The following is a 57,671-nucleotide window of genomic DNA, read 5'->3' as shown; positions in this document are numbered from 1 at the left end:
CTGCTGGAGCCGATTTCACCGGCTTATTGATTGGTGAACTCATAACTGATCCTTAGCATCATTTTGTGCATCATCCGTTGAGCTTTCAGAACTGCCTTCTTGCTTCGCCTTATAAGCGTTGATATCTGAGGCCTGAACAATATCGCCGGTATCATTACCCCAAGCGTTTCGTTGATAAGTTACTACCGCTGCGATCTCTTTCTCGGTTAACTGATTATCGAATGCTTGCATCGCCGTACCGCCACGACCATAAACAATTGTGTCGATATGAACATCCACATCACCAAGGGCAATAGGACTTCCTTTGATGGCAGGGAATGCTCCAGGAATGCCCTCACCGTTTGCTTGGTGACAAACCGCACATCGAGTTTTGTAAACCTCTTCACCGATGGTATTCAACTCCGCCAAGGAAAGTGACGCACCTAATGCATCTTTTGCGGCTTGTTGTTCGGCTATCGCTAACTCTTTCTGCTCCGCTAGCCATGCGTCAAACTCATCTTCTTCCATGGCATGCACCACGATCGGCATGAAACCATGGGCACGACCACACAACTCTGCACACTGCCCTCGGTAAACACCAGGCTCATCTATCTTAGTCCAAGCCTCATTAATAAAGCCCGGAATGGTATCTTTCTTAACGGCGAATGCTGGCACCCACCATGAGTGAATCACATCATCGGAAGTCATCAAGAAACGGACTTTACGGTCAACAGGCAGTACCAGCGGCTTATCAACTTCTAGCAGGTAATGCGCGCCTTTCACTTCGAGGCCTTCAATCTCTTTGTCACTGGTCGCTAGAAGGCTGAAAAATTCGACGTCTTCACCAAAATAGCTGTAATGCCATTTCCATTGTGACCCGGTGATTTTAACGGTCAGATCTGATTGGGAGGTATCTTCCATCGCTATTAAGGTTTTGGTGGCGGGTATCGCCATAGCGATGAGAATGATGATAGGGATGATGGTCCAAAGAATTTCGACTTTCGTGCTTTCGTGAAAATGGGCAGCAACTGCGCCCTTCGATTTCCTGTGCCTCAAAATCGAATAAAACATCACACCAAAAACAACAAAGGCAATCGCACAACAGATGTAGAAGATCAGCATATGAAGTTCATACACCTTACCACTGATCTCAGTGACGCCTTGAGTCATGTTGTAATCACTGCTAGCGTGCACTAAAGGCGATACTAAAAGCACAACAAAACTCTTCAAAAGCCACGCTAGCCTAACCAGTAATCTTTTCAAAAGATCTCTCCTTGTCCTTCCTAATTGGATACTTGCGACCTAAATATCGTTGCGAACTGGACAACATTCATTGTTATTCCAGCTACACATGAAAAGGCTGAATCTCAATCTACAACTCACATGGAACTAGCCTGTGAGCAGGCTACTGACCTCATATAAACCCAAGAACTAATACGGTTCAAAAGCGTTGGAGGTTTCCATGAAAGATTCAAAAACGGCGAATTTGTTAAATTTTGTTATATTTATGTAAAAGGCTAGTTAGTGATATCCAATTATTCAAGGTAAGTTTACTTACTAAACAGTCAATTATTTGAAGTGGCTTAATCTACGTGCCCTCTTGCCGTTGGAATTTATTTTATATCGAGTTTTACGATTGCCCCCATGGAAATGAGAATCAATATCACTTAAATTAAATCAACGGTAAGTCATACAGACATTAATAGGTTTAGTGATTATGCAAGATGCAATGAATTGGTTAGCGAGAGACCCAGATCCAAGAACTCGTGAAGAACTTCAACACCTCATCGATGAGGGAATGCACGACGAACTTGAAGACCGCTTTACTCAACGATTAGAGTTCGGAACGGCAGGACTTAGAGGCAAAGTTGGATGCGGCCCAAATCGAATGAACCGTTTAGTCATACAGGAAACAGCAACCGGGCTCGGCCACTACTTAATCGAACATGTCGCTAATGCGACCATTCGCGGTGTGGTCGTCGGTTATGACGGCCGTTTAGATTCAAAGCAGTTCGCGATTGATACCGCTTCCGTACTCACGGCTTTAGGCATTAAGGTTTATCTAACCTCGAACGTCGCGGCGACCCCTATCGTTGCCTTTGGTATTGAGCACTTCAACGCCGCAGCTGCCGTTGTGGTGACGGCCAGCCACAACCCACCGGAATACAATGGTTTCAAAGTGTACTGGGAGAATGGCGCTCAAATCATTCCTCCTCACGATGCGGGTATTGCCGCTGAAATCGATATCGCATCGACCAAGCCGCTCCCTTTAATGAGCCTAAGTGACGCTGAATCGCAAGGAAAGTTGGTGTGGTTAACTGAAGGCTATTATCAAACCTACCGCGCTGCGATAAATCAGAGCCCATACGTGAGTGACGAGATCGAATCGGCGAACACCACTATCACCTATACCGCAATGCATGGTGTCGGCGCACAAATGGCCGAGGATCTACTTCACGATTCTGGTTTCCATAAGGTATTCAGCGTCGCAGAACAAAGAGAGCCCGATGGTAACTTCCCGACCGTCAACTTCCCGAATCCGGAAGAAAAAGGCGCGATGGATCTGGTGGTTAACCTAGCCAAAAGTGTAGATGCCGACATTGCTTGTGCCAACGATCCAGATGCAGACCGATTTGCGGTTGCAGTGAGAACATATGATGGCTCTTACAAAATGCTAACAGGTGACCAAGTTGGTGTGCTATTCGCGCATTACTTGTTATCCAAACCTCATACCAAAAACCAGTTAGTTGGTAACAGTATCGTATCTTCAACATTGCTTGAAAAAGTAGCTCAATCCCACGGGGCGACTTATTTCCAAACACTGACAGGCTTTAAATGGTTAGCGAATATTGGCATGCAATTGGAAAATGATCAGAACGACTTCTTGTTCGCCTATGAAGAAGCATTAGGCTACACAATTGGTACTCAAGTACGAGACAAAGATGGGCTGTCTGCTATTGTCGTGTTTGCTCAATTGGTTGAGGAGTTAAAATCTCAAGGTCGAACTGTCTGGGATCTTCTTGCTCAAATTTCATTTGAACATGGGGTTCACACCAACGCGCAGCGAAGCATTGCTCTTGACCCAGATTCGCCATCGATTGGTTCTAAACTCAGAGCGGCACAACCTAAAGCAATAAACGGTGTTGCTATCTCTGTGATTGAAGATCTGCAGTCTTCTTTGCGCTTCGTCATTGGTGGCAATACTGAAGCCATTAACCTGCCTGCAAGTGACGTACTCATCTATCATCTCGAAGATGGTTCACGCATTATCGTAAGACCTTCCGGTACTGAGCCAAAAGTTAAGGTCTACTATGAGACGGTGACAAAATTTGAAGGGACAGAAACCTACGAAGACACTCGCCTGCGCGGTGAGAAGTACATGGAGAAACTGATTGAACAACACCAACAAGAGTTGAATTCATAGCGATTTAGCGCGTTCAACATGTAACGGTTAAATATAAAAAATGGACGCTCGTAGCGTCCATTTTTGTCTCAGCGGCTAACCACGAGAAGATGTCTGATTTGATTCGTCTACGAAGTAAAGAAAGAAGACAACATCCAGATAGCTAACACGATGAAAACTCCGCCCATGACTTTCTGTTGATAGGTACGAAACTTCGCGTTTTCTACGAGAGATTTACCAATCGTACCCACTAACGCCACCAGCAAAAAGTTAAACGTTAAGCCGAGAACATTCAGTAATAAACCCAGAACAAGCATCTGCTGACCGGAAGTCGCTTCAATATTCGTCGACACAAACTGAGGCAGAAACATCACAAAGAAAACCAACGCTTTAGGATTAAGCAGGTTACTGATTAGCGCTCTTTGATAGTACGCTTTTGCTGCAAAGTTATCGCTTAACTCAGGCGCGTTACCCTGCTCTGTTCGCAGGCAATCCCAACCCATCTTCAACAAGTACGCGCCGCCTAACAAATGGAGAGCTTTAAGCGCTATTGGGCTCATTGCGATCAACGCTGATACACCCATGGCCGCTAATACTGTCAGAATGATTCCAGAAGTCGCATTACCTAGGCTTGCAAACACGCCGACCTTACGGCCATAGCTCATGCTTGAACTCGCAATCAGTAACATATCAGGGCCAGGTAAAAGAAGAAGTGCAACAACGGCAGTCAGGTAGACAGGTAAAATGGTTAAGTCGATCATGAGGGTCAGCATTGATAAAAACGGAGGCGGATTTTATATCAATTACTAACACCCTTCCAGATGCAATCAGTTGTTCGACGTTTATTTAATCGAATTAAAAACCAACATTAAGCGACAAAGCCAATTTATTAACTAAATAGAAAAGACTAATTAACTTGCTACCCATTCGATCTCAATCAATGTCGTATCGCCACACTTTAGGCGACCAAGGAAGATATCGCCTCGATGTACGGCCCCAACACCTTTTGGCGTACCTGTCATCACAACATCGCCGTCTAGTAAGGTGGTATAAGAAGACAGCTCTTCTAGGATAGTTTTTGGAGAGTAAAGCATCTGCTCAACATGTCCTTTCTGAACACGAACACAGTTAATAAACAACTCTAGGTTTAAGTCTGCAAGGTCTAAGTTATCAATTGGAACAAAGCGACTAAATACGGCTGAGCCATCAAAAGCTTTGGCGCGTTCCCAAGGTAAGCCTTTCGCTTTTAAGCTACTTTGCAACTCACGCTTGGTGAGGTCTAACCCTAAGCCCACGGCTGAGTATTGGCCATTTTCAACGATAAAGCAGATTTCAGCTTCATAGTGCAGTGCTTCTTGATGAAACGAAGAAAGAGAGGAAGTCACGCTGGTGCTTGGTTTATTAAACACCACCATAGAGTCAGGGATCGCGTTGTTAAGTTCTTCAATGTGATCGACATAGTTACGCCCAACACACAGCACCTTGGTCGGTGTTGCGGTTCGTTTCGAATTCATCAATTGTTCCTGATCTACAACGCTGCTCATAGTTTGTCCCTGAACTATTCTTGGAACGCAGAGTTTAGCGCATCATAAAATGAGAGTCTTCGACAAGATGGTTACCAATATCTAAATTCTGATCTTTAGCTCAATTCGATGATTTGAAAGCGTTTATACGAAGGTCGCAATAGTGCGAAATCACCATTCAAGACAAAAGCCCAAAACGAAAAAAGCCCTCTCTAACCAAAAGGTTTGAGAGGGCTTAGCATGGTGTCTAGGACAGTATCCTAAAAGGTAAACCTAAGGAGTAAACACTATGCTAAATCAGTCTGCGACTTATAGGTAGTAACGAGCACCAAGTAGCCACTGGTCGTCAGCTTTTTCTTTGTACACGCCAGAACCTTGTAGGTCGAACTGGTAACCAGCAAAGCCTACGAACTGAGATGTGAAGTTGTACTCAGCTTGTAGAGCAGTTGTAGCAAATACTGTTTCACTCATCTTGTCGTCTTCTACCGCTTCGTAGTTAACGCTTAAGTTCAGGCTGTTAGAAAGTGCGTAAGAAGCAAGTAATTCAACTGCAACTGTCTCTTCTAAAGCAACACCAGCGCTTGAGTTCATGTAGTTATTCATAGCATAAACACCAGCTAAGAATAGACCTTCAGAACCGTAAGAACCGTAAGTAGCACTCACTACGTTAGAATCAGCGGTTTTAGAACCACCGCCAATGTTACCAAATGTAACATCACCAGTGTTGTATGCGTAGTTTGCTGTGAAATCAGCAATTGCGTAGTTCAATGCAATTTGAGCACGGTTACCGTATTTGTTTGTGTTTGTATCTGAAACTTTATCAGTCTTGCGGCCTTGCCATGCAACAGCTGCGTTTAGAGAACCAGCGTTACCGAAGTCGATAGCGTTGCCGTAGCTAACCATCTCTTCGCCACGACCAGTACCTAGATTACCGTGATCTTCATAGATGAAGTCATTCGCAAATGCGATTGGCATATCTGCTACACCAGCAACGTTGTAGTAAGGTGCCCATTGAGTACCTACTGCTGCACGACCGTAATCATCGTGAGAAAGGCCAACGTAACCAAGACGAGTTGTGAATGACTGATCACCACCGTCAAGCATGTTTAGCGCCCATTCACCTTTAGCATCAGCAGTAAAGCCGTTACCAAGTTCGTGAGTTGCACCGAAGTTGATACGTGGAGAAACAGTTTCAACACCGATGTCATCGCTGTTTTGACGATCGTCGCTGTTTACATCACCAACTGCAACTGAAACGTGACCGCCAACTGAGAATGTTGTGCCGTCTTCGTTGTAAAGTTCTACTGCAACTGCCTGTGTACCAAATACTGCACCAGAAATTGCTAGCGCTAAAAGTTTCTTATTCATTTGTCATGTCCATTATGTAACTGGGTGAGTTATTCACTAACAACCTCGTGCTTACGGAGAAGTTGTTACCTGCATTTAACAAGTAGGCAAACCCTAATATACGAATGACAAGAAAGTTGCATTAAAATATATAAAATAAAAAAAATCGCACTATAAAAAACAAAAATACCTTTTAAAACAGTTAATTAACACGACAATTGCTGGGATCTCCTTTCATTCTTTGAGATAAATACTTTGATTATTTTTGATTTTATAGTCACTAAAAAAGCATTAAAAATCTAAACCCAAGGTAACTCATCAGACCATCGAGAGGCTCGCCTTTGCCTTTGAAACATTTTGTAACACGTAGAGCTCAGCTGAAATATTTAGCTTTGTGAAACAAATCCCAATATGAGCTAGGAAAAATCGTTCAATAGAAAGTTCATTAGAGAAAAACAAAAAAAGGGCAACCAATCAGCGACTGGTTGCCCTTCATAACTCATCATTGAACTCTTATTTGAAGCAAACCTCAGCCCAACGAGCTAAACCTGCAGTTACTGAACCGAAGTAATTACCACTCACAATCGGTACATTCGGCACAGCTTGTTGTACGGCTTCACGAAGTATCGGTGAACGAGCGGAACCACCCGTCATGTAGATTACGTCTGGCTTTTTCTGGCCTTGTTGAATCGCTTCTTTAACCAACTCAATCATCTTAGACTTTGGTGTTTCAATCGCTTCAACCATCTGTTCGACTGAGATATCTACCTCGACCAGTTCAGAGGCAACATTAATCGCAGCACGATATTGAGGGGATTCTGCCAGCGCAATCTTGGCCTCTTCCGCTCTACGCACAATACCGTAACCCAAAGTGTCGTGATAAACCTTCATCAAACGTTCTAGCTTTTGAGGCTCTGACGCTTCTTTACGAAGTAATTTTAATGCCGCTAGGTTTTCTCTTGAATAGAAGTTCTTTTGAGCTTCAACATTATTAATCGCAATTGGGTTCCAGAATTGAGTCAGTGGCATATCAATACCCGAAATGCCTTTGCTGCCCATACCAAAAGGTGACATCAGTTGTTTGAATGCAAGATAGATATCGAGGTCATTCCCCCCTACCCTTTGCCCACTGTGTGCCAACAAGCTCTGGGTACGATCCGCTTTACCAGACCACGTTGGTCCCATTTCTAATAATGAGCAATCGGTGGTACCACCGCCAATATCAACAACCAATACTGTTTGGTTTTCAGTTAATGTGCTTTCGTAATCAAGGCCTGCGGCTACGGGCTCAAATTGAAAAGCGATATCAAGGAAACCGGCACGCTTAGCTGCGCGAGACAGTATGTCTTCAGCTTGTCTGTTCGCCTCTTCACCACCTCGACCGTGGAAGTTAATTGGTCGGCCGATAACAGCTTGCTTGATCTGCTCTTGAGTCGTGAGTTCGGCTTGATTCTTGATATTTGCCATCATGGCGCACACTAAATCTTCGAAAAAGCTCACCTGCACATCATGCAGTCCACTCGCGCCAAGGAAAGATTTAGGGGACTTAACATAATAAACATCGCGAGGGTCTTCTAAATATAAGTCCAACGCAGCCTGACCAAATGCCATGTCTTCTGGCACTAAGTCGATACTCTCTTCTCTGTTCAGCGCAATCGCACGTCGTAGTACTTGCTCACCGATCGCATCACTCGGCTTGATATTCAAGTGGCGGAATAGATGTTCAGAAACACTCTCACGAGTAGGCGCAAACACGGTTGAGGGAATATAGTGGTTGTTACCTTCTAGCGGTAACAGGCTTGGCTCTCCATTAACCATCGCCGCGACAGAACAGTTCGCTGTTCCATAATCAAATCCAATAAACATAATATCCCCCCACTCAACAAAAGGGGCGAGATGCTACATGAAAAGCCTAAAAATTACGAGGTCATTTCTAAATTTAACTGAGTAATTTCTTAGCTTAACGGCTCTTCAAGAAGAAACAAATATGCTACATTTCAGCCCAAATGAATCACAGGTTAGAGAAATGAAAACACCTTGCCGAGCGGCTTGTAAAAATAATGGCGGAATGTGTAGTGGCTGCTTTCGAACAATGGATGAAATTATAGGTTGGAAAGGCTTATCTGAAGAAGAGCAAACGTCGGTTATGGATAATCTTAGTGGCGCGAGTTCGACTCACCAATGTCCACAGTGTAATGAGCCAGCTCAATGCGATATCAGTGCGGGCAAAGAGACGTGTTGGTGTTTTGAGTTAGAAAAACGAGATACTAGCGATATTCCAAAGGCTGGAGTTTGTATGTGTCGTAAGTGCTTGTCTGCCCTGCCCGTTCAGTAGTTTAGAGCCCATTTAGTAAGTTACTGGATAGCAAGTTACTAGCCAGTTCAACATAGACAAAAAAAGCGAGAGGTTGTTTTCTCGCTTCAAAATACTGAGATTAAATCTCGACCTAATCGTTACCTGGTTAGTGTCTACTTCACTTTTGCAACCAGCGCAGGCTGAGAAAACTGGATACCATTCCAGCCATGAACCATAAAGTTACGAATATTTTGATGGTCGCTGTTCTCAGGAAAACCTAGCACGTCGTTACGATAAAATTGACCAAAACAAGCAAGTGTTTGCTCTGCTGATAGGCCTTGCTCTAAACCAAAAGCAAAAATCTTACACGAACCATTATTCTGCCCTGCAGCGTTCACTACCTCACCATTGCGAAATTCGCGCTCAGAAAAATCATAGTGAGCTTCGATAACTTGCATTGTATCTTCAAATTGCACGGCCTCTGGGGTTTCAGCCAGAGTATTCAATAAGGTTTCCAGTTCCATTTACTATTTCTCCATCAAGTATATATCTGTCAGCAGTGTATCTTGTTTTACGACAAGAGTAAGCCGTTGTTTACTTGAGATAGCGATTCACTTTTTTGTTGTACGCTGCTAATTACTTCAATGAAACTAATGACATAGTTTTATCAGGGCGTTATATTATTTTATCAAACGATTAACATTGTTCAGTAACGAATATGCATAAAGATAAAAACTTAGAACTGTTCAGATACCTAAAGCCAGGTACAAAAACAGCAGGTGTATTGGAATTTGGCCCAGACGACTCAATCCAGATCAGTACACTTTATATCGGACACAAAGAAGATCAGTACCTCATCCTAGAGCTTACGCAAAAAGCGACAGAAGCACTGACGCTGAGAAAGCTCACAAACGTTGATATTATTGTTCGTGCGATTACCGACACCGAACTTGGGCACATTGTCGCGTTCAAAACCAATGTACTGGCTCATATCACCTCTCCAGCACATCTAATCTTCCTTCGCCCACCCTCAAACTTTGCAAGCAAGCCTATTCGTGAACACGAAAGGTATAAAGTACGTCTCAGCTGTGAAGTCACTTTTGATACCTTGTCGCTGGATGCCACACTAGTCGACTTTTCAGCGTCAGGGTGCGGTATCTATCTTACCCAGCAATCAGATATTGATGTCGGCTGGAAGATAAAAGTCAATTCTGACTTAAATGAGTACTTAGATGACGATCTTGTCTACAAGGTGGTAAGTAAGAAAAGGCAAAGACAAGGCTGGCTGCTAGGTATCCAATTCCCTGAACACCTAGATATGAGTGATGAGTTGAAAACGCTGCTATTGGAACAAGCCTTTGTCGCTGGCTCGATATAAAGGCAGAAAATTAGTTACTTCTCTTCAACAGACTCCATTAAAGAGCACTAAGTTAAAGCCTAGTGCTCTGTGTCATTCCAGTATGAGTTTTTGAAATGAACAAACGCTTGGTGGAGCGACTCTTCTTTAATCGGCTTTACAATCACGTAATTCGCCCCTGCGGCCATAAAGCTGTCTCTAGTTGACTCTTGAGCATCAGCGGTACACGCATAAATAGGGGCTGACACACCAATCTCACCTCTTAGCTGCTGAGTGGTTTCAACACCACCGAGATTAGGGAGTTGGTTATCCATCAAGATCAAGTCATAGGTAATCGTCTTAGCCATCTCAATCGCTTCTAAGCCATCTTTTACCCAGGTGACGACCATGCCATATTTCTTACAGAAAGCCTGAGCAATAAAGGCGTTGGTGTGATTGTCTTCCACCAGCAACACATTCAAAGGTCGACTAAACAACGCCTCTGGCTCAACCTCAGCTTGTTGCTTAGCATCGACTAATAGCGGCTTGGCGTGTACGACTACAGGAATTTCTATCGTGAACTCTGAGCCTTGACCTATCACGCTGCGGACTTGAATGTCCCCTTCCAGCATATCGACCAGATTTTTTACAATTGTAAGTCCTAAACCAGTGCCACCATATTCACGAGTGGTGGTCTCTTCGGCTTGAACAAAGGGTTCAAAAACAGCATCAATTTTGCTTTCATCAATACCAATGCCAGAATCTTTCACTCGAACGATCAAGCTGGCGTGATCGGAGTTAAAGATACTCTCGAGCTCAAAGCTGACGGAGATACCGCCTTGATGAGTGAATTTAAAAGCATTACTCAACAGATTAAACATGATCTGATTGAGGCGTACTTGGTCGGTATTGATTTCAATGTCATCAACCAAGTGATTCACAATGGTAAATTCGACGGATTTATCTTCACACAGCGGTCGATAGATGCTGTCTAAGGTATTAACTAACTCCCCTAAACGGAAGTCTTTCTTTTGAATATTAAACTGCCCTTGCTCAATCTTTGAGAAGTCCAAGATATCGTTAAGTACCGCCAGTAAATGTTCCGCACTATTACACAGTACATCCACCTGCTCGCGATTATCTTCATTGTGCATAGAGCGCTTGAGCAGCTGAGACACACCGAGAATACCGTTGAGCGGCGTGCGAATCTCATGACTCATCTTAGCTAAGAAGTCTGCTCGCACATTCGCAAGATGCTCAGCTTCTTCTCTTGCTCGATCAGCCTGTCTTTCCGCCTCGATTAGCTTAGTAATATCTTGCCCTTGTACCACCACTCCTGTGATGCCGTGTTCCACGCGAATAGCAGACATGTTCCAACGAAACACCTTTTCACCAATGGGTACGTTAATACCCGTCAGTTTAGAACCCTGAACCACCATTTGAATATTAGGCAGCATTCGCTGCTCAAACTCTTGGGCAATTGGACCATAATTGTCATCAGCATCGAACAACGCCATGCGAGCGGCGGGGTTCATCTGAATCAAATCGCCTTTTTCAGACCAAACTAAGATAGGCGAATGAGCAAAGTTAAAGAGATCTTGGAATTTTTGATTCTGTTCAGATAAGCGCTCAAAGGTGTCTTCAAGAGTACAACCAATATGATGAAATTCGAAAATGTTAGAGCCATCGAACTTGTTGTACTCTTCGCTAGCACTTGCCGAACGAGTAAAGTCCATTAGCTTATCAAGCTCGGCTGAGACTCTCTTTTGAATCCAAGTTCGAGCAAAAAAAGACATCAATATGATCACCACAATCACCACGATGATCGCACGCTGATAATTCTCTTCTAACGCAATGAAATTATTATTTTTTTGAACAGCTCGAATGATTAAAGGAGTTTCAACAGCATTAATCTTAATGGTTGCGATGGTAACGAAATGACGCGGCAACTGTTCGTACATTTGGTAATTGAGGATGTCAGTAATGGTGTAGCTTTCATCACCACTGAATGTCGATGTCACCGGTGTACCTTGCGCTTCAATCACGATATTTTCGCTATTACTGCCCTGTTGGATTGACTCAGCCAAAGAGAAGTTATTGTCAAGCACAATGGCGATATAGAGTTGACCAAGGACTTCCCCAGTAGCGTTATCAACAATAGGGGTACGGCGAGCCAACAAGTGACGCTTACCTATATCTGTCCTCAGTTTAATAAAATGCCAATTACTGCTGAACGAAACCTCATCAGAAATATGCTTTAAGTTGGACTCATCCAAACCATAAAATTGACTGTTGCCGTCTTCCCAAGCCAAACCATCGTGGGTTGAGACAAAGCGTAAATCTGGTGCATGATCCGGTTCACGTTGGTCAACACCAAAGAAAAAGTAGCTCAGAGTCTCGTCATTACCCGTATCAAAGTGCTCTCTGAGAGTTTCACTGTGTGAGCTACTGTCTTGATGGATTTGCAGCACCGACAAACGATAATCAAACATGTTTTGGATCAGGCTTGAGGTTTGCTGTACCGTTCGATTCGTCTCTTGCTGTACGATATTACTGCTGGTTTCATAATTATGAATAAGCACGCCAAGTGCCATCACGCCTATCACCAAAATAACGATACGCGTAATGAGTCTAGCTAAAGTGTTTCTAGGTGTACTGGCGTAACTTTTCTTCATTAGTGACCTGAGTACCTAAATGCTCGCTGTTTAAGTTCTGAAATACGTTCTGGGGAATCTTCCTTGGTGACAATTTCAAATTCACCAGAGTAAACGGTAGGCACTTCCAAACCGGCTAGATCCCACTTGATCGCCTCTGCCATTGCAATGCCTGTATCGTCGTTCATACGCATGACAGTAACATCTAGGTCGCCCCTTGCAATGGCTTCAAGTTCAGCAGAGCCGCCTCCCCAACCATTCACTAAGATGTCTTGGCCCGATTCACGAATCGCTTCCATTGCACCGAGAGCGACATCCGTTGAACATGCATAGATAAAGTCTAGATCCTTATCGTTCTCTATGCTGATTTTAGCCGCTTGGTAGCCACTGTCTTTGTTTGATTTTGTGTAAAACGAAGACTTAAGGGTAAAGTTGGTATCCGTATTCACTTCATGGATAAAAGTATCTCCACGCGCATCACTGATATAGCCTTGTGAGTAATACAAAACAGAATACTTACTGTCTGGCGGACTTACTTGTTTAAAATAGTCCGCCAGTTTTAAACTGCCTGTCGCATGGTCAAAACCCACATACATAAATGGCTGTCTATCTGCCCAAGCTCGCACTGGCGTCGTGATATTTTGAAGAATCAGTTTGGTGTCTGTAGAGGTCAACACGTGCTCGATAAACTTGCGGTGGCGCGTGGTATCTAGCGTGAAAATCAAATAATCCGTCTTGTTTTCAATCGCTTCTTGCAACGAAATACTCTGCTGCGCGAGATCGGCATTAATACGGGTAAACACTTGATTTATTTGATAGCGGATCTTCAGCCTATCGAGACGCTTCTCAAAAGCTTGAATATTGCGAACCCAGTAATCCGAGATCTGTTGGCCCGGATACACCACGGAAATCGTAATTGGTTTGTCTTGGATTCTTCTCAGTGGCACAGGGTGATTTTGTACAGCCTCGACCATTTTATCGGTCAATGCTCTTTGTTCTGGAAAAGTGGAAAGATAATCTTGGTATTCCCAGTACCCATTGAGGACATGAGTACCATGGGAGAGAGCGGACGCAGAAAATACGGCAAGTCCAAACAACATCAGTAAACGTTTCATATTTTTCTCGTTTTATATGAGCTACTTTGGCTCATTTTTTAACCTAGCATGACACCATCTCTTTGTATGGCTAATGGATATTATGTAGGACAACGATGATAAATGATAGCGTCTAACACTAATTAGAACGACATTCTAAATGAGCAATATGTTAATTTGGAATGGAGATTAAGAACAACGAGTTAAATTATGATTTCAGCCCATTCACGGTAAGAGTAATTACCATTTAAATTCATAAGCTTAGCTAGAGCCGATATAGCTCCTTACACTATTAAGATTTAATCAATAACAAACATTTTAGCTATGAATTATGAGACTTCGATATATTGAATTTTGTCTTTTTGCCACTCAATAATCAGTTTGAGTGATACCAGTTTTTCTTTGCGGGATTTGGGCAACTGCTTGATCGCGTATTCGGTTTTCAACGCCTCACTTTTTGAGCCAACACCAAAGCTCCAAACCAGCTTAAGTGGGCCTTTACCTTTTAAAGCTTTGGCGCCTTTACCGGTTTGATGTTGTTCAAATCGACGTTCTAGATTGTTCGTCACGCCACAATAAAGGGCATTGTGACGATTGCGGATCAAGTACACGACCCAATCCGCATTTTTATCAGCATCTGACATTTAAAGCAGTGATTCAACCAGAGCCTTAAGCTCTGCCACTTCTGCTCGTAGGCTTGCAACTTCAGACTCAAGCTCTTCAAACTTTTCACTCGTTGCAGAGGGGGCAGCCGCGCTTACTGATGCCATCGCAAACGCTTCAACGTCCACTTCACCGCTCAACAAATGCTGGTACCGTGATTCACGTTTACCCGCTTCGCGTGGCAGCTTCACAACCAAGGCACCTGCTTCTCTTGCAGCGAGTTTGTCTAATGTTGCTTCTACTTCTTTCACATCACTAAAGTTTGCAAGGCGACCCGTTCGAGTACGAAGTTCACCGGGTGTTTGCGCACCGCGCAGTAACATACAGCAGATGATTGCACGCTCTTGCTCTGTAAATTGCAGATCGCCGAACTCAGTGTTGCAGAAACGATGCTGATACTTATTAACACGGCTATTGAAGCTGCTCTCATCACTCACCATGCGACGTCCGATTAAACCATCAACTGCATCTAAAACATCTGACTCAGAAAGAGAGAGAACAGGTTCACGGTTACTCTTTTGATTGCATGCCGTGGTTAAACTGTTCAGTGTCAGTGGGTAATGATCGGGAGTAGTGACTTCTTTCTCGATCAAACAACCGATAATTCTCGCTTCAATTGGGGAAAGTACTGTGTTCATCGTTTTTCCTTTTTATTATTTTGATAATTCCATCTCAACACCTAACAATGCAGTAACTAGTGTTCAGACAAAATTGGTACTCGTTTCTTTCTGCCCTGTTCATCAATCATTATGATCTTAGAACGGTTTAGCTCTATTTCCACGACTTCCAAATAAGTACGCTCTTGTACATACGCATCACGAAGCTTGTTTTGTTCTGCTGAAGATTCAGTGACATTCTCGTCCAATTCTTCGTTTTCCAATTGTTGTTGATTCATTTCACATTTCGTATCAATGCAGTATCTACATGGGATACTAACTTGAACGGTAAGATAAAAACAATCACACATCAGCGAGAGTGACGAATAATTAAACAACCTTACTTTTGCTTTGATCTAAAGACTGTTACATCATCAATTGATGTGCTTTAATCAGAAGCAGACAACGTATTTGACGAATAGGAAAAGGAATCTATGAGCAGCGTATTTGAAATTGTTAACCAAGCACGACGTAAGAACAAACTTAAGCGTGAACTTTTAGACAACGAAAAGAAAGTTCGTGACAACCGTAAGCGTGTCGACCTTCTTGATAACCTACTTGATTACATCAAGCCAGAGATGACCCACGACGAGATCCTAGGCATTATCAAAAATATGAAAGCTGACTACGAAGACCGTGTTGATGACCACATCATCAAGAGCGCTGAGATTTCTAAAGCTCGCCGTGACATCAGCCGTCGCATTCGTGAACTGACAGAAGAAGACAAGCAAATCCAAGGTAAGAAGTAATCTAACCTCGCTAATTTACTTGTAACAATGTTAGTAACCCACTCTTAGTAGTGGGTTTTTTTTACCTAAACTCCAGCGTCTATACTTAAGCATCTAAACCTAACCGTCTAGGCTTAAGCGTACCTAAGCAAAATGAATGAAACTCAACAGCAGTATCAAACTAAATAACGAGTGTACACTAGCGATGGAGAGACTTTATGTACGGAAGTATTCTGATAACCTTGGCGTTATCAACGACACAACCTTACCCTGAAAAATTTGAGAAACTTTATACCGAAGAAACCGAAATCACTTATGACGATCTCGTGGTCGATGTTCATGGCTACAAGGTTCCGACCCGATCAGCATTTCGAGGTTGGATGCTCCTCAATCACGCTCAAGACCAAGTGAGAGCAATCGGACAACAACTCAAGGACAATGGCGTTACTCAGAGCATGCCTCTGCATCTCGTTCTATTGCAAGGGACGGATTGGGCAATGAGTAATACAACCTTGTTTACCCTCCCAAATAAGAAACATGTGCCAAACATGATCAATACCCTGAAGTACATACAACAATATATTGAGCCTGAAATCGGTGTTGTTATACCAGTATCTGGAGAGCGATCCGATATCTACAATCAACAAGCTGGTGGTGCACTGCGAAGTAAGCACTTAGAGTTTTGTGCCTTAGACCTAGTGCCTGCAAATGACATTACTCGCGAAGATCTACACGTGAAACTTAAAAATATTCATTCGGAATTCGGGCAAAAAAATAATGTTGGGCTTGGTTTATATTCAGGTGTTCGATTCCACATCGATACTTGTGGGTTTAGACAATGGTAAAGAAACACGATCAAGTCATAAAGACCTGCAATTCGCACGTGTCACTTAGACTCTAAAAACAAGCGAAATTACATAAGATTATGATTTTAAATGTAAATTAAAACTGGAACGCTAATTGATATTAATAACAAGTATCATAATTATTAATAGCAATTAGGAATTCAATATGAAGACGATGACTCAACGCTTTCAAACTCTGCTTTCTGTTTCAAACTTCAGTCTAGCTATCACAACCTTGCTTATGCTTCTCAGTATTATTGTTGCTTATCCAATGGCCGATCACTTCTCACTGCCAATTCAAATCGTCGCCCACATCAGCACCATCTTAGTCGCAGCCTTGCTGAACATCAGCTATGTCGGTCGTTGCCTTGCACAATACAACCTTGGATTGGAAGTTCGTTAAGTAGCGCCGCGCTAGCCTTGATACGGGAGCCCTAGACAATATCAAGGCTACTGAAAAGATCGTACAGCTGGTGAGATTTATAGGGTTTAGGTAAGTAGGCGTTCATACCGGCTTCAAAACAATCTTTGATGTCTTCTTCTAGAACACTGGCGGTTAAAGCTATGATGGGTAATGGTGTCACTTGTTGATCGGCTTCCCACTGACGTATCGCACGAGTCGCCGTTATGCCATCCATAACAGGCATCATGCAGTCCATTAAGACTGCATCAAACTGAGCACCCTGGGTGATGACATCCACCGCTTCTTGGCCATTACTGGCAATCAAATATTCATAACCCGCTTGCTCAAGGAAGAAGCTCGCTATTTTTTGATTCATCAGATTGTCTTCAACGATCAAAATGCGTCGATTCAGAGAGCGAACTTCTTCATCTTTTGCTTCCACTTGAGGCGTTTGCTCTTCGCCCACATCGAGAGATTGTAAGCTGGTTAAGAAACGTCGGCCCAAGAATGGCAAGGTATGAGTCGAGTGGACCGTTTCTCTGATTAGGTTGGTTTTAAATAGGTGATGCTGACAAACGATGACGCGAGCAAGAGGATATATCACCTTCAACGTCGCAAGATCTTTTTCCATAGAGTGGTGCAAGGTATGACAATAAAGTATGAAGTCACTTTCTTTTACACTTTCACTAAGGGCAGCAATGGATGACACCACATTGGCTCGAACATTCAAACGCTCACACTCTTTAACGAGCTGATCGAGGTAATTGAAAGAGTTCGAGATGATGGTCGCTCGGCTCAGGTTATCGAAAGTTTGAACAGGCGCTTCTACAACATCGACATACAAACAAAAAGTGAATGTAGAGCCCTCTCCTTTCACTGAACGCGCGGTAATGTAACCACCCATCAAATCAACAAGCTGTCGACAAATCGCAAGCCCTAACCCCGTACCGCCAAATTGACGGGTAATGCTGCCATCTTCTTGAGTGAAAGGTTCAAATATGGACTCTAACTTCTCGGGCTCAATCCCAATCCCGGTATCAGACACGCTGCATTCAAGCTTGCCCCTGCCCATAGACATAGGTGTATAAGCAATGTCAGTTGTAATTGTGCCCTTAGAGGTAAATTTGATGGCATTAGAAAGCAGATTGGTCAGCACCTGTCTCACGCGGTACTCATCGAAAAACAGTTGTGACGGCGTTTGATAATCGATATTGATGTCGAGCTCAATATCCTTACTTATCGCTTTCGACTGAATCACACTCACAGAGTCATAAACCGCTTCTCGCAAATCAGCATTGTGTGGTGACAACATCAAGTTACCCGACTCGATTTTAGACAGGTCGAGTATGTCATTCAGCAGCACCAGTAAAGAGTGAGAGGACGATTCGATATCCCCCAGTACTTCTTGTTGATTTGGGCTCAGTTGGCTTTGAGATAAGATCTCAGCCATGCCAATGATCCCGTTAAGTGGCGTGCGTATTTCATGTGACATATTTGCTAAGAATGCGCTTTTGGCTTTGTTAGCCGAAATCGCGTCTTCTTTTGCTGTTATCAACTCTTTGTTGTGCAGATAGTTGCGTTCCATCACTCGATTTAGGGTTTCAGTGAACTCGGCAAGCTCATCGTTCCCTTGGATACGAATCACCTTTGGCTGGCCGTAGCTATCAGCGCATTCCGACACACCTTTCAAAATAATCGACAGGTTTTTGTTTAAGCGCAGAGATGTCGCAACCCCAAGCCACATCAAAACACCAGAAGCGATGAGTATAAGCAACGTCATGACCAAGGTTTGCCTTTTCTGCAACGCGATATTCTTGGTCAGTTCAAACTGTATTTGATTGGTGTAAGCGCCAATCGCGTTTGAAATAGCCCGTTTTTTAACCTCTAAGCTTTTCAAGTGTTGATATATTTCGGGTGATGAAAAGTCCCCTTTGAGGATTCGAGATGTAAATTTGTCTTGGAATTCATCTTTGGCGACCGCGTTTAGCAACTGTCTAATGTTTGGAGAACGCGTATCCGAACGGAAAAATGTATCTAATAGCTGTTGCTGCCTCTCTAGAGCAGCGACATAGCTAAGCAAGTATTGGTTTTTAAACTCTGGGGAGCGATTCAAACTGAAGCTTAACCACGCTTCTCTCTGAGTCCAAAACACATAATGCGTAAGATTGATAAACATCGCTTCAGCTTGACCGATATTTTCATCGACTAAGGCCATACGATATTCAGACAGCTCCATCAGCACGTCTTTTAACAAGTCGAAAGCGCGCTCTGTCAATTTTCTGCTGTCTGTCGTTTCAGGTGTACTAGCTAGGATCATCAACAACTTTTTCAATTCAGCTAACTGAGGGTCAATACTCCAATTGCTGTCGAACCGTTGAAGTCGCATTCCATACTGAGTCAGTCTATCCAGTTCTGATTGCAGTGTTAAAAGCAACTGACCTTTCTCAGGGGAATCATTAGACAGCACCAACCATCGATAAGCATCACTTGAAACCGTATTAAAAAATTGAAGCGCTTCGACCTTAATACGCGTTGTTTCAAGGTGATTCATCTTCTCATCGTTCTTAAGCACTTCATTCACTGTAAACCCGAACATAATGAGTACAGAAACCGTGGAAAGAAAAATAAGACGCCATCTAATTGACATGTTTATCATTTTTATAACTACTCCCTTCCCGCAAGTAATTTACCTAACCCAAATTAAGAATAGGACATTAACAGGGGGTTATTGATCAAATTGGATATGAACAAATGATACTCTGAGCCCAGAACGAAAAATTAGAATCAACAGGCATCCAAAACAGGGCTTTAAAGCGGAGGAGTCTGCTTTACTAAGTGAGATTGAGACAAGCCGATTTTAGACAAGTGAACGTTACGTGAGAGAGGTCTACTCGAGGAGGTTTCTACAAATGAGATGTAAGCAAGCGAGGTTTCAGTGAGCAAAAGGTAAACAAAAGACGTTTTCTCCAGTTATTATCACCGGCATAACAAGTACACATCCACATTCTGCGGCTCAACTAGACTGTGAATAATGACTCTGCGTGCTAACAAAGTGGATAGTTAGGTTAAAATTGTGACATCCAATCGTTTGCGTGATGCACTTTTCACACTCAAGCTAGGCTTATTCAAAGGTCGAACATCAATACTCGTTAATTCCCTTATTTATCGTTTACTGTTTACGTGTAACTTGAGTTAACGATCACACCTTTAATGTTCAATATAACCTGTATTACATATTATCCTTTGAATTGAGTATTTTTTGACGAAAAATAAGTGCTACAGATTGTTAAAGTCAATAGTCTTTATCTACGTTCAAATCTTGATTTATGGCTAATATAAGGCCAATTTACAGATATTTTGTCTGCATTTATTTTTCCTAGCAGAATAACCCGTCGCACCTTACAATCCTGCCACATAAAAATTACAAGTTACACACAAGGTATATCAGCACATTTAAGTGGCAATAGAGACCACAGACTGATGCCTCAAATCCCCTATGCTGATTGGCTTCCCTACAACCGCCATGAATGCAGAAACTTAACGTGAAAGGTCCCGAGTAAAGATGAGTCCCGAAAAGCACCTCCTAGATTGGCAAACTAGTCAAACCATTGCTGAATCCATCGCTCCAACTTTAGGTCAGTTATACCGTCAAAAAGGCGTAGAAGTTATCCTCTTTGGTAAGACCTTAGTTAACGCGACAACTATCGACATCATCAAAGCTCACCGCATCGCAAAACGTTACACTGGTTCTCCTCTTACAGCAGAACAGACTCAACCTATCATTCAACACCTTCTCTCTATGGACTTATCTCCATGTCGTATTGATGTTGGTCGCCTTGCGCATTCATTCTGGCAAGATCGCGAAGACACACATGGGTTGGATGATTTCCTACAAACTGCACTTATCGAATCGCTTGAAGGCGATGCAATGACAGAACCTCGTGACGTTGTATTGTACGGTTTTGGTCGTATTGGCCGACTGCTCACTCGTCTGTTGATCGAGAAAAGTGGCCCGGGTTACCCACTGCGTTTACGTGCAATCGTTGTACGCGGCGGCAAAGATGGCGACCTAGAAAAACGTGCAAGCCTGCTTCGTCGTGACTCTGTACACGGCCAATTCAACGGCAGCATTGTTGTAGACCAAGAACGCAAAGCGATCATCGTTAACGGTAACTTCATCCAAGTTATCTACGCAAACAAACCAGAAGAAGTGGATTACACGGCTTACGGTGTTGAAAATGCACTTGTGGTTGATAACACAGGCGTATGGCGTGACGCGGAAGGCCTGAGCCAACACGTTGCGTGTAACGGTGCGAAGAAAGTGCTACTGACTGCACCTGGTAAAGGCGACATCAAGAACGTGGTATTTGGTGTGAATGAAAATGTTATTCAGCCAGAAGACACCATCATCTCTGCAGCAAGCTGTACTACTAACGCAATCACGCCAGTATTGAAAGCGGTTCACGACAAGTTTGGCGTGCTGTCTGGTCACATCGAAACGGTGCACTCATTTACCAATGATCAAAACCTAATCGATAACTTCCACTCGGGTGATCGTCGTGGTCGTGCTGCATCATTGAACATGGTACTGACATCGACTGGCGCTGCTAAAGCAGTATCAAAAGCGATGCCGGAAATGGAAGGTAAGCTAACAGGTAATGCGATTCGCGTACCTACGCCAAACGTTTCAATGGCAGTTGCGAACCTAAACCTTGAGAAAGGCACAAACAAAGAAGAGTTGAACGAGTACCTGCGTGAAATGGCGCTGTCTTCTGCTTTGTCTGCACAAATTGATTACACAGACTCGACTGAGATTGTATCTACCGACTTGGTTGGCTCTCGTCACCCAGGTGTGGTTGACGGTGTGGCGACTATCGCACAAGACAACCGTGCCGTGCTGTACATTTGGTACGATAACGAGTTTGGCTACAGCTGCCAAGTTGTTCACTGTATGGAACAGATGATGGGTGTTCGCTACAAGACATACCCAGAAGTTTAATTAACTTCGCTCTTGTAGATACGTCCATCGCAACAAGCTCCACAACATAATAACTATATCTGCGAAGTCTGTATGGGCTTCGCAACCCCTTTTGTTTTACTCCCCCGTATAAACAAAAGGGTTGCCACTTAGATCTGCTCTCTCTAACTGATCTAGGTGGCCTTTTTACATCTAGCACTCTAACTTTTATCTCGATGACAAGACCTTGTTTTCATCACTCTTGCACAGCTTCACGCCTGTTATAACTCAACCTCAACATCTGACTGAATCGAACTTGAACATGCGAGCACGTAGCCCTGTTCAATCTGTTCTGGCGTCAATGTCTCTTGGCTGCTTGATTCCACAGACCCTTTGGTCACTTTGCATTTACACGAGCCACAAATCCCGCTGCGACAAGCGATAATAATTGGAACGCCTGCTTTTTCTAATGAATCCGCCAATGGTGTGCCAGTTTCCGCTTCAACTTCAGCGCCGAACGCAGGCACAAATACCTTAACTGCACTATTCGTATCGTCAGCAACTTCGGCGTTTGACGCTTCTGATTGAGCATTCTGAGTAGCAGGAGTAAAGCTTTCTTGATAGAAGTTATCCATGTTGAACTCAAGCTCTTTCAGATAGCTCTCAATATCTTGCATGAAGCCGACAGGCCCACACAGGTAAACAGTCCTGTCTAAGATATCTGGGCTCAGTTTCACCAACCAGTTTTTATCTAAACGACCTTGAGGGGCAGTTGTTCCTTCGTTGTCTTTTAACAGAAGTTTTAAGTTGAAATTGGCATGTGATTCATCGAGCTGATGAAGTTCTTGAAAGTAGATAGTCTCAAGCTTGTTGCGAGCCATGTGGACGAAATCAATCTCAATGTCACTGTCTCGAGACAGCCAATACTTTACCATCGCCATTACTGGTGTAATGCCACAGCCTGCACTCACTAGCGTTACTTTCTTTGTTGCCGTTGGCATGCAATCAATACAATTAAACGAGCCTGCCGGCTTCAACACAGAAACCTCGTCGCCTTCATCAAGCTCATCAACAATAAAGTTCGAAACCAAGCCACCTTCCACACGCTTGACCGTCAACTTCAGGCGTTTATCTTCTGGGCAAGAAGCCACTGAATAAGCACGGTAATCGGTTTTCGTCGGCATATCTAAACCCAAGGTGATGAACTGACCGGGCTTAAAATTGAAATGTAAGTCTTGTGGAATACTGCCAAGCTCAAAGCTGACCGTATCTGGCGCCTCGTGCCATTTCTTTAAACACACTAAATTGATTGAATCGCTATCCGACCATGCATACATAGTTCACACACCTTACTGATACTAAAGAATTAAATCTAGAAAGCCCCGCCGCTGCACGTTCCTAAAGAACAGCAACAACGGGGCTTGGGAGTGGGCTTATATTAAGCCGCTAAGATTGTTTTAAGATCTTGCTCTGGCGTTGAGATAGAACGCATGTCGAACTCGTCTTGAATAATCTTTAGTAGGTTCTCTGTTAGGAAAGCTGGCGCTGTTGGCCCTGTGTAAATGCCTTTCACACCAAGAGCAAACAGAGTAAGCAGGATAACGATCGCTTTTTGCTCGAACCAAGAAAGAACCAGTGTTAGCGGTAGTTCGTTGATGCCACAATCAAACTCTTGCGACAGCGCAAGAGCAAGCTGAATCGCTGAGTAAGCATCGTTACATTGACCAACATCGAGCAGACGTGGAATACCGTTAATGTCACCGAATTGGTTTTTGTTGAAACGGAATTTACCACACGCCAATGTCAGGATTACTGAATCTTCTGGTGCTTGAGCTGTGAAATCTGTGTAGTAGCTACGTTCAGATTTGTCGCCATCACAACCACCCACAAGGAAGAAGTGCTTGATGTTGCCTTCTTTCACTTGTTCAACAACCGCAGGCGCAGCTTCCATCAAAGCATTACGACCAAAGCCGACAGTGATCATTTGCTCGATCTCGTCATGCTTGAAGCCTTCTTGCGCAAGAGCACAATCAATTACTGCACTGAAATCGTCACCTTCAAGGTGAGCAACACCCGGCCAGCCTACGATGCTACGCGTAAATAGGCGGTCAGCGTATGAGCCCACATCAGGATTAAGCAGACAGTTCGATGTCATTACGATCGCACCTGGGAAGTTCGCAAATTCTTTTTGCTGGTTCTGCCAAGCACTACCGTAGTTACCCGCAAGGTGTGGATATTTGTTTAGTTCAGGGTAGCCGTGTGCAGGTAGCATCTCACCGTTGGTGTAAACGTTAATGCCCTTGCCTTCCGTTTGTTGAAGGATCTTTTCTAGATCATGCAGGTCGTGACCAGAAACAAGGATACAGTGACCTTGCTTCGTCTTCACATTCACAGTTGTTGGTTGAGGGTGACCAAATGTATCTGTCTCGCCTTTATCCAGCATTTCCATGACTTTGTAGTTCATCAAGCCAATCTGCATAGACGTATCTAACAGTTGTTTTAGGTCTGATGGATCCGTACCTAGGAAAGCCATGATTTCATGGTATTCAGCAAAGATAGCATTGTCAGTTTGACCAAGAACACGTGCGTGCTCCATGTAAGCTGCTGCACCTTTTAGCCCGTAAAGACAAAGAAGGCGAAGACCAATCACATCTTCGTGTTGAGAGTCGTGACCACGGTTTACCGCCGCTTGAGGGGCAAGCGCCAATAGCTCTGAAGAGTCCGTTGGAAGGTCGAATTGAGCAGCAGCAGAAAGCGCTGGGATCTCAAAACCAATCAATGTCGCTGCCGCGCGAACCTGTTGTTCTAAGCGCTGCTTAAATTCATGAGATTGCTGTGCAAATTCAATGATACGAGCAGGGTCGAAGTTAACGTTGGTTAATGTTGCGAAAAACGCTTTTGGCGCCCACTCGTCGATTTCAGTATCAATAACATCACACGCACGGCCCAAATTGGCCCAAAAAGAAACACCTTGAAGAGAATGCACCAACACGTCTTGAAGGTCGGATACTTCAGACGTTTTTCCACACATGCCTTGTGCGAAAGAACAGCCTTTTACGGTTGGGGTTTGAATTGTTTGTTCACATTGAATACAAAACATATAAGGGCTCCAGTAATTTTTATTAACTGTAAGTACTTTGCTTACAGTGACTTATTCCAAACCCTATAGAGCATTAAGCGTGCCAACCTTTAAGTTATTGATTTTATTTAACTTAGTTTTATTCCATATTTTTAGTGCGTGATTATGACTACATATAAACTCCCTAACAGCACACATCCGTGTCATAGTGACTCTCTGAGATTTATTAACGACGTTCATGTTTCGTTCAGAATAGAAGCGATAAAGTAACAACATAGAAAAAGAGGAATGAATATGAAAAATATATTAGTTACGATTGTTGCATTGTTTACTGGCCTTTTGGCGTTATTCACAAGCTTGATCCTTGCTATTCCTTTAGCTATTGCAGCTTTAATTACTGGCAAGCGCATTCAGAATCAAATGAAGAAACAAGGTTTCGCAGCACATATGAACACTCGTCAGTCATCAACCAATGATGCCGGTGTTATTGAAGGTGAATACGAAGATCTTTCAAGCAAAAAGTAACCTAAACTTTAGTTTCAGACATAGTGAAAGCACAACAGAGACAAAATTACATAATGCAAAGAAAGCCCCTGCTAGCACTGCTGGCCTTAACGACTTTAAGTCTCGTTGGTTGTTCCAACGAGACACCGATACCCGCTTACGAAACATCTCCAGACTTACCTAGCTATCAGCAAGACAGCTTCGATGCCTACGTTAATGACACCCAAGATTGGTTATTGAAAAACCGTGTGTTCATGACGGAAGACAAGCAACTCGAGATCCAACTCAATTCACCAACCGAGTATCAACCAACCTCGCCAAACGGTAAGGCGGTGTTATTGGTTCATGGATTAGGCGACTCACCTTATTCATTTAAAGACATCGCTACGCATTTGGCAGAGCAAGGTTACTTAGTGAGAACCGTATTACTTCCGGGTCACGGCAGTCGCGTGGGTGATTTAATGCAGCCGAGCCTAGAAGATTGGCAAGGTGTGGTAGCTCATCATACGAAGTTACTTGAGCAAGAGTATGATTCTGTTTGGCTAGGCGGCTATTCAACCGGCGCGAACCTCGTGACTTCACAGGCGATGAACGATCCTAAGATCTCTGGGTTACTGTTGTTCTCTCCTGCGTTTCAACCAAGCTCGTCTGCTGTTCAATACGCAGGGCTAGCAAGCTACTTTGTCACTTGGGCTGATCAAGATCCTGAAGACAATGTGTTGCGTTACAACTCGTTGCCAATGAACGGAGCCTCGGTTTACTACGAGACATCAGAAGTCGTACGTGATGACTTACAAGATAAACACTTCGACAAACCAGTGTTTATTATGATGAGTGAAGGCGACAGCGTGATTGATACCAACTACGTTCAGCAAGCCTTTACTGAATCAATGCCGAATCCAAACAATGTGTTGGTTTGGCAAGGAGAGACGACTCTCGAGGATCCTCGCGCTGTTCAGTACAGCATGAAAATTCCAGAGCAACGTATCTCGAACGGCTCTCACATGGGCTTACTGTTCTCACCAAATAACCCTTATTACGGAATCAATGGTAGCGAGAAGATTTGCTCCAATGGTCAGGCAGAAGGCTTTGAAGAACAATGTAACGCAACCAGTGAGGTTTGGTATTCAGCTTGGGGCTATCGTGAAGAAGGGAAGAACCATGCGCGTTTGACCTACAACCCCTACTTCTCAGACTCGATGGCGAAGTTAAATGCCGTGCTGAACTCTGAAGGCTAATACGCTCAAGCCTTTCGAAACCAATCCATAGAACTCAAAAAGGCTCACTAGATAACCTCTAGTGAGCCTTTTTAATGAGTGTCGTTTCTGGTGAACGTCTAGGGTCTGTTGACCTTTAGAGCTGATTTTTGCAGCACTTTGTGGGAAATTTCTACAAGGCAGAGGCTTTGAAGTGTAGCTAGCCTATATGAGAAGCCGATAACGCAGTAGAAATGAACCACAAAGGCTGCCCGAAGGGTTCGGCTAGAATCGTTTTATGCTTTGTTAAGAAGTATTAACTTAGAATGACTAGGCTACATACTCCTTGCCGCGCCTAAAACGATTCTATCTCGAACAAAATTTAACCACTAAAAGTTAACAGACCCTAGTTACTTATTCTTATCACGCACTGCTATATCGTCCACACCACGCGAACAGCAAGCAAGATCAACACCACGCCAGATAGTCGATCAATCAACTGAGCTTTCGAGCGAATACGTTCAACAATCAACGGGCTAGACAGTACCAAGGTGATAAAGGTGTACCAAAGACCGTCGACAATCAGCGGTGTTGAGACAATGATAATCTGATTGGTCAGTTCATTACCTAGCGCAACAAATTGGCTAAACAGAGCGATGAAGAACAACGCGATCTTTGGGCTCAAGATAGAGATCAAGAAAGCCTCACGAGCAGACTGCATGTAACTCATCTTCTCACCTGCTTCTAATTTCGCGGCAACACCACCTTTCGAACGCAACGCGTTTACGCCGAGATAAAGCAGATAAGCAGCACCCGCTAAACTAATACCTTTAAACAACATTGGGGATTGCTCAAGCACAACAGCTAAACCAACAATGGTTGCGAACGCATAAATACCGATGCCAGCAGCGTGTGACCAAGCTGCGATAAGCCCGTTCATACGTCCACCAGCCAAACTGTGTTTAGCGATCATCGCCAAGCTTGGGCCCGGAGACATTGCACCCAACAAGCAAATCGCTAATAAAGAAAACCAAATTGTTACTGTCATCATTCCATTCCTAATAAAATAAAGCGTTCCAGCTGCACGCTCTACGCTTAATACTCAATACTTGGCACTTACCATAATTCGCAGGAGGTATTATTTGAAATCAAAGATTATCATCACACCTATGATTTCAAGTCATACTGATATTGTAACTCGACTTTTGCATGGCTTGGAATGCTTTTTCTCGCGCCCATTTGTGGGCAGAGTCGTTGTCATATTTAGGGTGCCACATTAACCAATAGGTATGCATTTCCGTATCAAATGGCAACGAAAAGTAGGTAGTATCGAGGTGTCGACCTAGGTTATAGGCGATATGTTCTGGCACGATCATCAAGTAGTCGTCTTGCATTAACACAGTACCTGCGGATGAAAAGAACGGGACCTGCAAAGCTACTCTTCGCTTCAGCCCTTGCTTCTTCAATGCTATGTCCGCGTAGCTGTCTTTATCTCCACCACCCGTCACTTTGATGTGAGAGTAGTGAACAATATCTTCTGCACTTAAAACCGCTTGCTGAGCCAATGGGTGCGACTTGCGCATCAAACACACCGACTTATCTTCGCCAAGTTTGATGCTTGAAACATGTTCAGGCTTTGTGGGAAACATACTGGAAGCCAAGTGAATACCCGACTCGTTCAGTGCTTCAAGGTAGTTTTGCTGCCACAGGCGATAAGCCAAATTGATGTTCGGCGCTTCAGCAGACACCTCTGCCACAATCACAGGAAGAATATACTGAGCGACATAATCACTCGAGGACAACACCAATTCACCTTGCCAGTCTTGCGGCTCGAAGGGTTTATCATCTAACAGGTGGTCAAACTCGCCAAGCAGGTCGTCGAGTTTGCCTTTAAGCAGAAGTGCGCGGTTGGTCGGCACCAGTTTGTTGCCATCACGGACCAGTAAAGGGTCACCACACAAATCTCGTAACTGGCTGAGCTGGCGGCTCACCGCGGATTGTGTGATATGCAAACGTTGGGCGGCACGGCTCACATGACACTCTTCAAGAAGTACATGCAGTGAACGCAGCAGGTTTAAGTTGATATTGCCTAACATGAATGCACCGTCGCATTCTGTTTGTTGAAAAACTCGGTCAAAACCGTATGAGTCATTAAGTGACGCAGATCTGGGTAGCTTTGCAGCTGATCGCGAACTCGGTTCAGGCTCTCCATGCTTTCCACTTCCACGTACAGCATCATGTCGGTCTCACCGCTAATAGAGTGGCACCATTGCACCTCATCGATACTCTGAATTTGTTTCGCGTAAGACTCACAACTATGGTCACTACTCGACATGTCGAACTTCAACAAGATATAAGCGCACACATTCTTCGTTTGGTTGGGTTCTGCCACTTGAGCGCAGTAGCCCGTAATCACTTTGTCGCTTTCCAGTTTCTTGATTCTGGCGTTCACTGCCGAGCGCGAGAGACTGACATCTCGGGCGATATCGCTCACTGAGCATCGTGCATTGGTTTTGAGAATATCCAAAATCTGGCGATCAAATTTATCCATGCTTCTGATTCTTTCCATTTATTGTTCTATTTATAACGCCTAATTTGACACAACTTTCCTACTTATAACAGCCATTCTGACAGCCGACACTTTCACGCTGAATCGGATTAATACCGTTAAAATGACGGTGTCTTACGACGTTTCGCTAGCTGTATTATTGATGTCAACAATGTATGCTCTCAATCATAACTTCTCACACACCAGAAGAAAGTTACTGGAAGACCGTGACCAGAATCAAATAGCTAGGAGAGCGAATGACACAACTCAAACAAGAAATCACGCTTATTTCAGGAATCGGACAACTCTCGACGACCTTGCTAGGCACGGGATTATTTATGATCCCTGCGATCGCAGCAGGCATTGCAGGACAGTTGTCTCTTCTTGCTTGGTTAATCCTGTTTATCGCTATTTGCCCGATTGCACTGACCTTTGCAGCATTAGGAAAACGCTACCCGAATGCAGGTGGTACTGCTTACTTTGTGCGTCAGGCATTTAGCGAGCGATTAGAAACCAGCGTGGCGTGGTTGTTTGTGAGTGTTATTCCTGTCGGTATTCCAGCGGCCATTGCACTAGCAGGTGGGTTTGCTCAACAATTGTTACCCGCCCCCCTCGACACACCACTTGGCGCTCAATCCTTTACCGTCGCCCTGCTTATTGCCGTCAATTTGATGGGCAGTAAATCTTCTGGCCGACTACAAACCGTGATCGCATTGTCGATTTTTGCCTTAGTCAGCGCTTTTGTTTGGAAAGCCGACATCACGGCAGCCGATGTTTCTCTTCCAACCATCTCGTCCGATTCGGTGTGGTCTATCGGCGCTGCGTTGGCTGTCATGTTTTGGTGCTTTGTCGGAATAGAAGCTTTTGCTCACATGGGAGAGGAATTCAAAAATCCACAACGTGACTTCCCAATCGCCATCATTGCAGGCTGTTTTGTTGCGGGGTTAGTGTACTGGGCTTGTTCAGTGGTGATTCTTAAACTGGGCGCTTACGGTTCATCTGAATTCGATGCCGCATCCATCCCGTGGGTAACAGAACAACTGTTTGGCAATGGCTTCAAAACTGTCATCAGCGTGCTGGGGTTCTTTGCTTGCTTTGCTAGCCTAAACCTTTACACACAAAGCCTGTCTCGGATGATCTGGGCTCAGGCTCGCCAACACTCTCCTACAAGTCGAATGGCTCAACTGAACAGCCGCGGCGTACCGTTTTACCCAACCATAGCAATTGGCTTTGTCGTGCTTATCTCGTGTGTGATTGGTGAACTGTCCAACTTGGACCTTGAATTCTTTCTCAAGCTCGCCAACGGTATTTTTGTTCTGGTTTATCTGCTCGCGATGTTAGCGGCTTGCCGATTGCTGACTGGCACATCAAGATATACTGCGATGGTTTCACTCGTCATCTGTACTCTAGTATTTATCTGTTTAAGCTGGTCGATGCTCTATGCCGTGACTATTTTTGTGACATTGTCACTCCCTTGGCGAAAGTGGCTGGGTAAAACCACTGTTTCTATCGACAAATTGTAAACGAATCCTACCAATATCACTGATAAAAAAGCCGAGCGATCTGTTTGATCTTCGGCTTTATCTCTGCCAAACGGATATTTCCAAAACCCAGCACTGCCCCACTCCAATCACGATCATCACTCGAACCGTATTCATAAAAATCAAAAGGACGAATGATGATGTTTTGAAGCTCGGCCCGTCGACTCCATTCCGTCTCAGATATTCCGTTGCACCATTTAACAGTCACATGTAGGCCCGCCGCTTGGCTAATCACTTCAACATCACCGTCAAACTCACTTTGAATGGCCTCAATCATCGCTTCGTGCTTGAGTTTGTATGAACGACGCATCTTTCTAATATGACGTAATAAATCGCCTTCACGAACAAAATCAGCCAAAGCTTCTTGGGGATGGGACGCCGTGTCTCCAGTGAGCGCATCTTTAATCTCAAGGCACTTTGCTACCAGACTTTCTGGCACCACTAAGTATCCTAATCGAAGTCCATTGAACATCACCTTACTCAGGGAGCCGACATAGATGATGCGATCATCGAATCCTAACTTTCCGGCCAGCCCTTGCATGCTGGTATAAGGGCGATGAGCAAACTGAAACTCGCTGTCGTAGTCGTCTTCAATAATCCATGATTGATGTTTGTTAGCCCAATCTATCAGCTTAAGACGTTGCTCAGTATTTAAGGTTGTGCCCATTGGGTACTGGTTACTCGGGGTGACATACAGAGCCCTAGCATTACTGGCCAACACTTTCTCAATATCCAACCCCACCTTTTCACGCACCGCCACACCGTCTAATTTGAGCTTTAACAGATCAACGATTTTATGGACTTGTCGATACCCAGGTTCTTCCATCAATAGTTCATCCCCCATCATCAACGTTGCCATCAAACCAATGGAAATCGCTTGTTGCGCCCCCGCCGTGATAATAATTCGATCAGCGTGACAGCGAACTGAACGACTGCTCGCGAGATAGCCACTGAGCGCATCTCGTAAAGCCACACTCCCTTGGACGCCTTGGTTGCCTGCAATGTTTTGACGCGTTGAATGTCGCTGCAGTAGCCTTTGCCATTTCGCAAAAGGGAAAGCATTGAGATCAGGCACTCCGGGGGCAAAGCCACTATTGATATCATGCGTTGTCGCTATGGTTCTAGGTGCTACCGAAGCCTGTGCAGCCACCTGACTCGTCTTTTGAACAAGGTTAGGTTGAGACGAGTTCAAGAAATGTTCGGGCTGTTCGACCGACACATAAAAGCCAGATCCCTTACGACTTTCGATATAGCCCTCCGTGACTAACTGCTCATACGCGTAGATCACCGTATTTCGGCTCACCGATAACTCAGCAGCCAACTTGCGCGTTGAAGGTAACTTGCTGCCTTTACTCCATAAATCTTGAACGATCTTCTCTCTGATCGCATGGAATAAAGCGGTTTGACGCGTGTCATGTTGCTCACTAAGTTGTAGGTCACCGACATCGATAGGCTGCATAACTGGATCCAAATAGTGTTTAAAAGTGGCTCTATTTAATAGACCAGTTAATCGCTACATTAATCAAAAGGCAATGATTAAGGAGCGATTATGTTATCTAACACGAAAAGAACCACGATTAAAAAAGGGGCTCACAAAGCTGTATTTGAACAAGAGAAACTGCACCAAATTATTGATGAGAGCTTAATCGCACACATTGCATTGCAAGGCGAACAAGGACCAATGATCATCCCGATGCTCGCGTGGCGAGTGGATGATATGGTCTACATTCATGGAGCTAAAAACAGTCGCCTACTAAAAGGGCTAAAAAAGGGAGAACCAACCTGTTTAACGTTCACCTTGTTCGATGGTTGGGTGTTGGCTCGTTCGGCATTTCATCACAGCGCGCATTATCGTTCTGCTGTGGTGTTGGGGTCATTTTCAGTCATCGATGACAACCAAGAAAAGGATCGCTTGTTGAATATCTTTATTGAGCAAATCGCGCCGGGCAGAACCGATGAAGTCAGGCTCAGTAATGAAAAAGAACTCACCGCAACCGAGTTATTGGCGATCCCTTTGACGGAAGCCTCCGTGAAGATTGGTAAACATGGAGTGAATGATGATAAAGCCGATATGGACATTCCAGTATGGGCTGGCGTATTGCCTTATCGAACGATTGTTGGGCCTTTAGAAACCGTTCCAGAACAAGAAGGCATCATTGAAACACCAGATTACCAACAAGCTTATGGTGAACGTTGGTATCAGAATTAACACTCGAAGATGGTGAACTTGATAAAATTGTATACAATCTGACTTACAAAAATTTAACATGACTCAATAATGTAATCAGACGATGAAAACGAACAAGGATATTCTGCCATTTCAAGGCTTGCTCAATGGCATTGGGCAAGTCTATTTCACACAGTCTGTCATGACGTCGACTTTGCTGTTGCTTGCCATTTCTATTGAGTCACTTGCACTGGCTTTTCTTACCTTGCTTGGCGCTAGTTGCAGCTTTGCATTGGCCTTCTATGGCTATATGTACACCAACACCAACACCAACACCAACACCAACAAGTCAGTTGACGACATTGATAGTGGAATGTACGCGCTAAATGGGGCTTTGATTGGTTTATTTATCGGTAACTTTTTTGGTGTGACACCATTATTGGCTTTAGTGACTGTGTTAGGTGCATTAGTCACGGTGCCGATTGCCCACATCGTATTCAGTTTTAAGAAATATCGCGGTTACACTAGCGCCTTTATCCTCACCACTTGGTTGATTTATATTATCCAATCAGCCTTTGAGCTATCAGCGTTTTATGCAACTGATTCCGCACTGATGCCACTCATCAGTATTGAGGCTAACTCGTGGTTCAACCTGCCGACAGTGGTGATCCCGTTGTTAAAAGGGATAAGCCAAGTCAGCTTCATCGAAAATGCGTTGTCGGGGCTCGTTATCTTAGTCGCCATCGCACTCAACAATATCAAGCATGCCATTTGGGTTATGCTCGCAGTAATAATTAGCACCGTATTTAGCGGGTTGATTGGCGCTTCTAACGAACTGGTAGCCCAAGGTCTTTACGGGTACAACGCCATTCTTGCCACTTTAGCACTTGTGCCCTATCCGCGAATCCGTTGGCCGTTAATCCTATTAGGCATGCTGTTAAGCTGTCTCATCACACTTGGTTTTCATGAACTGTCACTGTTACCACTCACCGCCCCTTTCATTTTGAGTACTTGGGGGATGGTTTACTTGTCCAGCCTGATCCATAAACGAACCATAAGTTAGCTCTGAATAGTTACAGGCCAGTTTTTAGGCGCTCAACATATTGCTTGGGTGTCAAACCTCGATGTTTCTTAAACATCCGATTAAAGCTCGCGACATTGGTATAGCCGAGCCTCGTCGCGACTTTATCTATTGGCACTGAATACATCAACAACTCCACCGCCACATTACTTAACGCATAGCCCATAATGGTAGAAAAGTTGATGCCTAAGTTATGCAATCGACGTTGAAATTGCTGTTCAGATAACCCAAGCAAACTCGACACTTTATGCAGTGTTGGCAGGCCGAAATGGCGACTGTAATTGATCATCTCATAGGTCACCTTATGCTCATCCGCGGCATCAGGCATGTTGAGGTAATTATCTAAGTCATGAAAGTTCATGGCCAAGCTCATCTTGCCGCTAGAAGGGGCTTGATTGCTCGATAACCTCGACTGGCTTGGTATCCAGATTTCAGTTCGTGGCTGGCCCCACTGAATATTGCACCCAAAATACTCTTGATAGAGTTGAGTGTTCTCGCGATAACCTGCGATAGAGACGGCTGCGGGAGTAAAGTCGTCTCCCAAGTAACGCCTTAATATCTTCATCATAAAGATGGCAACTCGAATTGAGTCATGAACTTTACCCACCTCAGTATAAGCAGGATTGTCGTAGCACCATTTGATGAAATTACCGACTTGAGCGCCATATAGAAAAGCCCCGGACTGCAAACAGTGCAACCCGATGTTAACTCGGCGTATAGACGACGCCAGATCGTGCCCCGAGAAAAACCAGTTAGAGAGAGGACCTAGCCTTTCAATATCCACTCTATCAGCCAGCTTCAAGATAATATCGGAATCACCGGTTTGTTGTTCAAGTAAGCCATACCATTTGTCCACTTCACTTACGGGGATAAGGTTCATCGGGTTATTAAACACCGATTTAGGAATACCTAATTGCTCAGTATTCACAGCCTTATTAGTCGTTGCGTATTGGTAAATACCCAAAATACCCAATGCTCTTAAGAAGTTACAATTGTTCATTAGCCACCATACTTAGAAGTCACTATTACAGATCAAATCATAATGACATCATTATTAAAGTAATTGGTAAATTATCAACTTCTAAATCTGATATCAATAACACTCGGTGCTCAATTTAACCTAGGGTATATCAATGAGTTTAGTTAGTGTCCCATTTGTCGGAACAGACGCAGATACCGCACTACACGTAGTTGCAGGCGTAGTGTTAGTCGCAACCATCGCTGCTGCATGTTACGGCTTCTGGCGTGTGCATGAATTACCAATCAACAAGGCTCACAGTAAAGAGCATCAACAACTCGGTTTGATCACCGCATTAACATGGATTGGTTTTGTATGGCACTGGGTATGGGTACTAGCAGTAATTTTGGCCTTCGTTGATATGGAAAAAGCCATCATCAATCTAAGAGACACATGGAAGTCACCGACCACAACCAAGGAGCAAACAACTTCCGACAAGCAAGATGAGGAGAGCCAAACATGTTAGAAGGCTTGGCAATTTGGGCACTGTTCATTTACTTACTCAGACTTGTTGGTATGCCTTGGAACAAAGGCACCAAGGCGTTTGCGTACCTAGGGGGTACATCTTGGTTGCTGTTTGTATGGGTTGGCCTACTCAATTTGACTCCGATGGATCTATCGGGAGGCTCAGTGGTTCAGTCTCCACATATTCAGCTGCGTCCCGATTCAACTAATGTGTCGGGAAAAACTTCCAAAGTCCACATCGACCCAAACCAGGATGTGACTGAAGGACAGCTAATTTACGAAATTGATGACACTAAATATGTCATCGCAAGAGACAAAGCCAGCGTTCAACTTGAGTCTGCAGAGGTCGCTTTAGACACAGCTCGTCAAGAAGTGAGCATTGCAAAAGTCAGCTATCAATCGGCGCTTGAAGACATCAAAGCTTCAGTCGCACAAATAGATTCGGCTAAAACAGACTTAGTACTGCAGTCAAAGACGCTTGATCGTTACCAGAAGCAAAACAAAGTGGTAGAACATACGATCACTGAAACTGACATCGACCAACAAACAGCAAAGGTAGACTTAGCGACGTATAACGTTACGACATTGGAATCTCAGCTTAGCAAGAAAGAAGTCGATGCCGAGAATGCGAAGTTGAACATCCACAAAGCTGAAACCAATGTGAGCAAGAAGCAAACTGAGGTCGATTCAGCAAAGGCAACACTGGCACAAGCACAATGGGACTTGAACAGCACCAAAGTCACGGCACCGACTGACGGCTTTGTAACGAACTTTATTCTTCGTGAAGGTCAGCGTGTTTCAATGATGCCTCGTATCCAGATGTATACCGAAGAGAAGTACGTGCTGATGCGAGTTAACCACCAAGCGATTCGTAATATTAAGGTCGGTCAACCTGCGGAATTTGCGACAGCGGTATACCCAGGAAAAGTGTTCTCTGCAACCGTAGAAGGCATTGTAGAAGCCACTGGTGAAGCGCAAGCAAGTTTGCTGGGTATCGATGAGCAGGTTCGTGTTACCACAGGCAAAAACCTTCAGAACAAGCACCACTTTGTTCGTTTAAAAATTGATGAGGCAGAGGGTTACGATATTCCTGTTGGCTCTGTCGGATTAGCGTGGGTAAGCGGTGAGAAGCCTATCAGCTTTATGGCGTTCCTAGACGTAATACGCGGGATCATCATTAGAATGAAGTCTCAACTGTACTTCTTCTACTCCATCTAATACTTCCTATTGGTGAAACAATACCCAAGCCCGTGCGCTCTTAGATCGCACGGGCTTTTTGTTTATTTCACCATTCGTCGCCAGAAAGAACACAAACCCGAAAAACGAATAAACACTCTAAAGTTGCAAATCGCAATTGCATTTTGCAATTTGGCATTTCAAAAACGCAAATTAAACGCTCAAATACGCACCAGATTGCTATAAAACTGCCGTTTTACGTGGTTTTAAAAGTTGGCACACTAACTGCAATGTATATATTGACCCTTCTTAAGCCGAGGGTCACCTAGCCAACTGACGTTGTTAGTGAACCTATTCTTGTTCACAAAATATATAGGCCAATTGCGATTATTGCGATTGGCTATTTTTTTGCCTGCAGTTTGGCCAACCGCCCTCTTTTTCGATACAGACACCCATTCAGACGTATAATAATAAGCATTCATAGCCAACCAAGAACAGCAGATAACCAACGCATTATAGAAAACGTTTTCTATTTGTTTTTTTTAAATAAAGACAGAAAATAACCCTATGTTTTACAAAATAATTACTGCAATAACTGGTTTTTATGGGCAATTATTGACAAAATTAGCATTGACTATGTGATTTATATCACCATAATGCGCAAGTTTGCCTGCAATACGGCGACCGTTAATTTTAATTTTGATCATTTGCGGAGGTAAAAAATGGCTGCTGATAATAACTACAGTCTAGGGCCGGTTCCTACATCGGCTAGGAAAGGAGTCGCTTCACTCACCATGGTAATGCTTGGACTCACTTTCTTCTCTGCAAGTATGTGGACAGGTGGTTCACTCGGGACAGGTCTTTCATTCAACGATTTCTTCCTCGCCGTTCTCATCGGTAACCTAATCCTCGGTATTTACACTTCTTTTCTTGGCTACATCGGCTCATCTACTGGCCTCTCTACCCACCTTCTTGCTCGTTTCTCTTTCGGTACTAAAGGCTCATGGCTTCCTTCTGCTTTACTTGGTGGTACACAAGTCGGTTGGTTTGGTGTGGGTGTTGCGATGTTTGCTATTCCAGTACAAAAAGCAACGGGCATTGATACCAACACCTTGATTATCGTATCTGGCTTGTTGATGACGGGTACAGTGTACTTCGGCATTAAAGCGCTAATGGTGCTTTCAGCGATTGCAGTGCCTGCGATTGCGATTCTGGGTGGTTACTCAGTACTGACTGCGGTAGACAGTGTTGGTGGACTAGAGCAATTGCAACTTATTAAACCAGAGACGCCAATGGACTTTTCAATGGCTCTTGCAATGGTTGTAGGTTCGTTCGTAAGTGCGGGTACGTTAACGGCCGATTTCGTTCGCTTTGGTAAAAAGCCAGCAAGCGCAGTATTAATTACTATGGTTGCGTTCTTCATCGGTAACTCGCTGATGTTTATCTTCGGCGCAGCAGGAGCAGCAGCAACCGGTCAGGCTGATATTTCAGATGTGATGATCGCGCAAGGTCTGCTGCTTCCAGCCATCATCGTGCTTGGCTTGAATATCTGGACAACCAATGAAAATGCACTTTATGCATCCGGTTTGGGTTTATCTAACATCACTGGTCGCTCAAGTACTACAATGTCTATCATTAACGGCATTATCGGTACGATTTTCGCACTTTGGTTATACAACAACTTCGTTGGTTGGTTAACCTTCCTTTCGCTGGCGATTCCACCAATTGGTGGCGTAATCATCGCCGACTTCTTCGCGAACCGTAAACGTTACAAAGATTTTGCAAATGCAGAGTTCCAAACCGTTAACTGGGCTGGCATTATCGCGGTAGCAACAGGCGTAGCCGCTGGTCACTTCCTACCTGGCGTTGTTCCTTTGAACGCAGTGTTAGGTGGTGCAATCAGTTACCTCGTGCTTAATCCTCTATTGAACAAAAAAGCTCTGAAATCTCAGGCCGCTTAAGGACACACTATGACAACCTTATTAATCAAGAACGCGAAACTTCAAGACCAAGAAGGCTTGAAACAGATTCTGATTGAAAATGGTCAATTTTCTCGCATTCTCGATAATGGCGCGCAAATCAATCATCAAGGCGACATCCTTGATGCTGAAGGTGGCATTGCAGTTACTCCTTTCTGTGAACCGCACATCCACCTAGATACTACTCAAACTGCTGGTGAGCCTAACTGGAACATCTCTGGCACTTTGTTTGAAGGTATTGAGCGTTGGGCTGAGCGCAAAGAACTGCTATCAATCGAAGACGTAAAGTCTCGTGCCAAGCAAACACTGAAATGGCAGATAGCTAACGGTGTTCAACACGTTCGTACACACGTTGATGTGTCTGACCCAACACTCGTTGCGTTAAGAGCGATGGTTGAAGTTCGTGAAGAGATGAAAGAGTGGGTCGACATCCAGATCGTTGCATTCCCTCAAGAAGGTATTCTTTCATACCCTAACGGCAAAGAGTTGCTTGAAGAAGCAGTGAAGATCGGCGCTGACGTTATCGGTGCTATCCCTCACTTCGAATTCACTCGTGAATACGGGGTTGAATCTTTGCATTATGTGTTCGAGCTTGCACGCAAGTACGACTGTCTGATCGACGTTCACTGTGATGAAATCGACGACGAACAGTCTCGCTTTGTGGAAACATTAGCAGCCCTTGCTCATAAGTTTGAAATGGGCGAGAAAGTAACTGCTAGCCACACCACTGCAATGGGTTCGTACAACGGTGCTTACACATCTCGCCTGTTCCGTCTATTGAAGATGTCAGGTATCAACTTCGTGGCAAACCCGCTAGTGAACATTCACTTACAGGGCCGTTTCGACGATTACCCGAAACGCCGCGGTGTAACGCGCGTTAAAGAGATGCTAGCAGCAGACATCAACGTTTGTTTTGGCCACGATGATGTGTTTGACCCATGGTACCCACTGGGCACAGCGAACATGCTTCAAGTTCTGCACATGGGACTGCATGTAACACAGGTTATGGGCTACGACCAAATCAACAACTCACTTGATTTGATCAGCAAGAACTCTGCTCGCACATTGAACATTCAAGACAACTTCGGTATCGAAGAAGGTAAGCCAGGTAGCTTGCTGATTCTTCCTGCTGACAATGGCTTTGATGCAGTACGCCGCCAAGTACCAGTGCAGTACTCAATACGCCACGGTAAGGTGATTGCAGAGACTCAACCAGCGAAAACAAAAATAAATTTAGATCAAACTGAAGATATCAACTTTAAGCGTTAATATCGTCTATACTAATGATCAAAAGGAAGCTGAGATGCTTCCTTTTGTTGTGTTGGACGAAGCGACAAAACTATCACTAAATCAGTGTAAATCTTGTACATTCGCACGGTATGACAAAAAAAGCACAAATTTCTTAAGCAATGCGTGTACATCTCAAAAGACTGTGTTAACATGCTCTCGCTCTGTTAGCCGGAGTTATTTAAGTTAGATGAATAGTAAAAAATTGACATGTAAAATCGTTACCCGTTTTTGTAAGTAGTTTTTCCTTATTTCTTAGCAATATTAAATAATTCAATTATCAGCGCATTGCATTAAATGCAATCAACAACTTAGAAAATTTATGAATAAGGGACAAATTATGTCTAACACAAATACTGGCACTGTAAAATGGTTTAACGAAGAGAAAGGTTTCGGTTTCATTTCTCAAGACAACGGCGGCGCTGACGTATTCGTACACTTCCGTGCAATCGTTTCTGAAGGCTTCAAAACTCTGAAAGAAGGCCAAAAGGTTTCTTTCGAAGTTGAAAACGGTCAAAAAGGCCTACAAGCAGCAAACGTTGTTGCTCAATAATTAGCTCTTATAGCTAAAAAGAATTTTAAAGCGCTGATTTTTATCGGCGCTTTTTTATGCCTGCTTATAAACATTTCCCCTCTCGATACAGGCTTTCCCCCGTAAACTCTGAACAAATGCAAATCACCAGCCAAGCGTCCTCAACCTAGACTTTCTCAGTTAAAGCTCAACGATCAATTTACGTCACTTTTTGTATGCACTTCCCTAGACAACACTTAATTCTCAGCAATCTTTTGATACTAACTCACGCTACGCCGAAAGTTTGATAAGCCCAAATATGGTTAAAGAACAATCCATTAGATTACGCTTATGAATACGCAATCGATATTCATAATAAAAATGAGTCATTTATCCAACCCTCATCCACTAATCATATAATTTTTAAAGCAAAGACCTTCGAAATCCGCTAACCTTGTTCGCAAGTGGCTTAGTTGTTTTGGTATCTGCAGTAAAAATAATGAACAAAGACGAATTTCAGAAATCCACCGCAAATCTAAAAAAAGCGGTGCCTCTTATGATGAAGAACAGGGTGTCAACGACACCTGCAAATTACGCACTTTGGTACACCTATGTCGATAACGCTATTCCCCAGCTGACTCAAGACATGGATGGTGTTTTAGAACACTACGGTATTTGTCCTCCTGCCGTTGGTGAGCAGCTATACAACAATTATGTTGCCAGCAAATCCGAAACCAATATCAATGACCTTCGCGCTAATTTGGAACTGTTAGTTTCTGAAGTTTCCAATTCAATGAATGACACCCTGACCGACACCTCCGCTTTTTCTGACATGATCGATAAAAGCTTCGAGGACTTGGCTCGTGTTGATAATGAAAGCCTATCTATTGATGAAGTCATGTCCTTAGTTCGACAGCTGGTGTCTGAATCCCGTCATATTCGTCACTCTACTCAGTTTTTAAACTCTCAGCTAAACTCTGCAACCTCAGAGATCACCAAGCTAAAAACCCAGTTAGTAGAAGTTCAGAAAGATGCGCTTTTCGATAGTACAACCACACTCTATAACCGTCGCTCTTTCGACCGTGACATAGAAACCCTGTGTGAAGCACAACAATCTTTGTGTCTGATTCTTCTCGATATCGACCACTTTAAAAATTTCAACGACACCTATGGCCACTTGTTTGGCGATATGGTGCTTAAAGCGATCGCTCGCAAGCTGAAGTTAAGTTGCCGTGAAGGTATTTCTGCCTATCGATTTGGTGGTGAAGAGTTCGCGCTGATTGTGCCTAACAAGTCTTTGCGTATTGCTCGTCAACTCGCTGATACCAATCGTCGCTCTCTAGAAAAGCTGTCGATTAAAGATCGCCGCAGTGGTCAACAAGTCGGCAGTATCACTGCATCGTTTGGTGTCGCTGAACTTGAACCCGGCGAATCAGCTCAATCGCTGATTGAACGTGCTGATAAGCTACTTTATGAAGCGAAATCACTTGGCCGTAACCGAGTCATGCCTTTGTAAAACACACCAACAATGCTCTTATCGACATATTAGTCGGCTCGTATTGAGACTAGAAAGCCCCAAAGACATTATCTTCGGGGCTTTTTCTTTAGTTGTATAAATTACTTTAGCTAACTAGGATTCACCGTTAGATCTGGAAGCAATAATTCAAGCAGTAGTCTTCACCACTCTTTGCTCTGAACTCTTTATCTTCACTGCATGCCTTTGGTTTACCCTTTGCGTCACCTTGAATCAAACTGATCCAGTGGCGCATCGCTGCAATGGTCTCTTCACGCATTGTGGTTGTTGCTTCCATTGGTGATTGGCCAAACGTGGTGCATGATTCCAACTGAATATCATCAATTTCTACTAGCTCAATACAACCTGTCCCTTTGTGGCAACCAAACATCACCTCTAGGTGGCTGCCACTGCCATCTCGAAACAAGATAGAGTCTGGGTCGTTCTTCTCACCCATGTACGCTACAAACTGCTTAGGGTGCTTCAGACCGCTGTGCTGACCGTCTTTAAAGTAAGCCATAATATGGCGGTAATCGACTACGTAGCTGGTTACGTCTTGATGTGAGCCATTCTCTAGTGGGAATAGTCGATCAAGCAGCTGCTTTGCTTTCACTTGCTTTTCAGTTTGCTGATTAGCATTGATTGTCTCCACGGCAAAGACAGCTTCAGCGATAAATGGCTTTGATTGTTTTTGGATTTCTGTTTTATCGAATGTAAGCATATTCATAGTCTTTCCCTCTTGACCAGTCCGGTGATAACCACCGATTTCTACAGCAAAAATGTGTCCTAGAGCAATTATTCCAAACTAACGTTTAATTTATTTGTCATTTTGTGAATTGCTTAGTTTGTAGATTAGCGCTTTTTTACATACAATTTCACAACAAAAATTTTACAATGTGAATTTTACAAATATGGCCTTGTCAAAAAGTTTAGTTCGTCAGTCACATTTCCTAGGTACGAAAATACGTAACCTAAGAAAACGTAACCATTTAACGATGGAAGACCTGTCTGCGCGTTGTATTAGAATCGACCCAGAATGTGCTCCTTCCGTTTCTTACCTTTCAATGATTGAACGTGGAAAGCGGGTTCCGAGCATCGATATGCTGGAAGTGATTGCACAGGTCTTTCAGAAGAATCCGACGTGGTTCCTCGACGACGAATCTGAACAACAAGCCATTGCTCCTGATAAGGGGAATCGTGGTGGGATAAGTGGCATGGCGCTCGAGCCGAGCTTCCTATTCTCAAACGACATCCTGCAAATTGCGATTCCTGAGATGCTGTCACAAACGGGCATTTCAGGCCGCCAGTTTGCGCACCTCTTGATTCGAGCACACCAAGAGAGCAACCAGAACCACTTCCCTGACCTTGAGCGCGCTGCGGAAGAAGTAGGCTTAAAACGTCTTAACCTCAGCGTAGAAGACCTGATAGACATCGCTAGAAGCCTAGGAATCAACATCCGCTGGGTGACGCGCACGCCGCAAGACGTCGTCGATGAGCTCGGAATTAACGCTAAGCAGTTAGTGACCTCCTTCTTTGAGCCTCCCGGTACTATCTTCTTAAACGAGATTCTTAAAGAGTATCCAACTCGTCTGAAATACGACCTTTCGGTTTATATCGGTCATTGCATTCTGCACAGCAAAGAAGGCCTAAAGAGTGTGTTGTCGGTCGGTAACAACAACACGTGGGACGACAACCAGGTATCAGGCTCTTCACAGCTCAACTCCCAAGATATTCTTCAAGCATGGCGAGACTTTGAATCCAGCTTCTTTGCTGGCGCACTTCTGTGCCCGAAAGTCCCGTTTAGGCAGCTACTTGACCGCACTGGTTACGAAATCGACGTTCACAAAAGAGCAGGGGTTTCCCCCTCTGTTGCGATGCGTCGAATGACTGTAGTATCGCCCTACCCTCACTGGCACTACTTTGATGCTTATGGGCCGGGGAAACTCAAGGCGGTATATCGCGGGAACGGGATTCCGCTACCTTGGGGAAATATGAGAACGGTCGCTGACCCATGTCAACATTGGGCTGTGTTCCGTCGATTATCAGAACCTCGAGCGGGAAGCTCGGCTCAAATCTCCATTTTGAACGTGGGTGATGAGCCAAGAATCTACTGCTGTGAATCCATCAATATGACGGATCCTGCGGGTAACAATCGTGTGTTGTGTGCTGGTATAGATCTCAACCCTGCGATTGATGCTCAAGGCGGTAATTCAAGAGACATAGCAGAGCAGCTTAAAGCGTCATGCGTTAACAATGGTGGCTCTGTGGCAATTCCGCGTAACATCAAAAAAGATCTCACGACAATAGCCAAGATTCTAAATATAAATTGGATTGAACGTGGGATTGAGACAGAGGCGAGGCTTATCTGCTCCAGAGGTGGAGAATGCCCACGCCAACCAAGCTGTTACTCTAAGTGTGGTGAGTAAAAAAGTAATAACAAAAAATAGAACCTAAATTTCAGGCAAAAAAAAACCAATCACAATAAGGGTGATTGGTCATATATTTTGTGTGAACAAAAAAGGTTCACTAACAACGTCAGTTGGCTAGGTGACCCTCGGCTTAAGAAGGGTCACCATTACTAATGCAGCATGCGTGCCAACTTTTAAAACACGTATTTACTACGCATCTGGACACGTATTGGCCGGATATCCTTGTTTGTTTTGCAAACTGGAATTGCAAATTGCAAAATCCAACAAAAACGCTAGTGATTATGTTATTATTAATGAATAATTAAAGATTCATTACCCTTCCCAAAAATGTCATATTTCCCTTAGATTCAATCACTTTAAACAGCAATAAACCTCCCCTAGCTTACTCAAGCTATACGGTTACTCAACATAAACAACACCCTAAACAACGCCCATAAAAAAACGCGAACATTGAGATTCAATATTCGCGCTTATTCGATTTCTATGACAGAAAGAACTTAACCCACGAGACGCCTTTTTATAAAGCGACTCATGTTCGTTGCTCTTTCAATATCTCAGAAAAGATTACTTCTGAGGAGCTGGCTTAGAACGGCTTCGAGACGGTTTGTTTGTAGAAGGTTTGTTGCTTGTCGGCTTATTTGACGACTTGCTTGGGCCGTAGCTACCGCCGTAACCAGACTTCTTAGGTTTGCCTGCAGGTTTACCCGCGTTGTTTGGCTTACCAGTACCGCTAGATTTACCCGAACCGCTTGGTTTGCTCAGAGTGTTCTGAGCACCTGCGTTATTTGCAGCAGGTTTATTGCCCGCACTACCGCGTTTAAAGTTGCTGCCGTTGTTTCTTACTGATTTATCTTCAGTTGTCGCAGCTGAGTTGTTTTCAGCAGGTTTCTTACCAGATGTCGGCTTACGCTTTGGAGCCGAACCATTACCAGCTACATGACGCTTGTTCTTACCTGCTGGCTTGTGCCCGCGAGCGTTATCACCAGAGCGTTGACCATCAGCATGTTCACGTGGCTGTTTTGCTTTCTTCGGTTTCTTAGGCTTGATTGGACGTGAATCCAACCGAGACTCAGGTAACTTATTTACAGGAGAGAAACCTTCCAGTTCACGACGCTCTAGCACTTGTTGAATCAGGCGTTCAATACCGAACAGCTCACCCACTTCATCAGCACAAACCAATGAAATCGCTTTACCTACTTCACCTGCACGGCCAGTACGACCGATACGGTGTACATAGTCTTCTGATACATGAGGAAGATCGAAGTTAACTACTTGAGGCAGTTGCGGGATATCGATACCACGAGCGGCGATATCAGTTGCAACAAGTACTCGTACCTTACCTGTTTTGAAGTTCTCTAAGGCTTTAGTACGTGCACCTTGGCTCTTGTTACCATGGATAGGTGCAGCAGTGATGTCTTGCTCTTCAAGGAAGCGAGCAAGCTTGTTCGCACCGTGTTTCGTCTTGCTGAACACCAACACTTGTTGCCAATCGTTATCTTTGATTAGCTTCGCTAGCATTGCGCTCTTTTTCTTTTTGTCTACTGGGTAGATGCTTTGCTCAACCGTTTTTGCCGTCGAGTTTGCAGGGCTTACTGAAATCTCAACAGGATTGTTCACTAAGCCTTTCGCTAAGCTGCGGATATCATCAGAGAACGTCGCTGAGAACAGTAGGTTCTGACGCTTCTTAGGCAAGAAAGCTAAGATCTTACGAATATCGCGGATGAAACCCATGTCTAGCATGCGGTCCGCTTCATCTAGCACTAGGATTTCTAGTTGGTCAAAACGCACTGCATTTTGGTTGTATAGGTCAAGTAGACGACCAGGTGTTGCCACCAACACGTCACTACCTTTACGCAGTTTTTGCATCTGAGGGTTAATCTTCACACCACCAAACACTACCGTCGAAGTCAGCGGTAAGTTAATACCGTACTTCACTACGCTGCCATTCACTTGCGCAGCAAGCTCACGAGTTGGCGTTAGCACGAGCGCACGAACTTGGTTCTGACGTACGCGAGTACCTTTCGATAACATTTCAAGAATAGGTAGCGTGAAGCCTGCAGTTTTACCTGTACCTGTTTGAGCAGCGGCCATAACATCTTTGCCCGTTAGGACAGCTGGCACGGCTTTCTCTTGTATTGGTGATGGCTTATCGTAACCTTGTGCTTCAATAGCTTTAAGGATCGGTTCAGAAAGGCCAAGGGAGGTAAAACTCATAGATTATTTTCTCAGTTGAATAACATTTAGTATGAGCAACACGTTAAAAAGTGCGTTGCTTCAGCTTTTGCTCATCAAATACATTGATACGGAGCAAAGCGCGGTATTCTGAGGCTTTTCCCCCCATTCAGCAACTAAATTCTAATCGCAGCTAAAATTCAACCTAGATAACTTGTCGCTTCTGTTCGTACATTTTTTCATCAGCGGCTTTTAAGAGCGCATCGACATCATTGTAGTTGTTATTGTGAATAACCCAACCCACACTGATTCTGAGATAAATAGAGTGCGCGTCGTACACAACTGGTGCCGAGCATATCGCCTTTCGTAGTTTAGTCACGATCGACGATACGTGTTGATCATCGATAATGCGTGGCAACAAGACCAAGAACTCATCACCGCCTATCCTTGCGACGATATCTGAAACACGCAGCTCACTTCTGATGCGGTTAGCACACTCAATCAATACCTGATCGCCTGCCGCGTGACCATAAGTGTCGTTGATTGCTTTAAACCCATCGAGGTCGATATTTACAACGGCAAAGGTTCTCGCTCTCTGTTTTTGAGTGGTTTTGAAGGCCTGTTTGAGGCTATACATGAAGTATCGACGATTCGGTAACATCGTTAGCTCATCATGCATAGAGCGGCTATCTGCAATCCGGTACAGACGATAAATAGTAAAGAAGGCAAACGCCAACACTAATATAATGGAGTAGCCTACCAGCCTTACCGCTTGGATTCGATACCAAGGCTCATCCATCAATACATGTTCGTTACCGGAGAGAGCAAGGTACCAACCCCCGTATGGGAAACTCACCTGTTCAGTGGCGAACGCATTATCGAACACATCCTGAGTACCATAAAAGACAGCGCCATCTTTCCCTGAACTGTTTGCACCACGAATTGCTAATTCATACTTGTTCTCGATCTTGCCGATTCCAACATCTTCAAACAGCTCATCTAAACCGATAACAGCACTGGAGACACCCCAATAATCTTGATTAAAAGGCGGATCTCGGAAGATCGGAGTGCGTGCAATGAGGGCTTGTCCACCTTGAAACAGCTCAAAAGGACCGGCAATAAAGGTGTTGCCAAGATTACGGGCTATCTCAACAGACTCCCATTGATTTGGGTGATCACGATAATTAATACCGAGAATCTGCTCATTACCTTCCATCGGGTAAACAAAGTTTAGAATGTCGTCTTTGGCGAGTCCGATAAGTCGAATATGGAAGCCATCTTGAATGATATTCTCAGCAATCTTATCCCAATTTTTCACCTCACCATCGGGGTTGATGGTCACTAAGGTCGAGAAATTATTGAGGATATACATATCTGACACGATCGCGGCTTCAATCCGAGAACGAATAATGGATAGTTGCTTTTTTGCCTCTGAATACGATTCGTTTTTAAGAAAAGTTAATTGCTTGGCATGAAAGAACTCAATTGCGCTTACTATCGCAAGGAAAAAAAGAAAAGATACTACTCTGGCAGACCACTGCTTGCTAGAACCACTTGGCATTTACGAACCTCTAACACTATTGTTCTATATACTGCCTTATAACGGCTCATTTCTGGCTTATTGCCCCAGTATGCCGCTAAGTCATTAAAAATCCATACTGACGTCGACTATCTATCAAATATTGAGTGATCCATCACTTCAAACTTCTTTACTAAACGAATGGTTTAATCAAAAAGGGTTAGTGAACCTTATAAAGCTTACATTGTATTGACTCAACGCTTACATTGAAGGATTCATCAATGTTATTTTACATAGACTAATAATCAGCTTGGTACCTCACGACATGAAGTTAAAAACTATCACACTGTGTACATTGCTATCAGCCTCGGTTGCCGTTCACGCACAAGAAAACGTTCAAGCGCCAACCGCAGTGAACGTTCAATCCCAAGCAGATTCGCTCAATTCTCAAGAACAATCTTTCAAGCAATCTGCAGACCTAATTCGCACCACCTACGAAAGCCAGCTTTACACCCTGCCTGCATTCAAAGAAGGTCACTACGGGCTGCGCATGTATCGTCAAACATTAGACGATAAGTATTCAGCGGCGGTGTGGAGCGACATGGCTCGAGTGGCAAGCAAGCTCAGCACCCTGTCGAATGACGTTCAAACCATGGAACAAATCGTACTCTACTCAGAGAAGCGAGTTGCATCTTATATTGGTGATAACGATGAGCGCAGTATTCGACGCTACAACATCACCAAGCACATGCCTGAATACCTTTACCTTGGTGTTGACCTTCTAGGCTCTATGGCTCGTGCTAACGAATACGGTTTAGAACACAAGAACGATGCCAAGCTACGCGAAATCATTCGTCGCTATGACTTCTCACGATACGTGACCAATGAAGACATGGTGAAAGCGTGGGCCGCTCAATTAGCGAATCAGGTTTACTGGTTGCGCCAACTGGGTGAGCAGGATGTCGTTGATGAGTTTGTCGATACCTTCAAAAAAGCGTATCCAGACGATAAAGACAAAAAACTCTCAAGCCAGCAATTCGGCAATAAGATCTATGGTATGACACACGTCATCTTCGGCGACTCAGAATATTACCAACATCAAGTAAGCGAACAAGACCATCAATGGATCTACGATTACTTTAGAGAAAACATCGATACGATTCTGCTGCGTGCGAAAGAAGATGTGATTGCTGAGGTTGGATTAACCTTCTTATTGGCAGGTTTAGAAGATGACCCAGTTCTAGAGAAAACTCGACTCGCGATTCAAGCTTCAATCGATGAGAAACAAGGCATGGTCCCTTCAATTACTGGCGATTTTGACCTTGAGTACGGTGAACACCGCAACGTATTAGCAATCATGCTACTCGATTGGCAGCAAGTGAATGAAGCGCCGACTTATGAAGGCAACCCTAAGGTGTTTACTAACATCCCTTACGGACTCATTAAAAACCAACCACCGAAGAACTAGCAACATACCTAGCCTAGGTTCATCATAGAACCCAAAAAGCCTCATACCTTTCAAGGCTGCGGCTTTTTGCTGTTTACTACGTCAGTACTCGTATCAAAAGTTGTTAATATCAAAACCTGCGTAAAGATAAAAACAAAGACGACATCAAGCTCCTGACACGGCTTTGTTCATCACTATCGTAAAATCCCCTTCTGCGTAGCCCTCCGTTAAAGAGACATCATCGCAGAGCGTTTTACAGAAACGATAGACACCTTGAGGGTGATAACTCATCAAGGTATTACGCGAAGGATACTGGCTTGAGTTGAGAAGATTAAAAATCACCGTCTGATTCGCCAGTTCATACATGCGAGTAATCATGTTTGTCAGATAATCAGAATCACGAGAGATGTAGTTCAGTGAACCACTAGCGATGACAATGTCGTGCGCCTCAAGGTTCATTTTGCTCATATCACCCGCCAAAAACTGACAACGATCTTCTGTGTAGTTTTGCTTCGCCTTCTTAAGAAAGCCTGCGTGTTGGTCAACGCCGGTATAAGATTGAATACGATAGATGCTGTCGAGCAGTTCAAACAGCTCGCCATAGCCGCAACCCAAATCTAAAACACTCTTCTTTTCGAAGTCCGCCGCACGAGCGATTACTTCAAAGCGACACAATTGACTCTCTTCGCTAGTCCAACCTAAAGCTTTAGCCTTGTCGCCATTCGAGCGGTTAGTTTGTTTCCGATGATAGCGATACACCTTCCAACGATCGAGCCAGTGCATTCAAATCAGTCCTACTTCAATGAACATCAGCACACCTTGATAAGATTAAACTTTAGAACTTGAAGAAAAGAGCCCACCGATTTTATAACCGATCGCATAGCAAACCACGGCGACAGTGACAAACACCAATGCCGAGAAGAAATACGCTACAGACGCTGCAACACCAGCCCCCCACACGACGCTGAACACCAAACCGAGATAAGCCTCTTTTGGCCACTGGTAGATAGGAAACTGAGCGCCGCCAGCAATTAGGTAAACCATCGAAAACAAGCCAATGAAGGTAACAATAAGACCGATGAGAACGCGAATGTTCATGGAGAGACCCTTGATTAATTTAGCTTGGTTGCCATTGTTCCTAATCGAAAGCGGATATGCTTAGTCGGAACCGAATATTCTCAATCGAAATCGAATGTTCTTAATCGAAGCCGAATGTTATTAATCGCAACCTGATGATATTCAAGTATATCGGATAAAAGGAACTGGCTCTATTACTCTTCCGAGTGAGCTTTTACTCACTATAGACAAATCACAGTCGACGGCCAAAACCCGATTTCGCCTGATTAACAGGCACAAAAAAGCGGACACCCTCCTTACGTTAACTCCGTAAGCAAGGTGTCCGCTTTAACTGAATCTAGCTTAAAGCAAGATGAAAATACCCGCTAAGCATGCACTCATTAGGTTTGCTAGCGTACCAGCAGCTACAGCCTTCAAACCTAAGTTTGCAACTTCAGCACGGCGCTCTGGTGCCATAACACCGATTGAACCTAACTGAATCGCGATAGAACCAATGTTAGCAAAGCCACATAGAGCAAAAGTCACGATCACTTGGCTGTGTTCAGATAACAGAGCTTTGTTCTCAACGAAGTCGATAAAAGCAACAAACTCGTTCATAACGATCTTCTGACCGATGTAAGAACCTGCCATCAATACTTCATCACTCGGGATACCGATCAGCCATGCAAGAGGCGAGAACAGGTAACCGAAGATAGCTTGCAGCGTAATGCCCGCAAAACCGAACGTTTCACCTAGGCTTTCTAGGCCAGTGTTGACCATCGCAATCACACTCACGAATGCAACCAACATAGTACCAACCGCTACCGCAACCTTCATACCGTTCATCGCGCCGCTTGCCAATGCATCAATCACGTTGCTTTGGTCAGCTTTATCTAGCTCAATGTGGTCGTAATCACTTGGTGTGCTGCGCTCAGGAACAATGATCTTCGCCATTAACAGACTGCCCGGAGCCGCCATAAAGCTTGCAGCGATAAGGTATTTAAGCTCAACACCAAGGCCAGCATAACCACCAAGTACACTACCCGCTACCGACGCCATACCACCTGCCATTACAGCAAACAGTTCCGAACGAGTCATAGACTTTAAAAAGGGACGAATAAGAAGAGGAGACTCACCCTGAGAAAGGAAGATATTACCTGTAGCAACCAGAGATTCAGCTTTACTTGTACCCAGCAGTTTTTGCACCGCTCCGCCCAAGATTTGAATCACTTTCTGCATAACGCCTAAATAATAGAGCGCAGAGATCAAAGCACTGAAGAAGATAATGATTGGAAGTACGCGAATCGCGAAAATGAAACCTTCAGTAGCCAGATCACCAAATAGGAAAGCGATACCAACGTCTGCAAAACCAAGCAAACTCGAAACGCCATTGCTTAGGCTTGTTAACGCCAGTTGTCCCCAAGGGAAATACAATACTAAGGCTGCAAAACCGATTTGAAGTAATAGTGCACGAGAGACCGTTTTCCAGTTAATTGAAGAACGACTTTCAGATAACAGGTACGCGCAAGCAATCAGTGCAAGAACACCGACAAAACCAAATAGAATATTCATAATGTGTCCTAGTAATCCTTAAAGAGTGAACATGAGCCAAGCAAATGACATCAAAGGAACAGGACAAAGAACCGCAAGCAAAACGCTACGCGATGAAGGAGCTAACAGGGTTAGCGAATGTAACAACGAGTTGTTCATGTAAAAAATCACCTTATACAAGCAGTGGAACGTAGCTGGTCCGGTCCGTGGGGTCATTCACATATCCATGTGACGGCTTGTATTGGCTAAGCACCGGCTTAAAACCGGAAGAGAAGTATAAACAGTTAAGTGAGACTTTCATCACATTTTTTAACGCAAACGATCGCGCGATCAAGGATTAAGCAAAATGTATTGTTTGTCGTCGTTTTCGAGCTTCAAAACTGTAAACAATCTGTAGGGAGTTGAATTTGTAATGTTAAGTCTTTAAGTGTGTGAGCGTAATCACTCGGTTAATTCTGTGTGATTCTTACTACTTTTCTGTGCTCTGCCTCATTTCCCGAGACTTCAAGATTCATCTTAAGTTTAGATGCGTATATACTTTGTATGACCTCACCAAATAATTATCTATAAAATACCAATAGAGCTGATTAGATATAACAGCCTTTGAGACTAAGAGAGGAAACACGTGAAGAAAATGGAAGCTCCGCACGATATGAACATTGGAGCTAAATTCAAAACAAATAGACACGGTTATGTGACAGTAGTTGAATATTATAATACTCATACTGTTATCGTCGCGTTTGAAAACACCGGAAATATTCGAGCTATCAGTGCGGCTAAATTACGTACAGGTCAGCTAACTGATCGTTCGGTTGCTCCTGAGTCAATTATGATTGGCGAACAGGTTGAATCGGTTAAACACGGAATATTAACCATTACTCAAGTTGAGTCTGAAAATATTGTCGTGTTAACAAATGCTGATAATGAAGAAATTAGAATGCTATTGCCAGCAGTACAAAAAATGAAAGACAAAGTTGAAGATATTGATGAAGATAAACTTGAAGCATCAAAACCAACCTCTCTAAGCCAGCTAACTAAAAGAAGTAAAAAGACTAAAGACGTTAATAGCATGCTTAAGAAAATGCTTACCGATTACGGCCGATACGATTAATTCAATATTTTGTCTTAGCTAAACCTTTCAAGATTCATATTCTAATATCCAAATAAAGATCCTCCTCCCTTTCTAAATAAAAGACGTTGCATATTCGAGTGAAAAGTTAAATTTGATCAAAGTCTCACTCTGGATCTTTACCACAAATTAACGAGATCTCCATCACAATCTCATTTTAGTTTTGTGATGGGGATCTTATTGAAATCTGAATACTTCCATTACTATGCTCTCACACAATAAGAGAACGAAGTTTCTCAACCCTAAAATCCAATTGAGACAAATATTATGAAAAAGATTCTTGTAGTTTGCGGTAACGGCCTTGGTACTTCTCTAATGATGGAAATGGCAGTAAAAGAAGTCGCTAAAAAAATCGGTTTCGAAGCAGAAGTTGATCACGAAGATCTATCATCTGCAGCATCAAGCAATGCGGATATTTGGGTTGCAGCAACAGACGTTGCAAACCAACTAAAAGACGCTGGTAAAGAGAATATCATCAGCCTTAAAAATATTTTTGACAAAGCATCTATTGAAGAACAACTAAAAACTTTCATGTAAGGTCAAAATTATGCAAAACTTTTTCGAGTTCATGCTCGGCTTATTAAAAGAGCCGGCGATCATGGTAGGTTTAATTGCTTTTATTGGCCTGGTTGCACAAAAAGCAGATGTTTCTACCATTCTAAAAGGCACAATTAAAACCGTAATGGGTTTCCTAATTTTAGGTTTTGGTGCTGGCGCTCTTGTTGGCGCACTAAATAACTTCTCAGTTGTATTTACTGAAGCATTCGGCGTAAGTGGTGTTATTCCAAATAACGAAGCAATTGTTGCACTAGCGCAAGAAGCATTCGGTTATGAAATGGCTCTAATTATGTTCTTCGCATTCGTTGTGAATATTTTATTGGCTCGTTTAACACCTTTAAAATATATTTTCTTAACGGGTCACCACACAATGTTCATGTCTATGCTGGTAGCGGTAATCCTGTCTACAGCTAACATCGAAGGCACTGCTCTCGTTGCAATCGGCTCGATCATTGTGGGTTCACTGATGGTTATCATGCCTGCACTTGCTCAAAAATACACAGAGAAAGTGATGGGTACTGATCAGTTGGCGATGGGTCACTTCTCAACGTTCTCATACTTAGTATCGGGTTACATTGGTAGCAAGTTTGGTGACACTTCAAAATCAACAGAAGACATCAACGTACCTAAAAGCCTAATGTTCCTGCGTGATACGCCAGTTGCTGTAGCAACAACAATGGCTATCTTCTTTATGTTTGCCTCAATTGTTGCTGGCGGTGACTTTGTTGAAACAGTATCAGGCGGTCAAAACTGGGTAGTATTCACCTTCATGCAATCTCTTGTGTTTGCCGGTGGTGTTTACATCGTACTGCAAGGTGTGAAGATGCTGATTGCTGAAATTGTTCCTGCATTCAAAGGTATCTCTGACAAGCTAGTACCGGGCGCAAAACCTGCTCTAGACTGCCCTATGGTATTCCCTGTAGCACCAAACGCGGTACTTATCGGTTTCCTTTGTTCTTTCGCTGCTGGCCTACTAGCAATGGCAGTTCAAGGCGCGCTTGGCTGGACAATCATTGTAGCTGGCGTCGTTCCACACTTCTTCGTAGGTGGTGCAGCAGGCGTTTACGGTAATGCGACAGGCGGTCTACGCGGTGCAATTCTAGGTTCGTTCTCGCAAGGTCTGTGTATCTCTTTCCTACCAATGCTACTGCTTCCAGTACTGGGTGGCCTTGGTCTTGAAGCGACAACGTTTGCTGACTTCGACTTCGGTGTTGTTGGTCTTATCCTAGGGTGGATTGTTTCATGAGCTTATTCGATTTAATTGGTAACCAAGGCGTTATCATCAACTCTGAAGAAAACCTAACGGTTGATGCGGCGATTGATGTGACTTGTTCAACACTGCTAGCGAGCAACAAAATCGAAGCAAGCTATGTTGAAGCTATCAAGCAAAAGCACAAGGACATCGGCGCGTACTATGTTCTAGCACCAAAAATTGCGATGCCTCATGCTCGTCCTGAGGATGGTGTGAACGAAGCATCACTGCAAGTGACAGTATTCAAGAAGGGTGTTGATTTAGAGTCGGAAGACAACGGTGACGTTTATCTTTCAATTACTCTGGCGGCAATGGACTCAGACAGCCACATCCACACGATTATGGCGCTATCAGAGTTGTTCCAAAATGATAATGACATTGATGCCATCATCGCAGCGGAAACTGAGCAAGCGATCATCGAGATCTTAAAGCGATACTAATCTCGATCTAAAAATCCTGATAAGCCCCCATTAAAAAAAGCGATAGCCTCGGCTATCGCTTTTCTGTTTCTGGTGTTTAGTCATTTCGACCGAGTATGAGTTAAGGCATCACACCTAGAAAGCATTCAGTGGCGTTAAAACGCGTACATTCGTTTGTCTGTCGATAATTCAAAGCAATATTGCGCGTGTTTATTAAGGCACTCAAACACTTCTCGATCCAACTTAAAGTTATCAACGTGGTCCCTCAAAATAGCGAGAGTCTCTTCTAACGTCATGCCTCCACGATAAGGTCGAGACTGAGTTAGCGCTTGAAACACATCCACCACAGCAACAATTCGACTGGGTTGATCCAACTCTTCCGCCGTTTTTCCCATTGGGTAACCCGAACCATCTAACCTTTCATGGTGATTAGATGCCCACTGACAAACCTGAGGTGAACTGAACAACTCCTGCAATGCGAATCGAGTGTCCGTTGCATGGCGTTTAATACAGCAATACTCTTCTTCAGTGAGTAAATCCGGCTTATGCAGAATGTCATTAGGGGTTTGCAGTTTACCGATATCATGAACCAAACCTGCTAAATAGAGTTTGCGCTGAGTGGTGTAGGAATAACCCAGTTGTTTGGCGAGGTATTCTGAAAGCTGCCCAACCTTTAAAGAGTGCTTAAAGGTAAACGAACTTTTGGTATCAACAACATTGGCGATAAACTCGGCAAAGGCCACCGTCTCATCCAGCGACATTTGCTGGGAGAAAAATGGCACAGGTTCAAAGTTATCCCTCATGTTCTCGATGTATGGAATCTCCATAGAAAACCAGAAGTCATCCAAATCAACCAACTCGCACATGTGTTGCACAAGGTTGGTTTCGAACATCTCATCCGCTTGTTCAGTCAAACGTTCAATGATGCTCGCTTTGCCATCTGGTGTTAGGTTTCCATAACGATCAGAAGAGGTTATGCCGTATAGATAATCGACTCTATCGGCAAGCATCACGATGGCAGCTAGTTCTCTTTCTAACTCGCTGATATGAATAGCCCTTAGCTCAGACCACGGAGTATGGTGATAAAGAACCGGCTTAGCAAATATAGAAAGAACTGGGCACTCTTTTAAGATTTGGTAGCCCTTTTGACAATGGTGATAGCTTGAGTCAGGTACAAACCCAGACGTTAAACTGAGCTGTTCATCAATTTGCGAGACACCACAGTCGTGAATCAAGCCTAACGAAAACGCGAGCTGCGCTTGCTCTTCTTCCCACCCCACACTCAGAGCACATCGATACGCGATATAGCCCACTCTCTGTCCATGATTTTTACTTTCGAAACCGACGTTATCAAGCGCCTTAGCAATACCGAATAGAGCCTTCCTTAGGTCCACGGTCACGTCCTGGCAATGTTGATTCATTATTTAAGCCTAGCATTTTTATATTTTTTATATATTTAGGCCGCTAATACTAATGCATAGCTAATGATTATATACACAACTATTGTAAGGTTTAATGAGTTTCGTGATAGAACCAACGTATCACGAAAAATCCGTACTACAAATGGTTGCATATTAAAAATCATGCGACATTATAGCCTGCCGACTAAGATTCGCTTAAATAAGCAGCCATAAGAAAAGGAAAGACATGTTTAAAACGGTTATCGACAACGAACTCTCCATCGCATTGGTTGAAGAGAGCTTCGCTTCTCACTACGCGGAAATCTCACAAAGCCAGAATGAGTACCTAAGTCAATGGCTCGTGTGGCCGCCACATTGTAAAACCGAGCAAGACTTTAGGATCTTCATCCAACGCTCGCTACACGATTATGCGGAAGGGAAAAGCATGACCTGTGCGATCGTGTATCAAGACAAGGTCGTCGGTAACTGCAGTTTCAATACTATTGATCATGATAAGCAAAAGGTGACGATAGGTTATTGGTTATCTGAGACATACCAAGGAAAGGGGATTGTGACGCGCGTTGTCCAGAAGCTGATTGATATTGCTTTCAATGAGTTAGATATGGAAAAGGTAGAGATATCAGCCGCAACCGGTAACCAAAGCAGCCGCAAGGTTTGTGAGCGCTTACATTTCACGTTAGAAGGTATTATAACTCGTAACGAGAACTTGAATGGCCGCATCGTAGACCACGCTATTTATGGACTTCATCGCTCTAAGCTCTAAGCTCTA

Annotated in this window: 52 protein-coding genes (1 of these 52 running past the window's edge); 25 read left to right on the top strand and 27 right to left on the bottom strand. The window is 43.8% G+C overall.

The genetic code is table 11. The features are described 5' to 3' along the window. Together ctaD and coxB are read right to left on the bottom strand one after the other, a co-directional pair. Positions 1 to 43: the beginning of a cytochrome c oxidase subunit I gene (ctaD, locus tag AB4351_RS11045; RefSeq protein WP_048612910.1), read on the bottom strand. It extends 1,619 nt beyond the left edge of the window; 43 of the gene's 1,662 nt are visible here — the first part of the coding sequence; its start codon is at positions 41 to 43; its stop codon lies off the left edge, out of view. After that, the gene (coxB, locus tag AB4351_RS11040; RefSeq protein ID WP_102332015.1) at positions 40 to 1,242 is read right to left on the bottom strand and encodes a cytochrome c oxidase subunit II; all 1,203 of its coding nucleotides are present in this window, start codon (positions 1,240 to 1,242) and stop codon (positions 40 to 42) included. The genes ctaD and coxB overlap by 4 nt, the downstream gene beginning before the upstream one ends. A gap of 454 nt (positions 1,243 to 1,696) precedes the next feature. Here coxB and AB4351_RS11035 point away from each other — a divergent pair, with 454 nt between their 5' ends. Then, positions 1,697 to 3,403 carry a phospho-sugar mutase gene (locus tag AB4351_RS11035; RefSeq protein WP_372125984.1) on the top strand — a complete coding sequence of 569 codons (1,707 nt, stop codon included), beginning with the start codon at positions 1,697 to 1,699 and terminating at the stop codon, positions 3,401 to 3,403. A gap of 107 nt (positions 3,404 to 3,510) precedes the next feature. Here AB4351_RS11035 and AB4351_RS11030 read toward each other — a convergent pair whose 3' ends face one another. The 4 genes from AB4351_RS11030 to yegD form a co-directional block, all read right to left on the bottom strand. Further along, a complete protein-coding gene (locus tag AB4351_RS11030) occupies positions 3,511 to 4,143 on the bottom strand; it encodes a LysE family translocator (protein WP_017068640.1) in 633 nt (210 codons plus the stop codon). A 150-nt stretch (positions 4,144 to 4,293) separates the two neighbouring features. Continuing rightward, positions 4,294 to 4,926, bottom strand: coding sequence for a fumarylacetoacetate hydrolase family protein (locus AB4351_RS11025; protein WP_102320581.1), 633 nt, complete (start codon positions 4,924 to 4,926; stop codon positions 4,294 to 4,296). 288 nt (positions 4,927 to 5,214) lie between these two features. Next, complete coding sequence (locus AB4351_RS11020; protein WP_372125982.1) at positions 5,215 to 6,273, bottom strand: porin; 1,059 nt, start codon at positions 6,271 to 6,273, stop codon at positions 5,215 to 5,217. A gap of 492 nt (positions 6,274 to 6,765) precedes the next feature. Next, on the bottom strand, positions 6,766 to 8,118 hold the full coding sequence (gene yegD, locus AB4351_RS11015) for a molecular chaperone (protein WP_017064846.1): 1,353 nt from the start codon (positions 8,116 to 8,118) through the stop codon (positions 6,766 to 6,768). Between the two features lie 160 nt (positions 8,119 to 8,278). Here yegD and AB4351_RS11010 point away from each other — a divergent pair, with 160 nt between their 5' ends. Further along, entirely contained in the window at positions 8,279 to 8,587 is a 309-nt protein-coding gene (locus AB4351_RS11010) for a DUF1289 domain-containing protein (protein WP_080582242.1), read from the top strand. A gap of 134 nt (positions 8,588 to 8,721) precedes the next feature. Here the strand turns inward: AB4351_RS11010 and AB4351_RS11005 are convergent, their stop codons facing one another. After that, a complete protein-coding gene (locus AB4351_RS11005) occupies positions 8,722 to 9,072 on the bottom strand; it encodes a HopJ type III effector protein (protein ID WP_017061764.1) in 351 nt (116 codons plus the stop codon). A 194-nt stretch (positions 9,073 to 9,266) separates the two neighbouring features. Here AB4351_RS11005 and AB4351_RS11000 point away from each other — a divergent pair, with 194 nt between their 5' ends. Beyond that, positions 9,267 to 9,926 (top strand): PilZ domain-containing protein, encoded by a 660-nt coding sequence (locus tag AB4351_RS11000; protein ID WP_017064847.1) that lies wholly within the window; start codon positions 9,267 to 9,269, stop codon positions 9,924 to 9,926. Positions 9,927 to 9,985: 59 nt separating this feature from the next. Here AB4351_RS11000 and luxQ read toward each other — a convergent pair whose 3' ends face one another. From luxQ to AB4351_RS10975, 5 genes are all read right to left on the bottom strand, one after another. After that, positions 9,986 to 12,559, bottom strand: a complete 2,574-nt coding sequence (gene luxQ / locus AB4351_RS10995) for a quorum-sensing autoinducer 2 sensor kinase/phosphatase LuxQ (RefSeq protein WP_372125980.1) — start codon at positions 12,557 to 12,559, stop codon at positions 9,986 to 9,988. Next, positions 12,559 to 13,653, bottom strand: coding sequence for an autoinducer 2-binding periplasmic protein LuxP (locus tag AB4351_RS10990; protein WP_371720949.1), 1,095 nt, complete (start codon positions 13,651 to 13,653; stop codon positions 12,559 to 12,561). The genes luxQ and AB4351_RS10990 overlap by 1 nt, the downstream gene beginning before the upstream one ends. A gap of 308 nt (positions 13,654 to 13,961) precedes the next feature. Continuing rightward, complete coding sequence (locus tag AB4351_RS10985) at positions 13,962 to 14,276, bottom strand: GIY-YIG nuclease family protein (RefSeq protein WP_017061768.1); 315 nt, start codon at positions 14,274 to 14,276, stop codon at positions 13,962 to 13,964. Beyond that, entirely contained in the window at positions 14,277 to 14,933 is a 657-nt protein-coding gene (locus AB4351_RS10980) for a YceH family protein (RefSeq protein WP_017061769.1), read from the bottom strand. 56 nt (positions 14,934 to 14,989) lie between these two features. Then, positions 14,990 to 15,190 (bottom strand): hypothetical protein, encoded by a 201-nt coding sequence (locus AB4351_RS10975; RefSeq protein WP_017061770.1) that lies wholly within the window; start codon positions 15,188 to 15,190, stop codon positions 14,990 to 14,992. A gap of 195 nt (positions 15,191 to 15,385) precedes the next feature. Here AB4351_RS10975 and AB4351_RS10970 point away from each other — a divergent pair, with 195 nt between their 5' ends. The 3 genes from AB4351_RS10970 (at position 15,386) to AB4351_RS10960 (ending at position 16,927) form a co-directional block, all read left to right on the top strand. Continuing rightward, entirely contained in the window at positions 15,386 to 15,700 is a 315-nt protein-coding gene (locus AB4351_RS10970) for a DUF496 family protein (RefSeq protein ID WP_004742367.1), read from the top strand. Positions 15,701 to 15,897: 197 nt separating this feature from the next. Further along, entirely contained in the window at positions 15,898 to 16,524 is a 627-nt protein-coding gene (locus AB4351_RS10965) for a D-Ala-D-Ala carboxypeptidase family metallohydrolase (protein ID WP_372125978.1), read from the top strand. Positions 16,525 to 16,690: 166 nt separating this feature from the next. Beyond that, on the top strand, positions 16,691 to 16,927 hold the full coding sequence (locus AB4351_RS10960) for a hypothetical protein (protein WP_017061772.1): 237 nt from the start codon (positions 16,691 to 16,693) through the stop codon (positions 16,925 to 16,927). Between the two features lie 31 nt (positions 16,928 to 16,958). On the opposite strand, the gene AB4351_RS10955 is transcribed toward AB4351_RS10960, so the two are convergent. After that, positions 16,959 to 19,523, bottom strand: a complete 2,565-nt coding sequence (locus AB4351_RS10955) for an ATP-binding protein (RefSeq protein ID WP_372126060.1) — start codon at positions 19,521 to 19,523, stop codon at positions 16,959 to 16,961. 966 nt (positions 19,524 to 20,489) lie between these two features. On the opposite strand from AB4351_RS10955, the gene AB4351_RS10950 reads away from it, so the two are divergent. Next, positions 20,490 to 21,926 carry a glyceraldehyde-3-phosphate dehydrogenase gene (locus tag AB4351_RS10950; RefSeq protein WP_017068649.1) on the top strand — a complete coding sequence of 479 codons (1,437 nt, stop codon included), beginning with the start codon at positions 20,490 to 20,492 and terminating at the stop codon, positions 21,924 to 21,926. Between the two features lie 239 nt (positions 21,927 to 22,165). Here AB4351_RS10950 and AB4351_RS10945 read toward each other — a convergent pair whose 3' ends face one another. Together AB4351_RS10945 and hcp are read right to left on the bottom strand one after the other, a co-directional pair. Then, complete coding sequence (locus tag AB4351_RS10945; RefSeq protein ID WP_372125976.1) at positions 22,166 to 23,221, bottom strand: 2Fe-2S iron-sulfur cluster-binding protein; 1,056 nt, start codon at positions 23,219 to 23,221, stop codon at positions 22,166 to 22,168. Between the two features lie 101 nt (positions 23,222 to 23,322). Further along, positions 23,323 to 24,984, bottom strand: coding sequence for a hydroxylamine reductase (gene hcp / locus AB4351_RS10940; RefSeq protein WP_048608912.1), 1,662 nt, complete (start codon positions 24,982 to 24,984; stop codon positions 23,323 to 23,325). A gap of 273 nt (positions 24,985 to 25,257) precedes the next feature. Here hcp and AB4351_RS10935 point away from each other — a divergent pair, with 273 nt between their 5' ends. Together AB4351_RS10935 and AB4351_RS10930 are read left to right on the top strand one after the other, a co-directional pair. Continuing rightward, a complete protein-coding gene (locus AB4351_RS10935; protein WP_017061777.1) occupies positions 25,258 to 25,488 on the top strand; it encodes a hypothetical protein in 231 nt (76 codons plus the stop codon). Between the two features lie 53 nt (positions 25,489 to 25,541). Then, positions 25,542 to 26,705: an alpha/beta hydrolase gene (locus tag AB4351_RS10930; protein WP_372125974.1), complete on the top strand. Its 1,164-nt coding sequence runs from the start codon at positions 25,542 to 25,544 to the stop codon at positions 26,703 to 26,705. Positions 26,706 to 27,096: 391 nt separating this feature from the next. On the opposite strand, the gene AB4351_RS10925 is transcribed toward AB4351_RS10930, so the two are convergent. The 3 genes from AB4351_RS10925 to AB4351_RS10915 all read right to left on the bottom strand — a co-directional run bounded on the left by AB4351_RS10925 (position 27,097) and on the right by AB4351_RS10915 (position 29,214). Continuing rightward, positions 27,097 to 27,711 carry a LysE family translocator gene (locus AB4351_RS10925; RefSeq protein ID WP_372126057.1) on the bottom strand — a complete coding sequence of 205 codons (615 nt, stop codon included), beginning with the start codon at positions 27,709 to 27,711 and terminating at the stop codon, positions 27,097 to 27,099. A 127-nt stretch (positions 27,712 to 27,838) separates the two neighbouring features. Further along, on the bottom strand, positions 27,839 to 28,759 hold the full coding sequence (locus AB4351_RS10920) for a LysR family transcriptional regulator (protein ID WP_372125972.1): 921 nt from the start codon (positions 28,757 to 28,759) through the stop codon (positions 27,839 to 27,841). Beyond that, the gene (locus tag AB4351_RS10915; RefSeq protein WP_017061781.1) at positions 28,753 to 29,214 is read right to left on the bottom strand and encodes an Lrp/AsnC family transcriptional regulator; all 462 of its coding nucleotides are present in this window, start codon (positions 29,212 to 29,214) and stop codon (positions 28,753 to 28,755) included. The genes AB4351_RS10920 and AB4351_RS10915 overlap by 7 nt, the downstream gene beginning before the upstream one ends. Before the next feature lie 254 nt (positions 29,215 to 29,468). On the opposite strand from AB4351_RS10915, the gene yjeH reads away from it, so the two are divergent. After that, positions 29,469 to 30,734 (top strand): L-methionine/branched-chain amino acid transporter, encoded by a 1,266-nt coding sequence (gene yjeH, locus AB4351_RS10910; RefSeq protein WP_372125970.1) that lies wholly within the window; start codon positions 29,469 to 29,471, stop codon positions 30,732 to 30,734. A gap of 16 nt (positions 30,735 to 30,750) precedes the next feature. On the opposite strand, the gene AB4351_RS10905 is transcribed toward yjeH, so the two are convergent. Further along, positions 30,751 to 32,211 (bottom strand): PLP-dependent aminotransferase family protein, encoded by a 1,461-nt coding sequence (locus AB4351_RS10905; RefSeq protein WP_372125967.1) that lies wholly within the window; start codon positions 32,209 to 32,211, stop codon positions 30,751 to 30,753. 90 nt (positions 32,212 to 32,301) lie between these two features. On the opposite strand from AB4351_RS10905, the gene AB4351_RS10900 reads away from it, so the two are divergent. Both AB4351_RS10900 and AB4351_RS10895 read left to right on the top strand, forming a co-directional pair. Then, entirely contained in the window at positions 32,302 to 32,961 is a 660-nt protein-coding gene (locus tag AB4351_RS10900; RefSeq protein ID WP_371713571.1) for a pyridoxamine 5'-phosphate oxidase family protein, read from the top strand. Between the two features lie 82 nt (positions 32,962 to 33,043). After that, positions 33,044 to 33,982, top strand: a complete 939-nt coding sequence (locus AB4351_RS10895; protein WP_372125965.1) for an urea transporter — start codon at positions 33,044 to 33,046, stop codon at positions 33,980 to 33,982. A gap of 10 nt (positions 33,983 to 33,992) precedes the next feature. Here AB4351_RS10895 and AB4351_RS10890 read toward each other — a convergent pair whose 3' ends face one another. Next, positions 33,993 to 35,000 carry an AraC family transcriptional regulator gene (locus tag AB4351_RS10890; RefSeq protein WP_017061786.1) on the bottom strand — a complete coding sequence of 336 codons (1,008 nt, stop codon included), beginning with the start codon at positions 34,998 to 35,000 and terminating at the stop codon, positions 33,993 to 33,995. 133 nt (positions 35,001 to 35,133) lie between these two features. On the opposite strand from AB4351_RS10890, the gene AB4351_RS10885 reads away from it, so the two are divergent. The 6 genes from AB4351_RS10885 (at position 35,134) to AB4351_RS10860 (ending at position 41,952) form a co-directional block, all read left to right on the top strand. Next, positions 35,134 to 35,484, top strand: coding sequence for an MFS transporter (locus AB4351_RS10885; RefSeq protein ID WP_017061787.1), 351 nt, complete (start codon positions 35,134 to 35,136; stop codon positions 35,482 to 35,484). Then, positions 35,478 to 36,701, top strand: a complete 1,224-nt coding sequence (locus tag AB4351_RS10880) for an HlyD family secretion protein (RefSeq protein WP_372125962.1) — start codon at positions 35,478 to 35,480, stop codon at positions 36,699 to 36,701. The genes AB4351_RS10885 and AB4351_RS10880 overlap by 7 nt, the downstream gene beginning before the upstream one ends. Positions 36,702 to 37,381: 680 nt before the next feature. Further along, the gene (gene codB, locus AB4351_RS10875; RefSeq protein WP_032546874.1) at positions 37,382 to 38,620 is read left to right on the top strand and encodes a cytosine permease; all 1,239 of its coding nucleotides are present in this window, start codon (positions 37,382 to 37,384) and stop codon (positions 38,618 to 38,620) included. Positions 38,621 to 38,629: 9 nt separating this feature from the next. Further along, on the top strand, positions 38,630 to 39,907 hold the full coding sequence (locus AB4351_RS10870) for a cytosine deaminase (RefSeq protein ID WP_017068656.1): 1,278 nt from the start codon (positions 38,630 to 38,632) through the stop codon (positions 39,905 to 39,907). A gap of 358 nt (positions 39,908 to 40,265) precedes the next feature. Continuing rightward, the gene (locus tag AB4351_RS10865; protein WP_004740083.1) at positions 40,266 to 40,478 is read left to right on the top strand and encodes a cold-shock protein; all 213 of its coding nucleotides are present in this window, start codon (positions 40,266 to 40,268) and stop codon (positions 40,476 to 40,478) included. A 457-nt stretch (positions 40,479 to 40,935) separates the two neighbouring features. Next, positions 40,936 to 41,952: a GGDEF domain-containing protein gene (locus tag AB4351_RS10860; RefSeq protein ID WP_017060611.1), complete on the top strand. Its 1,017-nt coding sequence runs from the start codon at positions 40,936 to 40,938 to the stop codon at positions 41,950 to 41,952. A gap of 127 nt (positions 41,953 to 42,079) precedes the next feature. Here the strand turns inward: AB4351_RS10860 and AB4351_RS10855 are convergent, their stop codons facing one another. Continuing rightward, positions 42,080 to 42,676, bottom strand: coding sequence for a malate synthase (locus tag AB4351_RS10855; RefSeq protein ID WP_017060610.1), 597 nt, complete (start codon positions 42,674 to 42,676; stop codon positions 42,080 to 42,082). Positions 42,677 to 42,845: 169 nt separating this feature from the next. Between AB4351_RS10855 and AB4351_RS10850 the strand changes: the two genes are divergently transcribed. Beyond that, the gene (locus tag AB4351_RS10850) at positions 42,846 to 44,375 is read left to right on the top strand and encodes a DUF3612 domain-containing protein (RefSeq protein WP_081090203.1); all 1,530 of its coding nucleotides are present in this window, start codon (positions 42,846 to 42,848) and stop codon (positions 44,373 to 44,375) included. A gap of 567 nt (positions 44,376 to 44,942) precedes the next feature. Here the strand turns inward: AB4351_RS10850 and AB4351_RS10845 are convergent. Both AB4351_RS10845 and AB4351_RS10840 read right to left on the bottom strand, forming a co-directional pair. Further along, complete coding sequence (locus AB4351_RS10845; protein WP_372125960.1) at positions 44,943 to 46,592, bottom strand: DEAD/DEAH box helicase; 1,650 nt, start codon at positions 46,590 to 46,592, stop codon at positions 44,943 to 44,945. A 163-nt stretch (positions 46,593 to 46,755) separates the two neighbouring features. Then, complete coding sequence (locus AB4351_RS10840) at positions 46,756 to 48,111, bottom strand: diguanylate cyclase (protein ID WP_102394160.1); 1,356 nt, start codon at positions 48,109 to 48,111, stop codon at positions 46,756 to 46,758. 283 nt (positions 48,112 to 48,394) lie between these two features. Here AB4351_RS10840 and AB4351_RS10835 point away from each other — a divergent pair, with 283 nt between their 5' ends. Further along, a complete protein-coding gene (locus tag AB4351_RS10835) occupies positions 48,395 to 49,537 on the top strand; it encodes a DUF3541 domain-containing protein (RefSeq protein ID WP_372125958.1) in 1,143 nt (380 codons plus the stop codon). Between the two features lie 144 nt (positions 49,538 to 49,681). Here AB4351_RS10835 and AB4351_RS10830 read toward each other — a convergent pair whose 3' ends face one another. The 3 genes from AB4351_RS10830 to AB4351_RS10820 form a co-directional block, all read right to left on the bottom strand. Next, on the bottom strand, positions 49,682 to 50,299 hold the full coding sequence (locus tag AB4351_RS10830) for a class I SAM-dependent methyltransferase (protein WP_017064868.1): 618 nt from the start codon (positions 50,297 to 50,299) through the stop codon (positions 49,682 to 49,684). Positions 50,300 to 50,344: 45 nt separating this feature from the next. Further along, entirely contained in the window at positions 50,345 to 50,614 is a 270-nt protein-coding gene (locus AB4351_RS10825) for a hypothetical protein (RefSeq protein ID WP_372125956.1), read from the bottom strand. Positions 50,615 to 50,935: 321 nt separating this feature from the next. Then, positions 50,936 to 52,144 (bottom strand): NupC/NupG family nucleoside CNT transporter, encoded by a 1,209-nt coding sequence (locus AB4351_RS10820; protein ID WP_102320600.1) that lies wholly within the window; start codon positions 52,142 to 52,144, stop codon positions 50,936 to 50,938. 613 nt (positions 52,145 to 52,757) lie between these two features. Between AB4351_RS10820 and AB4351_RS10815 the strand changes: the two genes are divergently transcribed. From AB4351_RS10815 to AB4351_RS10800, 4 genes are all read left to right on the top strand, one after another. Beyond that, positions 52,758 to 53,234, top strand: a complete 477-nt coding sequence (locus AB4351_RS10815; protein WP_008217326.1) for a hypothetical protein — start codon at positions 52,758 to 52,760, stop codon at positions 53,232 to 53,234. Positions 53,235 to 53,519: 285 nt separating this feature from the next. Continuing rightward, positions 53,520 to 53,789, top strand: coding sequence for a PTS sugar transporter subunit IIB (locus AB4351_RS10810; protein WP_017064872.1), 270 nt, complete (start codon positions 53,520 to 53,522; stop codon positions 53,787 to 53,789). A gap of 10 nt (positions 53,790 to 53,799) precedes the next feature. Continuing rightward, complete coding sequence (locus AB4351_RS10805; RefSeq protein WP_017069229.1) at positions 53,800 to 55,056, top strand: PTS ascorbate transporter subunit IIC; 1,257 nt, start codon at positions 53,800 to 53,802, stop codon at positions 55,054 to 55,056. Beyond that, positions 55,053 to 55,502, top strand: coding sequence for a PTS sugar transporter subunit IIA (locus AB4351_RS10800; RefSeq protein WP_017069228.1), 450 nt, complete (start codon positions 55,053 to 55,055; stop codon positions 55,500 to 55,502). The genes AB4351_RS10805 and AB4351_RS10800 overlap by 4 nt, the downstream gene beginning before the upstream one ends. 134 nt (positions 55,503 to 55,636) lie before the next feature. Here AB4351_RS10800 and AB4351_RS10795 read toward each other — a convergent pair whose 3' ends face one another. Next, positions 55,637 to 56,902, bottom strand: a complete 1,266-nt coding sequence (locus AB4351_RS10795) for an HD-GYP domain-containing protein (RefSeq protein WP_029235617.1) — start codon at positions 56,900 to 56,902, stop codon at positions 55,637 to 55,639. 226 nt (positions 56,903 to 57,128) lie between these two features. Between AB4351_RS10795 and AB4351_RS10790 the strand changes: the two genes are divergently transcribed. Further along, positions 57,129 to 57,665, top strand: coding sequence for a GNAT family N-acetyltransferase (locus tag AB4351_RS10790; protein WP_050633186.1), 537 nt, complete (start codon positions 57,129 to 57,131; stop codon positions 57,663 to 57,665). Positions 57,666 to 57,671 lie beyond the last annotated feature (6 nt).

Origin of the sequence: Vibrio sp. 10N.261.51.F11 (assembly GCF_041471665.1) — a bacterium.
GTDB lineage: Bacteria > Pseudomonadota > Gammaproteobacteria > Enterobacterales > Vibrionaceae > Vibrio > Vibrio crassostreae_C.
Note: the sequence above shows the minus strand (reverse complement) of the source record. Positions and strands in the feature narration are given on the sequence as shown.

Excerpts from the sequence above, each read along its gene's own strand:
- AB4351_RS10955 (WP_372126060.1), bottom strand. The coding sequence starts at position 19,523 with ATGTTCGGGTTTACAGTGAATGAAGTGCTTAAGAACGATGAGAAGATG.
- AB4351_RS10885 (WP_017061787.1), top strand. The coding sequence starts at position 35,134 with ATGAGTTTAGTTAGTGTCCCATTTGTCGGAACAGACGCAGATACCGCA.
- yjeH (WP_372125970.1), top strand. The coding sequence starts at position 29,469 with ATGACACAACTCAAACAAGAAATCACGCTTATTTCAGGAATCGGACAA.
- AB4351_RS10920 (WP_372125972.1), bottom strand. The coding sequence starts at position 28,759 with ATGTTAGGCAATATCAACTTAAACCTGCTGCGTTCACTGCATGTACTT.
- AB4351_RS10880 (WP_372125962.1), top strand. The coding sequence starts at position 35,478 with ATGTTAGAAGGCTTGGCAATTTGGGCACTGTTCATTTACTTACTCAGA.
- AB4351_RS10960 (WP_017061772.1), top strand. The coding sequence starts at position 16,691 with ATGAAGACGATGACTCAACGCTTTCAAACTCTGCTTTCTGTTTCAAAC.
- AB4351_RS10800 (WP_017069228.1), top strand. The coding sequence starts at position 55,053 with ATGAGCTTATTCGATTTAATTGGTAACCAAGGCGTTATCATCAACTCT.
- AB4351_RS11010 (WP_080582242.1), top strand. The coding sequence starts at position 8,279 with ATGAAAACACCTTGCCGAGCGGCTTGTAAAAATAATGGCGGAATGTGT.
- AB4351_RS10930 (WP_372125974.1), top strand. The coding sequence starts at position 25,542 with ATGCAAAGAAAGCCCCTGCTAGCACTGCTGGCCTTAACGACTTTAAGT.
- AB4351_RS10790 (WP_050633186.1), top strand. The coding sequence starts at position 57,129 with ATGTTTAAAACGGTTATCGACAACGAACTCTCCATCGCATTGGTTGAA.
- yegD (WP_017064846.1), bottom strand. The coding sequence starts at position 8,118 with ATGTTTATTGGATTTGATTATGGAACAGCGAACTGTTCTGTCGCGGCG.
- AB4351_RS10870 (WP_017068656.1), top strand. The coding sequence starts at position 38,630 with ATGACAACCTTATTAATCAAGAACGCGAAACTTCAAGACCAAGAAGGC.
- AB4351_RS10950 (WP_017068649.1), top strand. The coding sequence starts at position 20,490 with ATGAGTCCCGAAAAGCACCTCCTAGATTGGCAAACTAGTCAAACCATT.
- AB4351_RS10945 (WP_372125976.1), bottom strand. The coding sequence starts at position 23,221 with ATGTATGCATGGTCGGATAGCGATTCAATCAATTTAGTGTGTTTAAAG.
- AB4351_RS11000 (WP_017064847.1), top strand. The coding sequence starts at position 9,267 with ATGCATAAAGATAAAAACTTAGAACTGTTCAGATACCTAAAGCCAGGT.
- AB4351_RS10855 (WP_017060610.1), bottom strand. The coding sequence starts at position 42,676 with ATGAATATGCTTACATTCGATAAAACAGAAATCCAAAAACAATCAAAG.
- hcp (WP_048608912.1), bottom strand. The coding sequence starts at position 24,984 with ATGTTTTGTATTCAATGTGAACAAACAATTCAAACCCCAACCGTAAAA.
- AB4351_RS10965 (WP_372125978.1), top strand. The coding sequence starts at position 15,898 with ATGTACGGAAGTATTCTGATAACCTTGGCGTTATCAACGACACAACCT.
- AB4351_RS10845 (WP_372125960.1), bottom strand. The coding sequence starts at position 46,592 with ATGAGTTTTACCTCCCTTGGCCTTTCTGAACCGATCCTTAAAGCTATT.
- AB4351_RS10795 (WP_029235617.1), bottom strand. The coding sequence starts at position 56,902 with ATGAATCAACATTGCCAGGACGTGACCGTGGACCTAAGGAAGGCTCTA.
- AB4351_RS10985 (WP_017061768.1), bottom strand. The coding sequence starts at position 14,276 with ATGTCAGATGCTGATAAAAATGCGGATTGGGTCGTGTACTTGATCCGC.
- AB4351_RS11035 (WP_372125984.1), top strand. The coding sequence starts at position 1,697 with ATGCAAGATGCAATGAATTGGTTAGCGAGAGACCCAGATCCAAGAACT.
- AB4351_RS10895 (WP_372125965.1), top strand. The coding sequence starts at position 33,044 with ATGAAAACGAACAAGGATATTCTGCCATTTCAAGGCTTGCTCAATGGC.
- AB4351_RS10935 (WP_017061777.1), top strand. The coding sequence starts at position 25,258 with ATGAAAAATATATTAGTTACGATTGTTGCATTGTTTACTGGCCTTTTG.
- AB4351_RS11030 (WP_017068640.1), bottom strand. The coding sequence starts at position 4,143 with ATGATCGACTTAACCATTTTACCTGTCTACCTGACTGCCGTTGTTGCA.
- AB4351_RS10905 (WP_372125967.1), bottom strand. The coding sequence starts at position 32,211 with ATGCAGCCTATCGATGTCGGTGACCTACAACTTAGTGAGCAACATGAC.
- AB4351_RS10835 (WP_372125958.1), top strand. The coding sequence starts at position 48,395 with ATGAAGTTAAAAACTATCACACTGTGTACATTGCTATCAGCCTCGGTT.
- AB4351_RS10990 (WP_371720949.1), bottom strand. The coding sequence starts at position 13,653 with ATGAAACGTTTACTGATGTTGTTTGGACTTGCCGTATTTTCTGCGTCC.
- AB4351_RS10860 (WP_017060611.1), top strand. The coding sequence starts at position 40,936 with ATGAACAAAGACGAATTTCAGAAATCCACCGCAAATCTAAAAAAAGCG.
- AB4351_RS10900 (WP_371713571.1), top strand. The coding sequence starts at position 32,302 with ATGTTATCTAACACGAAAAGAACCACGATTAAAAAAGGGGCTCACAAA.
- AB4351_RS11005 (WP_017061764.1), bottom strand. The coding sequence starts at position 9,072 with ATGGAACTGGAAACCTTATTGAATACTCTGGCTGAAACCCCAGAGGCC.
- AB4351_RS10865 (WP_004740083.1), top strand. The coding sequence starts at position 40,266 with ATGTCTAACACAAATACTGGCACTGTAAAATGGTTTAACGAAGAGAAA.
- AB4351_RS10925 (WP_372126057.1), bottom strand. The coding sequence starts at position 27,711 with ATGACAGTAACAATTTGGTTTTCTTTATTAGCGATTTGCTTGTTGGGT.
- AB4351_RS10820 (WP_102320600.1), bottom strand. The coding sequence starts at position 52,144 with ATGAATATTCTATTTGGTTTTGTCGGTGTTCTTGCACTGATTGCTTGC.
- AB4351_RS11020 (WP_372125982.1), bottom strand. The coding sequence starts at position 6,273 with ATGAATAAGAAACTTTTAGCGCTAGCAATTTCTGGTGCAGTATTTGGT.
- AB4351_RS10840 (WP_102394160.1), bottom strand. The coding sequence starts at position 48,111 with ATGCCAAGTGGTTCTAGCAAGCAGTGGTCTGCCAGAGTAGTATCTTTT.
- AB4351_RS10810 (WP_017064872.1), top strand. The coding sequence starts at position 53,520 with ATGAAAAAGATTCTTGTAGTTTGCGGTAACGGCCTTGGTACTTCTCTA.
- AB4351_RS10805 (WP_017069229.1), top strand. The coding sequence starts at position 53,800 with ATGCAAAACTTTTTCGAGTTCATGCTCGGCTTATTAAAAGAGCCGGCG.
- AB4351_RS10975 (WP_017061770.1), bottom strand. The coding sequence starts at position 15,190 with ATGAATCAACAACAATTGGAAAACGAAGAATTGGACGAGAATGTCACT.
- codB (WP_032546874.1), top strand. The coding sequence starts at position 37,382 with ATGGCTGCTGATAATAACTACAGTCTAGGGCCGGTTCCTACATCGGCT.
- AB4351_RS10830 (WP_017064868.1), bottom strand. The coding sequence starts at position 50,299 with ATGCACTGGCTCGATCGTTGGAAGGTGTATCGCTATCATCGGAAACAA.
- AB4351_RS10980 (WP_017061769.1), bottom strand. The coding sequence starts at position 14,933 with ATGAACACAGTACTTTCCCCAATTGAAGCGAGAATTATCGGTTGTTTG.
- AB4351_RS10815 (WP_008217326.1), top strand. The coding sequence starts at position 52,758 with ATGGAAGCTCCGCACGATATGAACATTGGAGCTAAATTCAAAACAAAT.
- AB4351_RS10970 (WP_004742367.1), top strand. The coding sequence starts at position 15,386 with ATGAGCAGCGTATTTGAAATTGTTAACCAAGCACGACGTAAGAACAAA.
- AB4351_RS10915 (WP_017061781.1), bottom strand. The coding sequence starts at position 29,214 with ATGGATAAATTTGATCGCCAGATTTTGGATATTCTCAAAACCAATGCA.
- luxQ (WP_372125980.1), bottom strand. The coding sequence starts at position 12,559 with ATGAAGAAAAGTTACGCCAGTACACCTAGAAACACTTTAGCTAGACTC.
- AB4351_RS10825 (WP_372125956.1), bottom strand. The coding sequence starts at position 50,614 with ATGAACATTCGCGTTCTCATCGGTCTTATTGTTACCTTCATTGGCTTG.
- AB4351_RS10890 (WP_017061786.1), bottom strand. The coding sequence starts at position 35,000 with ATGAACAATTGTAACTTCTTAAGAGCATTGGGTATTTTGGGTATTTAC.
- AB4351_RS11025 (WP_102320581.1), bottom strand. The coding sequence starts at position 4,926 with ATGAGCAGCGTTGTAGATCAGGAACAATTGATGAATTCGAAACGAACC.